Genomic DNA, 57,671 nt, shown 5'->3' with positions numbered 1-57,671 from the left:
TAGCTTCTTTGTCAATGGCTTATAGCTGGAACAACTCATAAAACACGCAATTCCGATAAGCAAAAAGTGTATCTTCTTCATAAGGTTTTAAACTAATGCAGTTCACTAAAATACTAAAACCATTAACTACAAAAGTAAATTTAATGGGAAAATTAAAAGTAAACGAGAAACTTTTAGATAAGATGTTAAAAAATATTATATATTTACAATTGCCTAAATCTTATAATTATGTTTAAAAATCCCTTTTCCTTCACTGGAAGGATACGCAGAACCGAGTTCGGTTTAAGCCTATTGTTATGTGTCCTAGGTTATTTCCTATGTTACTTAATTTCGAGTATATTGGCAGCCATATTACAAATTCATCTTGGCGAATTTTCCGTGGTCTTCTGGTTCTTATTTGTGCCCATTATATACTTTATAATTGCTCAAGGTGTTAAGAGATGTCATGATTTGGGACAAAGTGGTTGGTATCAATTGATACCATTTTACTGCCTTGTTCAGTTGTTTAAAGAAGGGGAGTCAAATGTCAATAAATTTGGCTCTAATCCTAAAGAACTTGGGAATTTTGAAACCTTGACAAGACTAGAAAACACGCACTAAATGTATTTTAACATTTAAACTTTGATTTTAACGGAAAGACAACAATTTTGTATCTTGGTATTCGTTAAATTTAAGTCAACCTAATAAAATTTTAAACCAATGGCAAGAGCTATGTTTGAATACACCAAAATGGTGTTGCATAAGGTGAGCTTCGATCCTAAATTATTTTGTAAAGAATTAGAAAAGGCCGCCTCCAGATTACTACCTTACGAAATTGATGAATTAAGAATTTGGCTTAATGCCTACATCCAAGGTAGACCAGAATTATCACAATGTTTAATCTACATTAAATAAAAAACTAAGAATTCCTATTAAAAGAGAAGTTTAAACTTCTCTTTTAATAGCGGTTGAAAATGCTTTTATAGTGTATGAGTTTTATTTCGAGATGCTTCTATTAGATACCGGGCTAATAATTTTGACATCTTGAAATGCGATGGCACCTCTGATGACACCGGTAATGATATCCTTAAGTGCATGAGTGATATGCATTTTTAATTCGCTTTTGTGATAGATTAAACTAACCTCACGAGCAGGGTTTGGTTCATTAAAAAAGCGAAGATTCAATTTCTGACTCTCACTCAGATCCATAGTATGTAAAAAAGGAAGTAGTGTCATTCCCATTCCTTCATCCGCCAATTTCATCATGGTTTCAAAACTACCGCTTTCTAAATGGAAGCGATCGTTCTTGAAATTTCTATTCTTACAAAGGTTAATGACACCTTCTCTGAAGCAATGTCCATCTTCGAGTAATAGTATGTCCTCTAAATCTAAATCCTCAATAGATACCTTTTTAACAGGATTCAGTCTGTGGTTCTGTGGGACGTATGCCACAAAAGGCTCATAATATAAAACGCTCTCTTTGATATTTGGATTCTCTAAGGGAGTAGCGGCAATAGCAGCATCTAGATAGCCATCCTCTAGCTTTTGGATAAGTACATCGGTGTTTTGCTCCTCAATTTTCAAGTTGACCTTTGGGTACTTGTTCACAAAGTTTTTTAAGAACAACGGTAGTAGCGTCGGCATAATGGTAGGAATGATTCCAATTCTGTATTCACCTCCAATAAACCCCTTTTCTTGATCTACAATATCCTGAATACGATTGGATTCATTGACTATATTCTTGGCCTGTTCCACTATTTTTTCTCCGACTGCCGTTAGTTGGATGGGTTTTTTACTTCGATCAAAAATCAAGATATCTAATTCATCTTCTAGTTTCTGTATTTGCATACTCAAGGTGGGTTGCGTCACGAAACTTTTTTCAGCGGCATGCGTAAAATTTTGGTGCTCAGCGACTGCTAGCACGTATTGTAATTGGGTAATGGTCATAGTTATTTTTTGAAAAACAAAGATAAGAAACTATTGCTAAAATCTATAATTATTTTATAATTGATATATTTAAACAATGCATAGAAGGAGCTAGTTGTGGAACGTAATGTTGAGGATTATGAAAAAATCAACGAATGTTTTAAAAGGGGCTTATGGATATGTTTCGCTAAACTCAGACAATAGATTAGTCGAGGATTGAGATAGAATCAATAATAACATTTTTTAGTGGCCATTCGTCTTCACCAGTTTTAACACCATTGATTTTATCGACTACATCCATCCCGGAACTCACCATTCCAAAGGCTGTAAATTTACCGTTAAGATGAGGAGCACCAGTTTTGGTTGTGACAATAAAAAACTCAAAGGGCGATGCGAGTTTGTGGGGATTGGTAACCTCATCACTACTAGGCATGGAAACTGTACCTCTTATGTGTTTGTGTCCTTTTTCAACATCGGGAGGTAAAAGATAAAAGCCAATACTGTCCCGTTTGCTGGCGGTCACTCTCAGATCGGTATTCCCGCCTTGAATGATAAAATCTTTGACCACTCTATGGAAGTAGGTCTTGTTAAAGTAATTCTTTGAGCTTAGGTAGATGAAGTTTGCTCTATGATAGGGCGTGTTCTTAAATAAGTCAATGGTAAAGTTCCCCATAGAGGTAAAGACCTTAACCTTAGATTGTTTATGTGTTTTTTCATATTCGAAAAAAAAAGGAATGGCGTTTTCTTCGGTTAGTAAGAATGGTTTTTTTTCCTCTTCCTTTTTAGCCCTTTCTATAATTTCTTTGGTAAAGGCTACGCTGTCTTTTATATTTTTCTGCTCAAGCGTCTTTTTTTGCTTAGGTTTTTCGTTGCAAGCGGATAAAAAAATTAATACTAATATTGTAATAGCTCTTAAATAATACTGCATATGGAATTTACGAATTTTCATGAATTAGTTTCAAAAATAAAAAATATGCCATTACCTGGAGAAGAATCTCATAATAAAATGGCACCTGAGGCAAGATTAAAGGAAATTGAGAAATGGAAATTGACTAAAAAAGTACCCAGGCAAGCTGGGGTGATTAGTTTGTTCTATCCTGATCACCAGGATCAGACGCGCCTATTGCTTATTTTGAGGAAGACCTATAATGGCGTTCATTCAAATCAAGTGGGATTCCCCGGGGGGAAGGTCGAGCTTTCAGATCGAGATATTCAAGAGACCGCATTAAGAGAAACCATGGAAGAAGTAGGAGTTGCACCTCAACAAATTCAGCTCATAAAATCTGTGACAGAACTCTTTATTCCACCGAGTAATTTTCTGGTACATCCATTTATCGGTTTAAGTAACAGTACTCCAAAGTTTGTACCGCAACAAACGGAGGTAGAGCAAATTATTGAAGTGTTGTTTTCTGATTTTATGGATGATCGACTTGAAACTTCCCAAACTTTGAGTACTTCCTATGCGCATAATATTACTGTCCCATCTTTTAAATTTAATGACTTTACTGTTTGGGGTGCCACCGCAATGATACTAAGTGAAATAAAAGACCTTTTTAAAAAGTCAATTGAACTGTAAGTTTTGTATTTTTGAGATTCCTATAATGATAACGATTTAAGATGGCTTTATTCAAAAGAAATCCTTTTGGACATATATTATTTATAAAAAAATGGTTGATTCGGATTGCGGGTGTTATGACACATCGCCGCTATCGGGGATTTAATGAGCTTCAGATTGAAGGATCGGAAATCATTAAAAATCTGCCAGATTCAGGGGTGTTGTTTATTTCAAATCACCAGACCTATTTTGCTGATGTTGTTGCGATGTTTCACGTCTTCAATGCAAGCCTTAGCGGTAGAGTTGATTCCATAAAAAATGTGAGCTACCTCTGGCAACCTAAAATGAACTTGTACTATGTCGCTGCCAAAGAAACAATGAAGTCCGGGCTTTTGCCTAAGATATTGACTTATGCTGGCTCCATAAGTATTGAGCGTACTTGGAGAGCAGGTGGAAAGGATGTGAACAGACAAGTGAAGTTTAGTGACATCTCAAATATCAGCAAAGCATTAGATGATGGTTGGGTGATCACTTTTCCACAAGGAACAACCAAACCTTGGAAGCCTATTCGCAAAGGAACTGCTCATATTATCAAACATTATAAGCCCATTGTTATTCCAGTGGTCATCGATGGTTTTCGCCGTTCCTTTGATAAAAAGGGACTTCATATTAAGAAGAAAGGAATCTTACAATCCATGGTTATTAAAGAGCCGTTAGATATTGACTACGATAATGAATCTATAGAAGAAATTGTTGAAAAGATTGAGTATGCAATTGAACAACATCCTTCATTTTTAAAGGTGATTCCCGAAGAAACAATAGCGGAAATTGAAAGTTTGAACAAAAAGCGGGAGTGGTAACTCATTAATCCTGCGATGCTATACTTCCATCTTTTTAAGTTCCTTATAATTCATTTTTAGACGCCTCATTAAGAAGCCATAAAGCAATAGGTAAATACCTAATAGTACGGCCATTACAATTGTTGTTGCAATTACCGCAACAACGAAAATGATAAGATAGTCTTTTATTTGAGCCTCTTGTACAAATACGTTCCAGCCACCTTGTTGGTCTATATACACATAGATAAGTGTGAAAATGGAGGCCAGTCCACCAAGTATCATATTTAAAATGATATATAGCCTCACGGTACGACGTGCTTTCATTATGCTCTCCAATAAGCCCTTCACTGAGGAAGTCGTAGAGATGTTTTTGTAATTTTGAAAGAACCGGTATACAAAAAACAGTAGTACAGGTATGGAGAGATAAGAAAAGTAATTAATGTATTCGGGGAGCTGGATCTGCCTCCCAACACTAGGGTGATAAAACAAGATAATTAGAATCCCTAAGCCTAGTTCTATTATACTGATATAAAAGATCCATCGCACTGAAGATGATGATTTCTTGAGCATCATCTTATATATATCTTCATAGGAAAGATTTGGAAGATTCTTCTCCCTTTTCTGCCAATCCTTTTTTAATAAATCAAGCTCTTCCATCAGGGATTAAGTATATTTTTAAGTTTCTTTTTTATTCTGTTCATTTTAACTCGGGCATTAATTTCACTGATACCGATTGTTTCTGAAATTTCACGGTAATTCTTATCTTCTAGGTATAAGAATACCAATGCCTTTTCAATGTCGTTGAGCTGCTTAATTGCATCGTACATCAGGGCTAATTGCTGTTCTTCTGTGTCATCATAATCAATCGCTTTAACCTTGTACAGCAGTGGATCTAATTTATCCGTGTGTGGTTGTCGTTTGGTTTTTCTGTATAAGGTAATCGCAGTGTTTAGCGATATTCTGTACATCCAAGTGCTAAATTTAGCCTCACCACGAAATTTGGGATAAGCCTTCCATAGTTGTATGGTGATTTCCTGAAACAAATCTTTGTGCGCGTCGGTACAATCCGTATATATCTTACATATTTTATGCACGATATTTTGGTTTGCTTCCAATTCACTTACAAACTTATGTTCTAGGTCTTGTGTCAATGTTGAGATAGATGTTTTAATATTAGTAGCCAACTTGTGTGTAATGTTACAAAAATATTCAACTGATTTGTAGGTGGTAACAGAAAATAAATTGTAGCATATACAGTAACCTAATTAGTGAATCTCGGTGTTTTGCCAATATATTGGAAGTAATGACAGCGGCTTGGAGGCTCTTTTATACGGTTTTATACTATATGTTGTGACAGTTTGTCATTTTTAAATCCATGGCACAAAGATTGAATTTTGTATTGCGAATTAAAAGAATTTTCAAACACTATAAAAATATAAACATGAGTAAAATTATTGGTATAGATTTAGGTACAACCAACTCTTGCGTTTCTGTGATGGAAGGAAACGAACCAGTGGTAATACCTAATGCTGAAGGAAAGCGAACTACCCCTTCTGTAATCGCTTTTGTTGATGGTGGAGAAATAAAGGTTGGAGATCCAGCTAAACGTCAGGCGGTAACCAACCCTAATAAGACCATATATTCCATCAAACGTTTTATGGGAAATAGGTATTCAGAATCTGAAAAAGAAGCCTCCAGAGTTCCTTATAAAGTAGTAAAAGGTGATAATGATACCCCGAGAGTAGATATTGATGGACGTTTATACACGCCACAAGAGTTGTCTGCCATGATTCTTCAGAAAATGAAAAAAACAGCTGAGGATTATCTTGGACAGGATGTTTCTCGTGCTGTGATCACGGTTCCTGCATATTTCAATGACTCTCAGCGTCAAGCAACTAAAGAGGCTGGAGAGATTGCTGGATTGATAGTAGAGCGCATTATTAATGAGCCTACTGCAGCTGCACTAGCTTATGGTCTTGACAAAAAAGGTCAAGATCAAAAAGTTGTTGTCTTTGACTTTGGTGGAGGTACTCACGATGTATCTATCTTGGAGTTAGGAGATGGAGTATTTGAAGTATTGTCTACTGACGGTGATACTCACCTTGGTGGTGATGATGTCGATGAAAAAATCATCGACTGGTTGGCTGACGATTTTAAGGCTGAAGAGGATGTAGATTTAAGAAAAGATTCTATCGCTTTACAACGTCTAAAAGAAGCGGCTGAAAAAGCGAAAATAGAACTTTCTTCTGCAAGCCAAACAGAAATTAACTTGCCATATATTACTGCAACTGCAAGCGGACCTAAGCACTTAGTAAAAAGTCTTACACGTGCTAAGTTCGAGCAATTGATCAGTGATTTGGTAGCTAGAACAATTAAGCCTTGTGAGTCAGCTATTAAAAATGCTGGTATTTCAAAAAGTGAAATCGATGAAATTATACTTGTAGGGGGATCCACTAGAATTCCAGCAGTAGTAGAAGCTGTTGAGAAGTTCTTTGGTAAGAAGCCTTCTAAAGGAGTGAATCCTGATGAAGTTGTAGCTGTAGGTGCTGCAATTCAAGGGGGAGTATTGACTGGAGATGTTAAGGATGTATTGTTGTTGGATGTAACACCATTATCATTAGGTATTGAAACCATGGGTGGTGTAATGACTAAACTTATTGAGGCCAATACAACTATTCCTTCTAAAAAATCTCAGGTGTTCTCAACTGCTGCTGATAATCAACCTTCTGTTGAAATCCATGTGATTCAAGGAGAGCGTTCTATGGCATCGGACAACAAAACTATCGGACGTTTCCATTTAGACGGTATTCCACCGGCACAAAGAGGGGTTCCACAGATTGAAGTAACCTTTGACATCGATGCCAACGGTATTATCAATGTATCGGCAAAAGATAAAGGAACAAACAAAGAGCAAAACATCAGAATTGAGGCTTCTTCAGGATTGACAGACGAAGAAATCGAAAAAATGAAAAGAGAAGCGGAAGCTAATGCTGAAGCGGATCAAAAAGCTAAAGAGAAAGTTGATAAACTCAACGAAGCAGATAGCATGGTTTTCCAAACTGAGAAGCAGCTTAAAGAATTTGGTGATAAATTATCAGCTGATAAGAAAAAACCAATTGAAGACGCTTTAGAGGAATTGAAAAAAGCTCATGCATCTCAAGATGTAGAGCAAGTTCAACCTGCTTTAGATAAGATCAATGAAGCTTGGAAAGTAGCTTCTGAAGAAATGTATAAAGCTACAGCAGACGCGCAACAAAATGGTGCTGCAGCTGGTGCTGAAAATACAGAGGCTTCTAAAGAAGGAGATAACGTACAAGACGTTGACTTCGAAGAAGTGAAATAATAGCTGATGGGCATAGCCTAATTAGGTTATAAACAATCATAGATAAAAAAGAATCTCGGGGCATTGCTTCGAGATTTTTTTTTGAATACGGGTCGTTAGTAAAATCTTCTGATGATTATCCTAAGGATGGTTAGTTTAGTGTTCGACCTCAAAAGAGTAGTCTATGTGGTTTACCTACAAAAACGATATACTAACATCCGAAGGAACAGTAAAATATTTTGTGTTTTTTGGGGAACATAGCTAGAAAAATAATTTTCAAATTCATGGGTGTAAAAATCGTTATTACAATCTACCCGAGAATATATATTCTAATAAAAAACAAGTTTATATGCCACTTTTTTTCAGAGTTGATTGGGGATAGATGCCTCCCTTTTTTTATAATTTTAGTAATGAAGATGTCTTTAGGATCAGTTGCTCAGCGGTATTGTAAACATAAACTTGAAATATGTACAAAGGTTATTCCTTCTTTTCAATTTATGTAATAGACCTAGGGTTCAATTGTCGAAAGTCCGGAATGAATTTTCTAATACGGGTCTTATTCTCTTCAATGAACCCTGGCTTGACGGTGTAGGATACGAGTGCTGTAATTATTGATTTTGGTTGAATCAATACTTTGGAAAATAAAAATAAGTGCTGTGAAAAAAAGCTACAAATGAAGTTGCGTATTGAACTAGCGCTTCTTTTTGTTGAGCATACGGACTCCTATTTCCTTTATTATCCAAATCACAATTCCGAAAATTGCTAGAATTTTAGCGATTTCTAATATCCATAAGTTCGAGGTCATAATCGTATCTTTTTTTAATATTAATTTACCAATCCAGGTATCCGGATGGTTATTGTATGTATACGATGATATAAACGGGAAAGGTTGCTTATAAGTTGTGGTTTATGATGATATTTAACACATTTTAATATATATTTAACGATACTGGAGAAGAGTCCTACCTGATATTCGTTGTTTAATTAATCCGTGTTAAAATGGAAGTATTAGGAAAAAGATACTAACTACCATTCACCTTTTAAAATGCCGTAACAGCATGTGTTTCTTTTATACCCATCATTTAGGTAAACGTTTTGTCTCAGTACGCCTTCAAGCTGAGCACCTAACTTTTCTACCGCTTTTCGGGAGCGAATATTTCGTTGATCTATTCGGAATTCGACCTTTTCAAATTCCATTTTCTGAAATGCATAATTGATCATCAACTTTTTCATTGATGTGTTTAGGCCGGTACCTTGAAATTCTTTACCTATCCAGGTAGCCCCGATGTGTAAAACCTTGTTGTGCCAATCGATATTCATAAAGCGTGTGCTACCTGCATACCGCTGGGTTGTTTTATCGTATATTATAAAAGGAACAGCCAAATCCTTTTCACATTGTTCCAGTGCGAACTCCACATAAGTTGTCAACGCCTGAAAAGTAGAAATATCAGAGGGTGAATATTTAAGCAAATCTCTATCCGAGGAAATGGCATATAGATTTTTGAAATTATCCAGACTTAAGGGTTCCAGTTTTACAATTTCGTTTTGTAAGGTCGGTATATTCATCAACGTTTGTTGTATTTTTGTGTGTCCAAAAATAGTAATATGCAAATTGATAAGGAAAAGATTTTAGCAACGATTAACCAAAGGTGTAAAAATACACTAATGGAAACCCTTGAAATTGAATACATCGAAATTGGTGAAGATTACCTGGTTGCCAAGATGCCTGTTACTCCCAAGGTACATCAGCCTGACGGTGTTTTACATGGTGGAGCCTCCGTAGCGCTGGCTGAAAGCGTTGGTAGTGCTGCTTCATTTTTGTTCTTAAACACAAAAGACTTTATGATTCGCGGTATTGAAATCAGCGCCAATCACCTTAAAAGTATTAAAGAAGGTGATGTATACGCCACGGCCAGATACATACATAAGGGTCGAACCACCCAGTTGTGGGAGATTAAAATCACTGACCAACAGGACAATATTGTTTCGATTTGTAAATTAACGACTATCCGATTGCCAAAATCTAACTAGTGCCATGACTCTTTCTGGTAATGTTTTTTTTCAAGAAGCCTCTGATCATTACGATAGGGAGCTACCTTTTGTAGTATACAAATACCCTAATCAGTCGCATATCCATGGACTGTTACAATCCAGTGATCAACTTCATAAATTGGATCATATGGAACAAGAAGGCTTTGTAATGGTTCCATTTATAGGGAAAGCAGAAGCTGTTATTATTCCTAAAGCTACCTCTAAGGAACTATTATGTGAATTGTCTAGTGTGCAAAATGGACCTACAACAGCTGCTCTACAGCTTGAGTATTTGGATAAACAGGAACATATGGCCCTTGTAAATAAGGGGATCAAGGCGATCAAAAATGGAAGCTTTCAAAAAGTAGTACTGTCAAGAGAACAACATATTGCTCTTCCTGATTTGGATTGTATCGGGCTTTATAAAAATTTAGTTTTACGCTACCCCCATGCTTTTTGTTATCTCTGGTATCATCCTAAAGTAGGGCTTTGGATGGGCGCTAGCCCAGAAACGCTAATCGAAGTAGATAATCAAAATGTGAATACTATGGCCCTAGCCGCCACGGTAGGTGATATAGGGCAAACTGAGATACACTGGGGGGTGAAAGAAGAGCAGGAGCAAGCACTGGTTACTGTAGCTATTTTGGATGCTTTAAAAGACTACTGTAGCGATATTAAGGTGTCAGAGGTGCAAACCGTTAAGGCTGCTAACCTCTACCACTTACAGACCAAATTAACAGCGAGATTGAGTGGTGATTTAGGCGGACTAGTAGATAAGCTTCACCCTACACCAGCGGTATGTGGTCTGCCGAAATTAGCCGCTTCAGATTTTATTCTAGAAAACGAGTATTATAACCGCAGTTATTATACAGGTTATTTGGGAACCTTAAACATGGAACAACAAGCCAAGCTATACGTGAATTTGCGATGTATGCAATATCTTAAGCAGCAATTAGTACTTTATGTTGGCGGAGGAATTACCATAGATTCTGTGCCTGAATTAGAGTGGGAGGAGACCGTGAACAAAGGGAAGACTATTTTGAATGTGGTCACCGGCACCCTATAATTTACCGCCTTATTTATCGATAAACGCGCTAATTTTGAGTATTTTTGTTACCTCAATTAGGCAATCATAAATGAAGAGATCCAGCATAGCTTTAGCACAAACGGTTACGCAATTGTGCAAATTAAAAAAGATTCAACATATAATTATTTCCCCTGGTAGTCGTAATGCACCTTTGACTATAAGTTTCACTGAGGATCCTTATTTTAAGACTTACAGTGTAGTAGATGAGCGTTCTGCCGGCTTTTTTGGCTTGGGAATTGCCCAACAAATCAAGCAACCGGTGGCCTTGGTTTGTACTTCAGGTTCAGCTCTTTTAAACTATTATCCAGCGATTTCTGAGGCTTTTTATAGTGATATCCCTCTAATTGTACTCTCAGCTGATCGACCTACCTCAAAGATCGATATAGGAGATGGTCAAACCATTCGTCAGGATCGTGTGTATGACCGACATATTATATACTCGGCCAACTTAAAGGAAGACAACGCAGTTTACGATGGTAAAACAACTGCTCCTGAAAGGAAGTACAATGCTTTTCAAAGTGAAAATGAGCAGCAGATAAACCTTGCTATAAATACTGCCATTTTAGAAAATGGTCCAGTACATATCAATATACCATTTGAAGAACCCTTATACCATAGTGTGGATCAGCAATTGGTTTTTCCTGAAGTTATCCCTGCAGTGGTTACGGACAGTCAAATCACTTCTGATGAAGTCGCGCCTTATGCTAAAATTTGGAATTCGGCGAAAAAGAAAATGATTTTAGTTGGGGTGAATTCACCTGATGAAATTGATGTGGAACTATTAGAAAAACTAGGTGATGATGCCAGTGTGATTGTCTTTACAGAAACCACTTCTAATTTACACCATTTCAACTTTTTTCCAAACATCGATAAGATTATAGCGCCTTTGGAATACAGCCAAGAAGTTGAAACTTATTTTAAGGAATTGCAGCCGGAGGTATTACTAACTTTTGGAGGACTAGTCGTTTCCAAAAAGATAAAAGCATTTTTACGCAACTATTCACCGAAGTATCATTGGCATATTGACCCTAAGAAGGCCTACAATACTTTTTTTTGCTTGGAACGACATTTTAAAATGAAACCAACGACATTTTTAAAAATTTTTCTACCGCAAGTAAAAGCGAGTGCTACTGGCCAACGGCAGAAATGGTTAAAGGTCAAAGCGCAGCGTAGTGTTGCTCACAAACACTATGTGGCCCAATTACCTTTTTCAGACTTTAGTGTGTACGAACGTGTGTTAAAGACCATACCGGATCAGTATCAATTGCAATTGAGTAATAGCTCTACCATTCGTTACGCACAATTATTTCAGTTAAATGACAAGCTACAGGTGTTCTGTAACAGGGGTACCAGTGGGATTGACGGAAGTATTAGCACCGCAGTGGGCGCTGCTGTAGCAAGTGATCGTCCTGTGCTCATGATCACTGGTGATCTGAGTTTCTTTTATGATTCTAATGCCTTGTGGAATAATTACATTCCATCCAACTTTAGGGTGATTGTAATCAATAACCAAGGTGGAGGTATTTTTAGGATACTACCAGGGGATAAAAACACGGATGCTTTTACGACTTATTTTGAAACTAAACATTCCTTGAACGCTAAAGGTATTTGTGAAACATTTGGGGTAGGTTATCAAAGTGCCTCTAAGCTAGAAGAACTGGAAGAGCAATTGGTAGAATTCTACAGTCCTTCGCAGAATCCGAAATTATTAGAAATTCATACGCCAAGATTGCTCAATGACGAGATATTACTCGGATATTTCAAATTTCTGGCTGAAAATTAATTTATTTCGTAGTCCACAGGGGTAGAATAGTGGAATGATCGAGTTAAGTAGAATTTAAATTTATACCTTTAATGTACCATAAAATTTAAATTATGAATATACCACAGATAACTTCACCCCGCGTTGTAATAATAGGTGGAGGCTTTGGCGGAATTGCCTTAGCTAAGAAACTGGCAAAACGGGAAGTTCAGGTGGTGATGTTGGACAAGCATAACTACCATACCTTTCAACCTTTATTATATCAAGTGTCTACAGGTGGACTCGAGCCTGATTCTATAGCATATCCGATTCGTAAAATCGTAAGCAGGTACCCTAACTTTTATTTTAGATTGGCCAATGTAACTAATATTGATCCTGATGCTAAAAAGATAGAGACTGATATAGGGCCTTTGAAGTATGATTATTTAGTTTTAGCTACAGGTTCTAAGACTAATTTCTTTGGAAATAAAGAGATTGAGATTAACAGTATGATCATGAAGACTGTGCCTGATGCACTTAATCTTCGCAGCTTAATCCTACAGAATTTTGAAAAAGCTTTACTCACTGATAGTCTTGATGAACAGGATTCTTTAATGAATTTTGTAATCGTTGGTGGCGGCCCTACAGGGGTTGAGCTGGCGGGAGCCTTGGCTGAAATAAAAAAAGGAATACTTCCAAAAGACTATCCTGATTTGGATACCAGAAGGGCTCAAATCAATATTGTACAATCTTCAGAACGGGTACTAGATGGCATGAGTGAAATCGCATCTCAAAAGGCTGAAGAGTTTTTAGAAAAAATGGGCGTGAACATCTGGAAAGATACTCTAGTTACTGGCTACGATGGTGATATTGTATCTACCAATACTGATTTAACCTTTAGGACAGCTACTCTGATATGGGCAGCAGGAGTAGAGGGAGATTTGATCGATGGTCTGAAAACCTCTGAGTGTTTAATGCCGGGAAATCGTCTTAAAGTCAATGCGTATAATCAAGTAACTCATTATAAAAGCATTTATGCCATTGGTGATATTGCATGCATGGCAAGTAAAGAAAACCCTAGAGGGCATCCTATGGTGGCCCAAGTGGCTATTCAACAGGGAACACATCTAGGAGAAAACTTGTTGAAAATTTTAGCTAAAAAAAATGACCTTAAGCCTTTTGTTTACAAAGATAAAGGAACCATGGCTACCATTGGCAGAAATAAGGCGGTAGTGGATCTTAAGCATTGGAAGTTCCAAGGGTTCTTTGCTTGGTTTGTATGGATGTTTGTGCATTTATTGTCTTTGATTGGATTTAGAAATCGTGCGATTGTCTTCGTAAATTGGGTATATAATTATATTAGGTTTGATAGGGCAGCACGACTTATTATCAGACCTTATAAAAAAGAACTTCAAATTAAAAACATAAAAGTAAAGACAAAAGAGCCGGCAAAAGTAACCACTACATAGAAGTCGGACGTTTTTCAAGGGTAGATAAATTGTAATAGATTTAGTATTGCTTGTAATTATCAATGATTTGAATATATTGACATTGTTAAAAATTGTTTAGATTGTGAGTTATGGCAGATTTGATACGTATATATGAAGAGAACCCAAATCCTAGGGAAATTGAGAAGGTGGTTAATGTGCTTCGAAGTGGAGGTCTAGTGATCTATCCTACAGATACAGTTTACGGCCTTGGGTGTGATATCACCAACACAAAGGCTTTAGAAAAAATTGCGCGTATAAAAGGGGTCAAGCTTGAAAAGGCTAACTTCTCTTTTATTTGCGCAGATTTGAGTAATCTGTCAGATTATGTGAAACAGATTGATACAGCTACTTTTAAAATTTTAAAAAGAGCTTTACCCGGACCCTATACTTTTATTCTTCCAGGTAGCAATAAACTTCCAAAAGTATTTAAAAAGAAAAGAACAGTGGGGATTAGAGTTCCAGATAATGCAATCGCACTGAGCCTGGTTCAAAAACTTGGGAATCCTATTGTTTCTACTTCCATCTATGATGAGGATGAATTGATCGAGTATACTACCGACCCTGAACTTATTCATGAAAAATGGGATAATTTGGTGTCTATTGTTATCGATGGGGGATATGGTGACAACGTTGCCTCTACGGTAATTGATCTTTCAGAGTCAACGCCGACCGTTGTTCGTCAAGGTAAGGGATCTCTTGATGTAATCAATTAATTATTTTGGAATTAAAAAGCATACTCTTTATTGGATTTGTGTGGCCAGAGGCTAGTTCGTCGGCTGCGGGTAGTCGAATGATGCAACTCATAGGATACTTTCAAGCCTTAGGGGCTAAAGTAACCTTTGCAAGTGCTGCAAATCCAGGGGAACACCCCAGCGATCTAGAGGCTATTGGAGTGACAACTGTACCCATAGCATTAAATCATAGTAGTTTTGATAACTTTATTATTGCCTTAAACCCAACCGTGGTTGTCTTCGATCGTTATATGACCGAGGAGCAATTTGGATGGAGAGTTGCAGCTCATTGCCCAGACTGTGTTCGTATTTTAGACACCGAAGATCTACATTCCTTAAGAGCGGTCAGACAACAATGTGTCAAGGATGATCTGCAGCTTACTAATGACTTGCTCTTAGGAAATGAATTGTCTAAAAGAGAGCTTGCCAGTATATTTCGTTCGGATCTCAGTTTAATTATTTCTGAGTTTGAGATGGAACTTCTAAAAGAGCTATATGGCGTATCAACCGATTTGCTTTGTTACCTTCCCTTGGTTGTAGAGGCCAAGGCTAGTGAGAATGTGGAATGGGAGTCGAAAAAGGACTTTGTGTTTATTGGCAATTTTATTCATGCACCCAATTGGGATGCTGTATTGAATTTAAAAAATAATATTTGGCCACTGATCCATCAAAAGCTCCCTGGGGTAAAACTTCACATCTACGGCGCATATGCTTCGGCAAGGGTCAATCAACTTCACAATGAGCAGAGTGGATTCCTCGTGCATGGTTGGGCAGAGAGAGCTTCCACAGTTTTTGAATCCGCTAGGATATGCCTAGCGCCATTGCGTTTTGGTGCCGGAATCAAAGGGAAGCTTCTTGAGACTATGTATTATGGAACGCCTAATGTGACAACCTCAATTGGCGCTGAAGGGATACAAGGAGAAATGCCATGGGGTGGGGCGGTAGAAGATAGCTGGGAGTTGTTCTCAATGGCTGCTGTGCAATTGTATAATGATAAGGCCTTTTGGGAGCAATCACAGAAAAATGGATATGCCATACTTAGAGAACGATTCGATAAGAAGGTTCATTTTAATGCATTCATAAGTAGACTTCAACATGTTTTGTCACATCTAAAGAATAACCGAAATAAGAACTTTATAGGAGGTATGTTGATGCAACAAACCACTGCAGCCAGTAAGTATATGGCAAAATGGATAGAGGCTAAAAACAAAAGCAATCCAAAGCCTTAAGTAAACAAGTTTGTCAATTCTTTGGTGAGTCTTATCACTCGTTTGGAGGTTCTATCAATTAGGCACCAGTCGGCAGTAGACCTGAGAATAAGTTTATTTTCTTGATTATGTATTTCCACAACACGAACAGAGATCGGTCCATGTGCGTCTTTGATAAAGGTTTTGAGATATAGTGTTTCCCCTAGAAATGCCTGACCTTTGTATTCAATATAATTACTGCGGACCATCCAGATGTATTTATCCAGCATTTCAGTTGTGGCTTCCGTTTGCCAGTGCTCTTTAGCAATGTCTTGTACCCACTCGAGATAGCGCACGTTATTCACGTGATCCAGGTCATCTAGATCTTCCTTCTTTACGACAATGGTCTTGGTATAATGTTTCAATATATTATATTGTAATTAGATATTCTTTCAAGTGCTATTTTTCTTTGATGGTAACTTCAAATAACTTGTCCCAATTCTTACCCGTTACGAAGAAAGTTTTGGTTTTTGGATTATAGGCGATTCCGTTGAGTACATCTAAATCAGGATGTTGTTTTACCTTGCTTTTTAATCCTCGAAAATCAATTACACCAATAATAGCGCCCGTTTGAGCATCGATTATCATAGCGCTGTCCCTAAGGTATACATTTGCATAAATCTTACCATCTACATACTCTAATTCATTCGCTCTGTTGAAAACTGAGGTGTTGGTGACTGTTTCAATAAAACCTACTTCTTGAAGCGTCTTTGGATCCAATAACCATATTTTATCACTGCCGTCACTTTTGTAGATGTGTTTTTGTTCCGGATCATGGGTTAGTCCCCAGCCTTCTTTACTTTTATCGTATTGAAAAGTATCTAATTGCTTAAAGGTGTTTAAATCAAACACAAAGCCTTTTTTGCCCAGCCAAGTTAACATATATACTTTTTGGTCCATAATGGTAATTCCTTCACCAAAATACATGGCATCCAGATCGATCTTCTTTAGAACCTTTCCAGTTTTGTAGTCTACCTTTCTAAGTGAAGACTCTCCTTTTCTTCCTGTACTCTCATACAAGGTGTCATTGTGAAACTCAAGTCCTTGGGTATAGGCCTCCATATCATGGGGATAAGTATTAATAATCTCAAAAGTATAAACCTTTGGTGGAGTGTTGGAAAGCACTGTGAGTTTTTCTGAAACTGAAACTGTATCACCTTCAAATTCGATGTGAGCCACAAGATTTTGAATTCCGAGCTTTTCAGTATTTAAAGTTAGTTTGTTGTTGGAAACTTCTACTTTTTTACCGTTTAAAGTATACTGTACTTGGTCAATAGTCTTGTTCTCTTTATTGACGAGCTCAATTTCAATAACCTTTCCTTGCTGAATTTCCTTGTTTGGACTAACAATCGACATGGAAAACAGCTTGTCTTTTTGTGACTTGTTGGAATTACAACTTCCTGCTGTTAGGATTAAAAAACTGACGATGAATAACTTGGATAAATACATGGGCCATACAAAATTTAAAGCAAGATATTTAATAAAATTAAGATAGTAAAATAATTGCTTAAAGATAAAAAGTTTGTATTTTTGCACCGGCAAGTCCTACACGACCAGCTCCTGTAGAACCCCCCAGGGCGGGAACGCAGCAAGGGTATATGGTCGTAGCGGTGCGATGTAGGTAGCTTGCCATTTTTTGTACCCATAAGTGAACGATTTCTCAGCCACTTAATTCCTCCGTATTAACCCTTTCGATAATGATTTGTAAAGAATGGCAAAAAACTTCTGTAATAAGGGTATTAAATTATAACTTTGTAGTAACAATTTGTTTTTTATAGGAGTAGTAGAAAACTCTATATTATATTTACAGGATATTAATTTTAACAACAATAGAAGCTATGAAATTTTTTATAGACACAGCAAATCTCGATCAAATAGCCGAAGCGCAAGCATTAGGAGTTTTGGACGGTGTAACTACTAATCCATCTCTTATGGCTAAGGAAGGTATTGTCGGACGTGACAACATCTTAAAACATTATGTTGATATATGTAACATCGTTGAAGGAGATGTATCAGCAGAGGTTATTGCTACCGATTTCGATGCCATGATTAAAGAAGGGGAGGAGTTAGCAGAACTACACGAGCAAATCATTGTGAAAATTCCTATGATTAAAGATGGTGTTAAAGCCATGAAATATTTTTCAGATAAGGGTATTAAAACTAACTGTACTCTAGTATTCTCTCCAGGACAAGCACTCTTGGCTGCAAAAGCCGGAGCGGCTTATGTATCTCCGTTCATCGGAAGATTGGATGATATTTCAACAGACGGGTTAAACCTTATTGCTGAAATTCGTCAAATTTATGATAATTATGGATTCGAAACTGAAATTTTAGCAGCTTCGATTCGTCACACTATGCATGTAATTGATTGTGCTAAATTAGGAGCGGATGTTATGACCGGGCCATTGTCAGCCATTACAGGATTGTTAAATCACCCATTGACTGATATCGGTTTAGCGAAATTCCTTGCTGATTACCAAAAAGGTAATTAATAACATAAAAACGAAAACGGATTCTTGACACTTATAGTTCAAGATTGAAGATTAATACAAGGCTTGCAGATAATGCAGGCCTTAGTTTTTTATGGACTCTAGAATGTTTTCAAGTTGTCTCGTATAGTATATGTTTGCGAAGCCCTCTTCGATTTTACCATCCTTATCTACCACAATTACTTTGTTGAGGTTTTTTATAACTAGAGTCGATAATAGCTCGTCTACATTGTCAGTTCTATATTGGTTCTCGACATCCTTAGGATCTTTAATAGAGGCGATGTTTTGTAACCAGTGAGCTTGGTCATTGTTAACATTGATGCCAATATAATCAAATTCAGGATATTTCGCTTTGAGGTTGTGAATACGCGTTAAAACGTTAGATAGGTGATTTCGTTGGTGATAGTTCCAAAAATAAAACACAGTGTTCTTTTTATAGTGATCTGTTGAGAGTGTGAGCTTTTCTCCATTTATTGTAACTAAATGAAGGGGAGGAATTTCTAATCCCTTCTGCATCTGTTGAACATTGTGATAAAACGCATCAATTTCTTCATGATGCTGGTTATGGACAGCATACTTTTTGAAAGCGGTCATGAACTCAGAATTTTCCTCCGCGTTATGTCTGGCTAACAAATATGAGAAGGCCGCGTTTCGTGTCAAATTATCGCGTACGGTCTTATTCTTGGTAACTAAACTATCGATTAATTTAAGCTTATGAATGCTGTAGTGAGTTGATCTGCTGTAATTTTGATTATGTTTTTTACAGTCATTTTTACAAGCCCCCAGAGCCATATTGTTGAAATGTGTAATCAGGTAATTGAAATATGGACTGTAATAGGTTAGTAGGCTATCGTTGTATGATATGTTTTCCCTAAAGGTGTAAAATTGGGCAGGGAGTTTTTCGATATAATCTTTACCCGTACGACGTCTGTGAATAAATGGATATTCTTCCATGTCAGTAAAATACCGATAATTGATTGCACTTTGAGCAATGTGTAAAGATAGGGGAGAAAGTGTCTGCTCTTCGTTTAAGTCTTTTAACAACTCTTGCTTCATGGCTCTTAAGGAGTCGATTTTAGCCATAAAATCTCCTGCATCTAACTCACTATATTTATTCACTGCTTTTTCTTCATCCTCGTAGATGAGAAACATATCCATCAAGAAATTATTCTTTATCGCTCCTTTTCCTGTGAAGACAAGGGATTCATCAAAATCTAGAGTGTTTAAACGAACCATTAAACTATCGCCTTTCTCAAGTACAATATATTGATACTCGTTATGATCAAAGTGATATAAGCCTTCTTTGATGTTATCAATTTGGAAGGAAAACCTATTGTCCTGATTCAGTAATGCGGAGTCTATCACGGTATTATTCCAATACAAATAGACGTGATCAGTAGTTGGGTTGACAATCTCTCCTCCGAAATAAGCGGAGGTAGGGGAGTGTGAACAACTGCAGGTCAGGGTAATAAATATCGTTAAGTAAAAGTACTTCATATAACAGCTTGATGTGTTTTCCGCACCATTTGTAACAAATCTATAAAAGCCCCCAATAGATAAATGTTAATGCAACGTTAAATAAGACTTTTTAACGTTTGACACAGGCGAGGATATGTGTACTAAATTTGTTACTTTTGCGCTTTTAATAGTAAAAGCAAAGGTGAATGTTATCAGTGTCTAATTTATCGGTACAATTTGGAAAACGCATTTTATTTGATGAAGTAAATGTGTCGTTTGTCCAAGGGAATTGTTATGGAATTATTGGCGCCAATGGTGCCGGGAAATCCACATTGTTAAAAATAATATCTGGTAAACAAGATGCGACTAGTGGTCATGTGCATTTAGAGCCTGGTAAACGTATGTCCATTTTAGAACAGGATCACTACGCTTACGATACGCATACCGTGTTAGAGACCGTTTTAATGGGGAATAAGCCTTTATTTGCCATTAAGAAAGAAATGGATGAATTGTATGCTGATTATACGGATGCGAATGCTGATAGAATCGGGGAATTACAAGTGGATTTCGAAGAAATGAATGGATGGAATGCAGATAGCGATGCTGCTGCTTTGTTGTCTAACCTGGGTATTTCTGAATCCTTGCATTATTCATTGATGGGGGATTTAGATGGTAAACAAAAGGTTCGTGTGCTTCTTGCACAGGCTTTATTTGGAAATCCTGATGTGTTGATTATGGATGAGCCTACCAACGACTTGGATTTCGAAACTATTTCTTGGTTGGAAAATTTCTTGGCCAATTATGAGAACACTGTAATTGTCGTTTCTCACGACCGTCACTTTTTAGATGCGGTTTGTACCCATATAGCAGATATAGATTTTGGAAAAATTAACCTCTACAGCGGGAATTACTCCTTCTGGTACGAAAGTAGCCAATTAGCTGCTCGTCAGCGTTCTCAACAAAATAAGAAAGCTGAAGAAAAAGCCAAGGAGTTACAAGAGTTTATCATGCGTTTTAGTGCCAACGTTGCTAAAAGTAAGCAGGCTACATCGCGTAAAAAGATGCTTGAGAAATTAAAGATTGATGATATTAAGCCATCTAGTAGGCGTTACCCGGCGATCATTTTTGAAAGAGAGCGTGAGGCAGGAGATCAAATATTGAATATTGAAGGCCTTCAAGCGAGTATAGACGGTGAATTGCTTTTTGATAAGATAAGTATTAACCTTGCCAAAGGGGATAAGGTAGCTGTAATCTCAAAGGATTCTAGAGCAACTACGGTGTTCTATGAAATTCTAAACGGGAAGCAAAAAGCAGATGCTGGAGATTATCAATGGGGGATTACCACAACACAGGCCTACTTGCCTGTAGATAATGCTTCTTATTTTGATAATGACCTTACGTTGGTAGATTGGTTGAGACAATGGGCTAAAACTGATCAGGAGCGCGAAGAAGTATATGTAAGAGGGTTTTTAGGCAAGATGCTCTTTAGTGGAGAAGAAGCCTTGAAAACAGGTCGTGTACTCTCTGGAGGTGAAAAGGTAAGATGTATGTTGAGTAGAATGATGATGCTTAGAGCTAATGTATTGATGTTAGATGAGCCGACGAACCATTTGGATTTGGAAAGTATTACGGCATTTAACAACTCTCTTAAAAAGTTCCCTGGAACTGTAATGTTGACTACTCATGACCACGAGTTTTCTCAAACCGTGGCAAATCGAATTATAGAAATCACTCCAAAGGGTGTTATTGATAGGTATTTAAGCTTTGATGACTATATGAGTGATCCTAGCATTAAGGAGCAAAGAGATCAAATGTACGCAAAGTAGAGCAGTACATTAAACAGAATTGCATATTCATATGTAAGCGGGGGCATTTTCGGATACCTCCGCTTTTTTATATTATTATATCGTCTTATCGATTTCTTCGCTCCAGTTTCGAGCTCTCTAAATACTCTCCTATTTAATTGATTATTGCCTTTATATTTCGTAAATTAACTACTTAGTTTGAATTCGCAATCGTTTACTACACGATTTCAGAATTTTCGGTATGGATAATCGGTGGATTTATAAAAGGAATAGGCCTAACCATGTGTGTTGTTGGGGTAATAAAATCATATTATAATAGTTTAATTTAATCAGATGGAACTCAAAAATTTAAAAAGGAAACTTACCGTAAAAGGAAAGTCGTATGATTATTATGCGCTAACTGATCCCGCTCTGGGTGAGGTTAAAAAGCTACCTTTCAGTATTCGGATTCTGTTGGAGAATGCCATCCGTAATTATGATGGATTTGGTGTCACGGATCAGCATGTTAAAACATTAGCCAATTGGAAACCAGCTCCTGAAGACAAGGATATTCCTTTTAAACCAGCACGTATTCTAATGCAAGATTTTACAGGTGTACCTGCGGTGGTTGATATTGCATCCCTGAGATCAGAATTTGTTCGACATGGCAAAGATGGACAAAAGATAAATCCTTCCATCCCTGTGGATTTGATTATTGATCACTCTGTTCAGGTCGATTACTATGGAACCAATTATGCATACAACAAAAATGTTGAAAAGGAGTACCAGCGAAACGCTGAACGGTATGAACTTTTAAAATGGGCACAACAAGGATTGAATAATTTCACTGTGGTACCTCCCGGAATGGGGATTTGTCATCAGGTTAACTTAGAGTATTTGGCTAAGGGAATTACAAGCAGAGATGGTTGGCTTTTTCCCGACACTCTTGTCGGAACGGATTCACATACCCCTATGGTAAACGGAATTGGAGTATTGGGCTGGGGAGTAGGTGGTATTGAGGCAGAAGCTGCAATGCTTGACCAACCCATTTATTTTGGTTGTCCTGAAGTTGTAGGCTTGAAGTTAACCGGGAAAATTCCTGATCAATGTACAGCCACCGACATGGTGCTCTCCATTACAAAGGTATTAAGAGATACAGGTGTGGTGGGTAAATTTGTTGAGGTCTTTGGTGATGGCTTGGATCACCTAACTGTAACAGACCGGGCGACAATCTCTAATATGTCACCTGAATTTGGATGCACAGTAACGTATTTCCCAATTGATGTGCAGACCTTACAGTATATGCGCCAAACCAACCGTACTGAAGAAGAAATTGAAATCGTTGAGACCTATTGTAAAGAAAATCTTTTGTGGAGAACCGGAAAAGAGGATGTCGAATATTCGTCGATTGTTGAATTCGATTTGTCTTCCTTGGAGCCGACAGTTTCAGGCCCTAAGCGTCCACAGGATAAGATCTTGGTAAAAGAGCTTGATAAGCAATTCAAAGTGTTGTTAGAAAATGAATTTGATCGAACCTATAGTCCCTTGAAGGAAAGACAAGAGTCTGCATGGCTTGAAGAAGGTGGTTCACGTACGGAATTTACCTTTGGTAAAGTACCGGTAAGTGCTCCAACAAAACTTGAAGTAAAAACAGAAGCCCTACAATCGGTTCGAATCAAACATAATGATAAAGAGTTTGTTCTAAGTGATGGAAGTATAGTTATCGCAGCCATTACGAGCTGTACGAACACCTCAAATCCTACTGTAATGGTAGGAGCCGGGCTATTGGCTAGAAATGCAGTCCAACGAGGTCTGCGTACTAAATCATGGGTAAAAACCTCTATGGCTCCCGGATCTAAGGTGGTAACACAATATCTTGAGCGCGCAGGCTTAAATGTCGACCTAGAAGCGTTACGTTTCCATACGGTAGGTTATGGTTGTACATCTTGTATTGGGAATTCAGGGCCACTTCCTCCTCATATTGCTGAAGCAGTGGATAAAGGATCTCTGGTGGTAGCTTCTGCCTTGTCCGGGAACAGGAATTTTGAAGCGAGAGTTCATCCGCAAGTGAAAATGAATTTCTTGATGTCGCCTATGCTCGTTGTGGCTTATGCTCTTATTGGTAGAATCGATGTCAATCTTATTGATGATCCTATTGACTTAGATCCAAATGGCAATCCGGTCTATTTAAAAGACATTTGGCCAAGTAGAGAAGAGATCATTAAAACCATTAATGATTGTATGAAGGTAAAGGATTTCCAAGATGTATATGATGTGATTTTTGACGGCTCTACTGATTGGCAGAATCTTGAGGTGAATATGGACAAGAATTACCAATGGAATGAAAATTCAACATATATCAAAGAATCACCCTTCTTTGAAAATCTAGAAGTGGATTCAAAGCCGTTACAAGATTTAACTAATGCTAGAGTGTTGTTGTATTTGGGAGATTCGGTAACCACGGATCACATTTCGCCTGCAGGATCGTTCAGTGAAGATTCGGCTGCCGGAGCGTATTTGAAACAGAAAGGCATAGAACAAGCGGACTTTAACTCTTACGGTTCAAGAAGAGGAAATCACGAGGTCATGATGAGGGGTACCTTTGGGAATGTGAGAATTAAAAATAAAATAGTAGACAAGGAAGGTGGGTTTAGTACCTATTTCCCTACCAATGAAGTAAAGACCGTTTATGATACTGCAATGGCTTATAAGGAAGATAATACCCCGTTAATAGTTATTGCAGGTAAAGAGTATGGTTCAGGTTCATCAAGGGATTGGGCAGCGAAAGGAACTTTCTTACTAGGTGTTAAAGCAGTAATTGCAGATAGTTATGAACGTATACATCGTAGTAACCTTATTGGAATGGGGGTTGCACCTTTAGTGTTTTTAGAAGGTGAAAATGCTGCTACTTATGATCTTGACGGTACTGAAACCTTTTCGATCACCGGTTTAGCTGATAATCTAATACCGCATAAAAAACTTGACGTAAAAGCAATTCACACTTCTGGAAAAGTTACAGAATTTCAGGTAGAGGCAAAATTTGATTCTGAGATTGAAATTGCCTACTACAAAAATGATGGAATATTGCAGTATGTTTTAAGACAATATCTAAAATCGGAAGCTTAATAATTTCAGTTTAATTAAAGAGAAATGCGGGATTTCATTATACTTAGATCCCGCATTTAGTATTATAGACAAGCCTTAAGACTTAGTATTAATTGGCTTAATTTACTTTAATCCACCAACCATTTCCTCTGGTTTCACCCATTGGTCAAATTCTTCATCAGTCAAATGGTTTAAGGCTACTGCGGCTTCTTTAAGGGTTGTTCCTTCTTGATGTGCTTTGTTGGCAATCTCTGCAGCTTTGTAATACCCTATTTTGGTATTAAGTGCGGTAACTAACATTAAAGAGTTGTTTACGAGCTCTTCTATTCGTTGATTGTTTGGTTCAATACCTTGAGCGCAATGCTCGTCAAAACTAGCACAAGCGTCTCCTAATAAACGAGCTGATTCTAATAGATTAGCAGCCATTAAAGGTTTAAATACATTGAGTTCGTAATGCCCTTGTGTGCCTCCCACAGTAATTGCTACATCATTACCGATGACCTGTGCACAAACCATAGTTAGTGCCTCGCATTGAGTTGGGTTTACCTTTCCTGGCATAATTGAACTTCCTGGTTCATTTGCTGGGATGATAAGTTCGCCAATACCACTCCTAGGCCCTGAAGCCATTAGGCGAATATCGTTAGCTATTTTATTAAGAGAAACAGCTAATTGTTTTAGGGCTCCATGAGTTTCAACAAAAGCATCGTGTGCGGCTAATGCTTCAAACTTGTTATCCGCCGTTTTAAACGGATGCTCGGTAAACTTAGCAATAAATTCCGAAACGCGTTTAGCGTAACCCTTAGGGGTGTTTAAACCAGTCCCTACGGCCGTTCCTCCAAGTGCCAACTCTGAAAGATGGTCTAATGTATTGTTAAGTGCATTCAACCCGTGATCGAGCTGGGATACATAGCCTGAAAATTCTTGTCCTAGTGTTAAAGGTGTAGCATCCATTAAGTGAGTACGTCCAATTTTAACAACATTTTTATAGGCTTCTGATTTCTTTTTTAGGGTATCTCTTAATTTAGTGACCCCAGGGATGGTAACTTCCACAACCATTTTATAGGCTGCGATATGCATCCCAGTAGGGAAGGTGTCATTGGAAGACTGAGACTTGTTGACATCGTCATTAGGCTGTATTGTCTTTTCACCTTCTCCAATAACTTTACCGGCAATCTGATGTGCCCGATTGGCAATAACCTCATTAACATTCATGTTACTTTGAGTCCCAGAGCCTGTTTGCCAGATAACTAATGGAAATTGTTGATCGTGTTTTCCTTCTAATATCTCATCACAAACTTGAGCGATCAAGTCTCTCTTTTCGATGGGTAACGCACCCAATTCACAATTGGTATATGCTGCTGCCTTTTTTAGGTATGCAAAACCATATACAATTTCTAAAGGCATAGAAGCCGATGGGCCAATTTTGAAGTTGTTTCTAGAACGTTCTGTTTGCGCTCCCCATAGCTTATCTGAAGGCACCTGAACTTCTCCCATGGTGTCTTTCTCAATTCTGTATTCCATAATAAATATCGAAGTTTTATTGATAACACAAATGTACAGTTTTTATTTTTTTCAACACCCAAATTAAGTATTTACATTTATCGCTAGATGCTACTATAACAAGGGATGCAAAAGTGATCCTTCAATTGAAACTGAACATCTCGGGAATTGAATAAATTTCCAGAGATTATTTAAATTATTTGATTTATTGATATGAAAATTAAGAAATGTACTTATCTTTGGAACGAATTCAGAAAATTTCCGGAATTATGTTCGAATTTGATCAGTATCTGGGCTTTTTAGCGATTATGGCTGTTTTAGTTATAGGGTTTTGGTTAATGATATTTTTGTTAACCTTCGTAGTACCTTATTGGTTAGGTGGTTCAATTATTGAACTCATCAAGGAGAAAAAAGCTGCTAAAAAGGCACAGGAAAATTAAAGAAACAAAAAAAGAAGCTCAAAAGGCTTCTTTTTTTTATTTCTGGCTGTTGGTTTTCTGATTGACTCACCTATATGAACTACACTTGGATGGTTACATTTCTATTTTATTTTTAAACTAGATAATTGCTCTTCATCAAAGCGATGCATTTACTTGTAACAATAAGGTGATGGTCGTTAATTTTGGCTACTTTCATAGGATGTGTGCGACTTTCAAGGTCTAGTGTAGCGAAATGAATGGGAAGTGTTTAGAAACAAATAAGGAAGCCTTTTGAACTTCCTTATTTACTTCTAACTATCTATATTCAATTGGCTAAATTACCGCATTAGCCTTGGAATCCTCCACCATCTTGTTCCATGTCATTGTTGTTATTTTGACGGTTTCTCATTCTATCGTTTTTAGATTGATTGAATCTATAGACAAATGATACCGTGAACTGGCGTTCTCTCCACTGAAATTCGCTATCTGAGGTAAAGGATAAATCTCCGAATTCATTATAAGATTGTGTAAATGAATTTCTTTTACGAGTGTTTAACAAGTCGCTCACATTCATTGAAATCGTTGCATTGTCTCCCATGATATCTTTACTAACAGCCATGTTCAAGGACAACATACCATCAGATTTGGTTTGTGAGTTCTCACGTGGTCCCATATAGAAAGCATTGGTTTGCCAATCAACTCGTGCCGGTAGTTTTACCTTAGCACTAAGTCTAGAGAACCAGCTTGTGTTTTCTGCACCATAATCTACACCTTCATATTCACCATCTGTTTTAGATTTGAACAGGTTGAAACTTCCGTTAAGTTGTAACCAGTCAATTCCACCATACATAAGACCTATTTCACCACCGTAACGCTGGTTTGTAGAAAGGTTAATCGGAATAGTACTAATGATGTCAATACCGTCAGAGGTCTGTTGACCAGTTTGTCTTTGAACTCTGTCAAAAGATTCTGTTTCTCTTTGGTAATATATAGAAGAGGTCAATGTTAGATCTTCCCATCTTTTTAGATATCCTAAATCAAAGGCATCAGCAAAGGCAGGATTTAAATCTGGGTTCCCTTGAAAGATATTCGTTCTACTTGAACGAGATGGGAATGGGTTAATAAACCAACCTCTAGGTCTGTTGATTCTTCTGTTATACCCTAATGAAATATTTTCATTTTCACCCAACTCATAAGTAAGGTTAACAGTAGGGAATAGATCTAAATAATTCTTGTCGAAATCTGGATCGAAATTAAACCCTAAGGTATCCATGAGCTGTTCGTTAGTCAAGTCAGAAGTTACTTTACCTTTTAATTGAGTGTTTTCTAATCGCAATCCAAGTAAGAATGAAAATTTGCCAAATTTGTTACCGTATTGTGTATAAACGGCATTTACATTCTCTTCGTAATCAAATATATTGGTAAGTCCGTAATCAACTGAATATTCATCAGTTTCCGGATTGTATCGAGAGAGTTGATAATCATTTTTCGAATGTTCGAAATCACCACGGTATCCTGCTTCAAATTGAGCATCTCCCATAGGTAGTACATAATCCGCTTGTATTAAATATTCATCCTCTACATCAGTTTCGAATACTCTTTCTCTATCTACATACGCTTGATTTGGGAAAGTCTGATTTTCAAAAACGTTGGTGTTGTTAGTTTCATCATCGTTGGAGTATTGAAAATCTGCTGTTAATTTATGTCCTTCATCATTGAAGTGATTGGTGTAGTTTAAAGAAATCTGGTATGATTTATCATCCTGTTTTTCTTGCTCTTCACGAAGTGTTTTACTATCAATACTAGTATCGATGTAACGTGTTGTGAAGTTTTTTGTATTGTCTTCCTCATCTGAAAGACGGGTGAACACACTAGCAGTAATCGAAGATCTATCTGTTAGAAAGTACTCCATGCCTAGGTTGATGTTGAACCCAGTATTTTTTCTGTTCATTTCTCTGTCTTCCAAAACTCTGCTGAATTTTGATTCTCCAAAGTAATGGTTGTCAAAATGAGCTTGTCCCGGAGGCTCACGATAGAAGTGACCTAAGGTAGTAAAGACATTAAATTTATCGGTTCTTAGATTTAAATTAGCGCTAATGCTGCTAGTAGACGGATAACCCGCATTTAAACTAACAGAACCATTTAATCCGAGTGTTTTTTCCTTTTTTAAAACAATGTTTAAAATACCTGCAGTACCTTCAGCATCGTACCTTGCAGAAGGACTTGTGATCACCTCTACTTTTTCAATGGCATCTGCCGGAAGTTGTTTTAGGGCATCAGTAGAACCGAAGCCAGCCATTGCAGAAGGCTTTCCGTTGATAAGAATACGTACATTCTCATTTCCTCTCAAGCTAATAGCACCTTCAACGTCTACTGTAACAGAAGGAACATTGTTTAAAGCATCAGTTACAGTTGCACCACTAGTGGTGAGGTCCTTTCCTAGATTGTAAACCTTTTTGTCCAATCTAACTTCAACAGTTGTTTTTTCTCCAACAACCTCCACAGCATCTAGCTGAGCAACATCAATAGCTAATTCAATAGTTCCAAAATCTTTATCTGATGTTAAACTTTGATTGTTAACAGAGAAGGGGCGGTAGGATATAAATTCTACCTTTACATTGTATTTTCCGGCTGGAGCATCGACCTTAAACACACCGTGTTGATCTGTGATTCCCCCTGTTACTAGATTTGGGTCATCTATACTTTGTAATACTAGAGTAGCAAACTCAAGCGGTTCAGAAGTATCGGAATCAATGACCTTCCCGGTAACGGTGATTTGCTTTCCCACTCTTGACCCTTGTGCATAGCCGAAAGCAGTAATAAAAATTGCTGCGAGTACACAGCATAAACTTTTAAATTTCATAGTAAGCGTCTAAATAATTAGTTCGAATAAATTACGTTTGATAGTCAGACGCCAAAAATCTATGAAGGTTTAAGCAGGAATGGTTAAACTTTTCATAAAATTGCCTTAATGTTCTCCAAGGGTCTACCAATAACTGCCTTATTGTCCTTTATCACTATGGGACGCTCGATGAGTCTAGGATTGTCTACCATCGCTCTAATAATTTCAGGATCACTTAACTTCTTATTTTTATAGTGCTCTTTCCAGATTTCCTCTTTTGTGCGAACCAGTTCAATAGGCGCTATTCCTAGGGTTTTAATGATTTTTGTAAGTTCAGATACCGTGGGTACCTCTTCAAGGTATTTTATCACCTGTATTTCTTCACCAGTGCTTTCAAGAAGTTGAAGACCTTCTCGGGATTTTTGACATCTTGGGTTGTGGTATATCGTAATCATAATGACTTAATTATAAATATTTTTGATTCGTCGTTAAACCATTGCTTTTTGCAATGTGATCAATCCTCTTGACTTTGTCCCATCATCATTAAATAGGCCTTTAAAAACTCATCAAGCCCTCCATCCATAACATGGTCAACATTTCCGGTTTCATGACCTGAGCGTACATCTTTTATAAGTTTATAGGGATGTAATACATAATTTCTAATCTGTGATCCCCATTCAATTTTCATTTTTCCTGCCTCGATCTCATCCTTGGCTGCTTGTCTTTTCTTAAGCTCAATTTCGTACAATTGAGATTTAAGCATCTGCATGGCCTTCTCTCTGTTTTCGAGCTGTGAACGCGTCTCTGAGTTATGAATGATAATTCCGGTAGGGTGGTGGGTAAGTATGGCTTTGGTCTCTACCTTGTTGACATTTTGCCCACCTGCACCACTAGAGCGCGCAAAGTCCCAGGAGATATCCGCTGGATTAATATCAATTTCAATAGAGTCGTCTGCTAGCGGATACACATAAACAGAAGCAAAAGAAGTGTGTCGTTTGGCGTTACTATCAAAAGGTGAGATTCTCACCAAACGGTGAACGCCATTTTCTCCCTTTAACCAACCGAAGGCAAAATCTCCTTCGAATTCTAAGGTCACTGTCTTTATTCCGGCAACATCGCCTTCTTGGTGATTGAGTTCCTTAATTTTATAACCGTGCTTTTCTCCCCACATAAGATACATTCTCATAAGCATGGATGCCCAATCACAGCTCTCGGTACCACCGGCACCGGATGTGATCTGTAGTACAGCACTCATATTATCACCTTCTTCCGAAAGCATATTTTTGAATTCTAGGCTTTCTATATGTTCCTTAACGTTGTGGTATTGATTTAACACATCCTCTTCAGTGGCATCCCCTTCTTTATAAAATTCTAATAAAACCTCTAAATCGCTAACCATGGTTTTAGAGCGTTGAAAATCATTAACCCATTTTTTTTGGGTTCGGAGGACTTTCATGATGTTTTCTGCCTCCTTGGGTTTATCCCAAAAATCTGGAGCAAATGTCTTTTCTTCTTCATTCTGAATTTCAATTAACTTCTGCTCTATATTGAGATATTTCCTAAGATCTTCCGTTCTATCCGCAAGATTTTTCACCTGTTCATGGCTAATCATAACATTATTTTTTTCAAAAGTATAACAACTTTTTTTAATCTTAATAAGTTTTTAGCCGCGGTTGTTTAACTTTAGCGATAGTTAAAACTATTCAGATGGAAGTAAATTTAATCAGTGATACCGTCACCAGACCGACAGCTGAGATGCTGGATTATATGATGAAAGCTCAAGTCGGTGACGATGTGTTCAAAGAAGACCCCACAGTTATAGCACTGGAAACCAGAGTGGCAAAAATGTTTAGCAAGCAAGCTGCCTTGTTTTTCCCTAGTGGGACAATGGCGAATCAAACTGCGATAAAGGTGCATACACAGCCCGGAGAGCAATTGATTGCGGATAAAGATGCTCATGTGTTTAACTTTGAAGGAGGTGGAGTGAGTTTTAATAGTGGTGTCAGCTGTAGGCTGATCGATGGTGAAAATGGGACCTTTACAGCACCACAGGTAAGCAATGTGATCAATTCCCCCGAATTCTACCATACACCACTTACTTCATTAGTCTGTATAGAGAACACTGCAAACAGTGCTGGAGGTAGTTGTTGGGATTTAAATGAAATAAAAAAAATCCGTAAAGTCTGTGATCAAAATGATTTAGGCATGCACTTGGATGGTGCTCGGATCTGGAATGCTATGGTAGCCAGAAATGAAAGCCCAAACCAATATGGGGAACTATTTGATTCCATTTCGGTGTGTTTGAGTAAAGGTTTAGGATGTCCAGTGGGTTCATTATTGATAGGCGATGAAGCATTTATTTCAAAAGCCCTACGTGTACGTAAAGTTTTAGGTGGAGGGATGCGTCAAATCGGATATTTAGCTGCAGCCGGGCTGTATGCTTTGGATCATCATATAGATCGTCTAGCAGAGGATCACCAAAGGGCTAAAGAATTAGCAGAAGTACTTCATGCCAAGACTTTTGTAAGAGCCATTGAACCTGTAGAAACCAATATTGTAATCTTTTACTTAGATGAAAGGGTAGTGGTGCCTGAGTTTTTAGATGTTTTAGGGCGGCACAACATTCGTATTATACACTTGGGGCAAGGGAAGCTTAGAATGGTAACCCACTTAGATTATACAGCTAGGATGCATTCAGAAACATTAGAGATATTAAAAAATTTGGAACTTTAATACAGCCTTAAGAGGGTAGCTGAATTTGTAGAGTATGTGCATTGCTTTTAACGGCAAGAATACCGTTTTCCATACCAGCTTCAGAGGAGTAGGTTTGGCTTCTTCCTAATACAGCACCGCTAGCGTTTGTTAGATTGAAATAGAATTTGCCGTCAGAAGTAGTTTTGCGCTCATAACGACTCATGTTCAAGGCGTTTGTCTTGACACTTTCAATTTGTTTTTTTACGTCTTCAACACTATCAAAAAAATTACTTTTAAGAATGGTGTGCCCGTGTTCTGCCAGCAATACAAAATTAAAATCGTTACCAGGACTTGTTCTCTCAATCTTATACATAGTGCTATTCAACTTAAGTGTTCATTTAAAAAAATGAACGATGTTCTACATTCCTTGTGAATTTAAAAAATATATTGATAACAATATCAATACTTTCCATTTTTTACATTCTCACAAGTTGCCTTTAAGATGATTTTGCATATACAGATTTCAATATAGAGCCACGTACTACTGTAGCTTGTGACGAAAACGATGACATTGAGTACGGGTTAAAAAATTAGGACCACTATTATTTAAACATATCCATACCAGGAATGTTTGGCATTCCTTCTTTAGCTACTGCTGCCAATTCCGCTTCATTAATTTTAGTGGCTTGCGCAATAGCTTTGTTGATATACAGTACTAGGTAATCTTCTAGTTGCTCCTTGTCTTCTAGTAAACTAGGATCAAGTTCGATCCCTTTTAACGCTCTATTTGCTGTAATTGTAACTTGAATGAGGTTGTCGGGGCTTTTTTCACTCAAGGTAACTGTATCGAGTCTTTTTTTGGTTTCTTCTACTTTTTGCTGGGTTTCTTTTAATTTTCCCATCATACCCATGAGATCTCCAAACATAATATTAAGTTTTTGCGACAAATTTACTAAATTACTTCAAAATTTAACCAATAAAAATTTATATGCGGTACTTTACTTCTATTCTTATACTATGCCTTATTTTTGTGAGTTCCTGTAAAAAGAAACAACAAGAGGCTATGGAAAATATTACCCCGCCAGTTGCGGATATAAAAGAAAAGATATTAGAGAAACATGGTGATATCAGAGTTGATCAATACTTTTGGCTAAATGAGAGGGAAAACCCTGAGGTGGTGGACTATTTAGAACGTGAGAACGACTATTACAATAAAATGACCGCTCATACAGATGATTTCAAAGATTCTCTTTTTAAAGAAATGAAATCAAGAATTAAGGAAGATGATTCATCTGTCCCCTATAAGTACAATGGATACTGGTACTATACTAAATATGAAACAGGTAAGGATTATCCGATTTACCTTCGAAAAAAGGATGAGCCGGGTGCACAACAGCAGGTGATCTTCGATTGTAATGCAATGGCTGAAGGACATGCTTATTTTAATTTAAACGGCATCAATATAAGCCCTGACAATAAATTGGCAGTCTTTGGGGTGGACACCGTAAGTAGAAGAGAGTATGTGTTGCAGGTGAAGAATCTGGAGACCAACGAGATATATCCTTTGCGTATTGAAAATACCACAGGAACGAGCACTTGGGCTAATGATAATAAAACATTTTTTTATATCAGAAAGGACAAGCAAACCCTTCGTTCTGACAAGGTGTTTAAGCACAAGTTTGATGGAAAGGGTATAGCTACCCAAGACGAGCTTGTCTATCATGAAAAGGACGAAACTTTTAGAGCCTTTGTTTATAAAACCAAATCCCAAAAGTATATTGTTTTCGGTTCAGGCAGCACCTTAACTACTGAATTTAGTTTTATAGATGCTGAACATCCTGAACAAGAGCCTCGAATATTTCAGCCCAGAATTCGGGGGCTAGAATACAGTATTTCACATTATGAGGATACCTTTTATATATTGACCAATGCGGATGGAGCTACCAATTTTAAGCTCATGAAAACCCCAGTGGATAACACCTCAAAAGAACATTGGGGGGAAGTAATTGCACACCGACCTGAGGTGTTGTTGGAAGATATAGATATTTTTAAAAATTATTTGGTAGTGAGTGAACGATCAAATGGTTTAAATGAAATCATGATACGCAGGTGGGATAACACCGATTCCTATTATATTCCTTTTGATAATGAAACCTATACCGTATTTACCTCTACAAATTTGGAGTTTGATACAGATACACTTCGTTTTGTCTACAATTCACTGACAACGCCAGCGAGTACCATTGACTTTAATATGAATACTAAAGAAAGAGAAGTCAAAAAGGAACAAGAAGTATTAGGAGGTAGCTTTGATAAAGATAATTATGCCTCTGAAAGGGTATGGGCTCAGGCCAACGATGGTACCAAGATTCCAATTTCCCTTATCTATAGGAAGGATATGAAAAAAGATGGACAGAATCCGCTACTATTGTATGGGTACGGTTCTTATGGAGCGACTATAGATCCTTATTTTTCAACGGTACGAATTTCTTTACTCGACAGAGGGTTTATCTATGCCATTGCGCATATCAGAGGCGGAGAATATTTAGGACGGCAGTGGTATGAAGACGGAAAGCTCTTGAAAAAGAAAAACACCTTTACTGATTTTATTAATTGTACCGAATTCTTAATAAAAAAAGGTTATACCACCAGAGAACATATGTATGCGATGGGGGGCTCTGCAGGAGGATTGTTGATGGGAGCTGTAGTAAATATGGCACCTGAACTTTATAACGGTGTCATTGCCGCTGTTCCATTTGTAGATGTATTAACTACCATGCTTGATGAATCCATACCACTGACCACAGGTGAATACGATGAATGGGGAAATCCAAATAAAAAAGAGTATTACAACTATATGAAGTCTTATTCTCCCTATGATAACGTTCAGGCACAAGAGTATCCGAATTTACTTGTCACTACCGGGTTTCATGATTCTCAGGTACAGTATTGGGAACCTGCCAAATGGGTTGCAAAGTTAAGAAATGTTAAAAAAGGCAAACAAATATTGCTTTTTCAAACCAATATGGAAACAGGCCATGGCGGTGCTTCGGGACGTTTTGAAGCTTTGAAAGAGGTGGCCCAAGAATATGCCTTTATTTTAGATTTAGAAGGAATTAATCAATAGTTTTAAAAAAAGTATTTAAATTTGCAGGGTTTGGAGGAATTCAAATCTATTTTGTATCTAACCAAATTTCTATGAAACAAAAGATAAATGCTTACGATAATGTTTTAGATTTAATAGGTAATACACCCTTACTAAAACTAAGTACAATAACCCAAAATCTTATAGGAAACTTTTACGCTAAAGTTGAGGCTTTTAATCCCGGGCATTCTAGCAAAGATAGAATAGCACTGCATATTATTGAAGAAGCTGAACGTAAAGGAATTTTAAAACCAGGAGATACCATTATTGAAACCACCTCAGGGAATACTGGTTTTAGCATTGCCATGGTGAGTGTGATAAAGGGGTATGAATGCATTCTAGCTGTGAGTTCAAAGTCATCGCCGGATAAGATTGATATGCTACGCGCAATGGGAGCGAAGGTGTATGTGTGTCCTGCACATGTTAGTGCGGATGATCCTAGGTCATACTATCAAGTCGCTAGAAGAATCCATGAAGAAATGCAGGGTTCTGTCTACATCAATCAATATTTTAATCAACTCAATATGGAGGCTCATTACAGGACTACCGGTCCGGAAATATGGGAGCAAACCAATGGACAGATTACACACCTTATTGCTTGCAGTGGAACTGGGGGTACTATATCGGGGACAGGTCGTTTCCTAAAAGAGATGAATCCTAATATTAAGGTAATAGGAGTAGATGCTTACGGATCTGTTTTGAAAAAATATCACGAAACTCGGGAATTTGATTCCAATGAAATTTACCCCTATAGAATCGAAGGTTTAGGGAAAAATCTAATACCTGGTGCAACGGATTTTGATGTCATCGATAAATTTATCAAAGTTACTGACGAAGAAAGCGCTCATACAGCTCGGATGATTTCAAAAACGGAAGGATGCTTTGTAGGTTATACCAGCGGCGCTTCATTTCAAGCAGCTAAACAATTAGCTGAACAGGGTGAATTTGACAAGGATAGTAATGTTATACTGATATTCCCAGATCATGGATCACGCTATATGAGTAAGATCTATAGTGATGAATGGATGAGGGATCAAGGTTTCTTTGATTCTGTTAATACTGAAACAACTCAGAAAATAGAATATATCAAATAAATTAGTTTTTAGACATGTCGGATTTCAATTTGGTTGATAAAGTTGACGGAATCACCAAAGAGGAATTTAAAGAACAGTATCTTTCTACCTAGAGACCTGTAATTTTTAAAGATTTGACAAAATAATGGCTCGCCAGGGAAAAGTGGACTTTCGACTTTTTCCGGCAGCGATATGGCGATTAGGAAATTCCGATGTATGATGATTCCTATCACAATTCAGGTAATGACTATATGAGGCCCACTACTTATAATGGTTTGAAGAGTGTCTGAATATTATAGAGAGCAAACCAACGAATTTAAGATTCCATAATTTTCAAATTATGAAGCGTTCTCCTGAGCTAGCAAATAATTATACTCTACCCACAATAATGGATGGTTTTTTAAAATTTGCACTGATGTTTCTTGGAAGGGAAGGCTCGGCACTAAATCTTCATTACAATAATGGTTGTTCACATTTGTTTTTAACGCATTTTCAAATGCAAAAGGTTGTATTTCTATACCCTTGGAATCAGTCTGAGCTTTTATATAAACTACCATACACGAAGCATTCCCGCGTGAATGTTCTTAAATCAGATTTAAAAGATATCCTGTTTTTAAACCAGCCAAAGGTCTTAAAGTGGTTATCCAGTACGGTAAAATCCTGTTTATTCCATAACTTTGGTGGCATTTTGTATATTTTTCGAAAGAAGGATTCTCGCTATCCTTGAGAGCTAATGACTCTATAAAATCAAAAGTACAAGGTATATCGAAATTAGTGCGGCACTTTAATTTAGATACTAGCATGAATTATTTGACAGGACAAAAATGGAAACAATACAAAGAGAATAAAGCAATACTAAATGCCGAAGGGCTATGGAAAATTTGGGTCATGGATAATTAACCCGTTTCTAAATTTAAAAATATCTATGAAAAGTATATTGATCACTGGAGTATCCTCTGGAATTGGATGGAGTACTGCAAAATTATTTTTATCCAGAGGTTACCTTGTTTTTGGTAGCGTCAGAAAACGAGCTGATGCTGAGCGTCTTGCAGGGGAATTGGGAGAAAACTTTCATCCGTTGATTTTCGATGTTCAGGATTTAAAAGCCATACAAGATGCTTTTTTGAAAGTTAAAGAGGTCTTGGGGGACAAGCCCCTAAATTGCCTTGTAAACAATGCTGGGGTATCCGTTAATGGCCCAATGGCCTATATTGCACTAGAGGAGTTTTCAGAGCAACTGGATATAAATGTATTGGGCATGGTAAGAGTGACCCAAACCTTTTTACCATTGTTAGGTTTTGACAATAACCTTCCAAAGGGAAGGATAATAAATATCAGTAGTGGAGCTGGCCGTGTTACACGTCCCTTTATGGCGCCATATGCAGCCTCCAAACATGCTGTTGAAGCCGTTTCTGATGGCTTAAGAAGAGAATTATTAGATTTTGGAATTGGTGTAACTATTATTGAACCGGGGCCTATACAATCTGAAATATGGAATAAGGCCAAAGCTGAATCAGCTGAGCAGATTAATAAGTACAAAGGCACGCCATATGAACGGATTTATGCAAAGATGGATAAGGCGGTTCAAGGAATGGAAGGGGCTGCTTTAGATGCCGGTATTGTCGCAAATTTAATTTATGGCATTGCCGAGGGTAATAAAGCAAAAACTAGATATTTGGTAGCGCCTAAAAAGTGGTTGTTCTGGCTGGCGATACATGTCTTGCCGGATAAATTCTTAGATAAGATGTTCCAAAAGCAATTTCGTCATCTTTTACAAGATTCGTAAATATGTTATGAAAAGACCTTAATTTTAGTTACTTTTGCCCACTGTTGAGTAAACATATAATACAATTAAAAGAATAGAAAACCTCCATTTACATGAGAGACTTATTTGAAAGAATAATTGAGAATAAAGGTCCATTAGGAAAATGGGCTTCTCAGGCTGAGGGATATTTCGTATTTCCAAAATTGGAAGGACATATCTCGAATAGAATGAAGTTTAATGGAAAAGATGTTATCACCTGGAGTATTAATGATTACCTCGGGTTGGCAAATCATCCGGAGGTACTAAAGGTGGATGCAGAGGCTGCTGCTGAGCATGGCGCTGCTTACCCGATGGGAGCGCGAATGATGAGTGGTCACACTGACCTACACGAACAACTACAGAACGAGCTCGCAGAATTTGTGGACAAACAGGCTGCGTATTTATTGAATTTCGGATACCAAGGAATGGTATCTGCTATTGATGCATTAGTTACCAAGGATGATATCATCGTTTATGATGTTGATGCGCACGCTTGTATTATTGATGGTGTTCGACTTCACATGGGTAAACGCTTTACATATCAACATAATGATATGGAGAGCCTTGAGAAAAACTTAGAGCGTGCTACTAAAATGGCAGAACAAACCGGAGGCGGAATTTTAGTGATCTCTGAAGGTGTATTTGGAATGCGTGGAGAGCAAGGACGTTTAAAAGAAATCGTTGCCCTTAAAGGTAAATTCAACTTTAGACTTTTAGTAGATGATGCTCACGGTTTTGGAACTTTGGGTAAAACTGGAGCCGGAACTGGAGAAGAGCAAGGTGTTCAAGATCAAATAGATGTCTATTTCGCAACCTTTGCGAAGTCTATGGCTGGAATTGGAGCATTTTTGGCTGGGGATAAAGAAGTAATAGATTATCTTAAATATAACCTGCGTTCTCAGATGTTTGCTAAGTCATTACCAATGATATATGTAAAAGGTGGTTTGAAGCGTTTAGATATGTTAAGAACAATGCCTGAGCTTAAAGAAAAACTATGGGAGAATGTTAATGCCCTTCAAAATGGTTTGAAAGAACGTGGCTTTAACATTGGAACTACTCAAAGTTGTGTTACTCCAGTATATTTAAACGGAAGTATTCCTGAGGCTATGGCTTTGGTCAAAGATTTACGTGAGAATTATGGGATTTTCTGCTCGATAGTGGTATATCCTGTAATACCTAAAGGATTGATTCTTTTGCGCATGATTCCTACCGCTACACATGATTTAGAAGATATTCGACTTACATTAGATGCGTTCTCTGCAATTAGAGATCGCTTGGAAAATGGAACGTACAAACGCCTTTCAGCTGCTGTTGAAGCCGCTATGGGTGATAAATAATAGTGGTATCCAGTTGTTGGATTTAACACTCATTAAAATTAAAGAAGCTCAGAAATACCTTAAAGTATATTCTGAGCTTCTTTAATTTTATGCCTAAGCGGAGTCCTAATTAGGATAGGTGTTTACGATAGGTACGCCATTTCTTAATCAGCTGTGGGTTGTAGTCCTTCCACAAGGCATGTATTTGATTGTTGGTTTCCAACTCTGGATTGGTCTCCATAACTTTAGTTCCTCTTTTTAGAAAGGTCTTATAGGTCTCATGAAATATAATTGCGGTCAGTCCTTTACGCATATATTCGGGTGCAATACCAATGAGTAGAAGTGTAACTTTCTCCCCTGATTTTTGGGCCTTTAACAGATGGTAAAATCCGAATGGAAATAGTTTCCCTTTGGCCTTTTGTAAAGCTTTAGAAAACGAAGGCATAATAACCGAAAAACCGACAAGCTTGTCATCTTCATCCGCGATAAGGATAACAAAATCTGGATCTAGAAACTTTAAATACTTGTTTTTGTAATGCTCAACTTGATAGGGTTTGATCGGCGTGAAAGATTCCAAATTTTGGTAGGACCTATTCATGAGATCAAATATCTTCTCGGCATAAGGGAGTAAGGATTTTGTATTTGGAATGTCTAAGACTCTTAAATTGTACTTTTTTTGAAGTAAGATTGAAAATTTTGCAAGTTTATCAGGAATCTGTTCTGGCATTTTAATTTCATATTCCTTCCAATCGACCTCTTTTTTGAATCCGTAATTTTCAAGGAGCTCTGGGTAATAGGAATAATTGTAGTTGGTAGGCATACTTCCGATGCGATCAAAGCCCTCGATTAGCATACCTGCTTTGTCCATATTTGAAAAGCCTGCAGGTCCCTCTATGTACTCCAATTGATGTTCTTTTCCAATGGCTACGACCTGATCTAAAAGGGCATTGCAAACTTCCTGATCATTAATGAGGTCAAACCATCCGAATCTGAGCTTGCGATTGCCTTGTTGTTTTACTTCATTCCAGTTCACAATAGCGCAGACCCTGCCAACGATTTGGTCGTCTTTATGAGCCAGAAAAAACCATGCATCAGCATCTTTGAAAGCTGGATTTTTTGTTTTGTCAAAATTATTGAGCTCCTCACTTATTATGGGGGGTACCCAATTATCTGATGTCTTGTATAAATTAAATTGAAATTGTATAAATTCCTTTAATTGTTTTTTAGTACTTGCTTGTGTAATTTCTATCATATAACTATCAATCTTCTAATTCTTCAAATGGATTGGTATTCTTTCTTTTTTTCTTGGCATCCTTAATGAATTCTCTGTCTTGGTCGGTGAAGTTATCTTTGTTCTTTTGCGAATCCTTATGAAAATCTAAACGATAAGAAGCTCCGATTGCACCAAAGAATCGGGCAGGGGTATCCTTTATATTAATCCCAAACGAGGCATCTAATTGAAAATCCTTATTAAATAATCGAGCGGCTCCCATTCTAAAGATTCCATCGGAATAGTAATCGCTTTGAAATCCTTGATGTTCTACAAAGATAGTATATCTTGGGTCACGAAGCGCATGGGTGAGTGTCATTACATAGCTAAACATAGGGGTGTCGGAGGTGAACTTATCGTAAGCAAAATTCATAACAAACACCCAATTTGGAGTGAGATGGTGTTGTGTGGCTACCATTACCTTTGGACTGAAGTTAGGATCCTCTGGATAGAAAGGATTGTCTCCGAAATTTAAATTGATTCCTGCGTAAACAGCTATTGCTGGAATGAGGTTTTTCCACTGTAGGTGATTGTTGGCCTTCCAGCTATAGAGGTCAGGCTTATTTTTATCAGGATTTTTAAACGGATCATAAATTAAGTATTTAATACCTATGGTATTTTTTGTGAAGTTATTTAGATTGTAGTATTCTGCGTTATAACCCGTGTTATCAGTGACCTTGGCGTGAGTAAACTGCCCATCATATATCAGCTCGAGTTGCTCGAATAAAAGGCCGTAGCGCAATACAACATCCATAGCATAGCGGTTGGATTTTGTTCTTAACCAAGAGTGGTCCCATCGTTCGTAATACAAACCTCCTTCTATTTGGAATACATTTTTTCCAACTGCAAATGCACTGTAAGAGGCTCCAGGTCGATTGGAATTAATGACCTCTGTATATTGTGCATTCATCTCATAAGTGATAGCGATCAGGGCGATAGCAAATAAGTAGATTGACTTCTTCATTTCAAAAAAATATTAGAATAACGAATTTATGGATTTAGCGGCAATTTATCATGATTTTTTAAATTTCCACCATTGATCTTCTTATCAAACGGTAGTTTGTTAACTTTGGTCTTATAAATTAAGCAGATTTTATAATTATTTTAGTAGTTATAACCTTTAAATACGCTTAATCTGTTGTATTTTTGAATTTATTTTGAAAGCGAATTGTTATGCAGTTAATAAGAACAATATTAATTATTATTCTGGTTTATTACGGATTTAAGATTTTGTCACGTTTGTTTGCACCTTATTTGATGAAGTATGCTTCAAAAAAAATGGGGGAGAAGTTTGAACAACAATACAAAGCCCAACAGCAACAAAATCAAAGAAATACCTCGAAATATAAAGAAGGTGAAACTGTTATCGATAAAAAACCCCAATCTTCAAACTCAAATTCTTCAAATAAAGTTGGAGAATACATAGAATTTGAGGAAATTGAATAACTAAATCAATTTGTTATATGACTGACCAATTAAAGAAAATACTACCTCATAGTGTAGTATTTTTAATTTTTATATTGATTTCACTTATTTATTTTTCCCCAGTTCTTCAAGGGAAAAAAATATTCCAAAGCGATATTGTGCAATATATTGGAATGTCAAAAGAACGCAATGATTTTAAAGAAAATTCAGGAGAGGAATCCTATTGGACCAATTCTGCCTTTGGTGGAATGCCTACCTACCAATTAGGCGCTAACTATCCTCATAATTATATAAAGCATCTCGATAAGGTTATTCGGTTTCTGCCTAGACCTGCTGATTATTTGTTTTTGTATTTTATCGGTTTCTATGTGTTACTATTGGTACTCAGAGTCGATTGGAAATTAGCCTTATTAGGGGCTCTGGCCTTCGGTTTTTCAACATATCTCATTATCATACTCGGCGTTGGACATAACGCCAAGGCACATGCAGTAGGTTATTTTGCCTTTGTACTAGCAGGAATTTTACTTGTATTCCAGCGAAGGTATATCTCAGGGTTCTTGCTTACTACCTTTGCTATGGCACTTGAGATCAATGCAAATCACTTTCAGATGACGTATTATTTGATGTTTTTGGTGTTGATTTTAGGATTTACATATTTGATATTGGCTTATAAAGAGAAGTGGTTGCCGAGGTTTTTTAAATCTTTAGGTATACTATTTATAGCTGTGGTGTTGGCTGTTGCAACCAATGCAACAAACTTACTGGCAACGCAACAATATGCAAAGTGGAGTACAAGAGGGGCAAGTGAACTTACTTTAAATCCTGACGGTAGTCCTAAGGATGCAACATCTGGTTTGGATAAGGATTACATCACCCAATATAGCTATGGACTTTTCGAATCATTTAACTTACTCATTCCGCGCCTTGTTGGCGGTGGAAACGACGAGGCGCTTGGTACGGATTCCAAGACTTATGAATTTTTAGTATCACAGGGTGTTCCAGCGGTTCAAGCTAAGGATTTTGTAGAAAATCAAGCAGCGCATATGATGTATTGGGGAGATCAACCAGGGGTAGCGGCACCAGCCTACGTTGGTGCTATTATACTACTGCTGTTCGTCTTAGGGTTATACCTTGTCAAAGGACCTTTAAAATGGTGGCTGGTTGCTGGCTGTATTGTTTCATTGGTATTGTCATGGGGGCATAATTTTAATGCGCTGACCAATTTTATGATTGATTATTTTCCGCTCTATGATAAATTCCGTGCTATAACGTCTATTCAAGTGATCATTGAGCTATGTGTTCCTATATTAGCAATATTGGGCTTGAAAGAGTTTTTGAATAAAGACATCGATCAGAGGCAGAAGTTTAGGGCTTTGAAATGGTCTGCTTTAGTTTGTGTAGGAATAATTGCAGCTGTATTCCTCCTTAAAGGCACCTTTGATTACGCTCATGTCAACGACACCTATTATCGTCAGCAATTTGACCAAATGGGACTGTCTCAACTTATGGGGAAAATAAAAGAAGACCGTATGGGCTTGCTGACATCTGATTTAATTCGAAATTTCATACTAATCACTATTGCTAGTGCAGCACTGTGGTACTTTGCCAAAGAGAAGCTTAAATCCAACTTGTTGCTGATAGGAATAGGAGCATTGATCCTCATTGATTTAGTTGGTGTTGACCATCAATATGTGAATCAAAAAGACTTTGTCTCCGCACGTTATTTAAACAAACCTTTTCAAGAAACAGAGGTTGATAAGCAAATACTACAAGACAACGGATATTACAGGGTATATAACAGCCAGGAAGGACTCAATGGTGCATCCACATCATACTATCATAAATCATTAGGTGGATATCATGCTGCAAAACCAAAACGACTCGCTGATTTGTTTGATTATCAACTAGCAAAAAACAATGTTGGGATTCTCAATATGCTCAATGTAAAGTATATCATCAGACCTGATGATAAAGGACAATTGTACGCAGCGACAAATCCATACGCCAATGGACCGGTTTGGTTTGTCCAAGAACTTAAAGCTGTTGAAAATGCAGACCAAGAGATTGCTGCCCTAGATAGCATAGACACTAAAACTACAGCAGTATATGACTACAGTGTTTTTGGGGATGTATTACCTGGTCGATTTAATGTAGATTCCTCTGCGCAAATAAAGCTAAAGTATTATACCCCAAATGTATTGCTCTATGAATCTTCAAATACCGAAAATGGTTTGGCTGTATTTTCGGAGATGCATTACCCTGATGGATGGAAGGTGACCATAGATGGTCAACAAGCAGATCATTTTAGAGTAGATTACGCTCTAAGAGCTCTTAGAGTTCCGGCTGGAGACCACGAAATTAAATTTGAGTTTGATCCTCAGGTAGTTAAAACAGGTGGGATGATTAGTCTATCGAGCAACATTATTTTGTTGCTGTTACTTTTAAGTGGGGTATATTATATGACCAAGAAGAAGGCATCATGAGCTAACTAAGGTCTTTTGCCTTACAACCTTATATTATATTTCTGCTATGGATAAAGTTTTAATCATAACTTATTATTGGCCACCCGCCGGGGGACCAGGAGTGCAGCGATGGTTGAGCTTTGTGAAGTTCTTGGGAGAATTTGGAAAACAGGCGGTGGTCTATATCCCGGAAAACCCGGATTATCCTATGACAGACGATTCGTTTGTTTGTGAAATTCCTCAGGAGATTACGGTCATTAAAAAGTCAATCATCGAACCCTACAAATGGGCCTCATTTTTTTCGAGATCGAAAACACAACAAATCAGTAAAGGGATCATTTCTACCAAAAAGCAATCATGGATTGAAGGAGCGATGCTTTGGGTTAGAGGTAATTTTTTTATACCTGATGCTCGTGTTCTTTGGGTTAAGCCTTCGGTAAATTTCTTGAAGAGCTACATAGATCAGCACGGGATAAAAACCGTTATTACCACAGGCCCTCCACACAGTCTTCATTTGATTGGTTTAAACCTAAAACAATGGAACACCCAATTGAATTGGGTTGCTGATTTTAGAGACCCATGGACTACTATTGGCTATCATGAGGAATTAAAACTTAGTAAGGCTTCAAAAAAAAAGCACGAAGATCTTGAAACTTCGGTTTTACAAAAGGCTGATAAAATAATTACTACAAGTTTTACTACCAAAAAGGAGTTTGAACGAAAGACCTCAAAGCCCATTAAGGTGATCACTAATGGGTATCTTAATTACACTTCACAGGCAAAAGCCTTAAGTCCAAAATTTAGTTTGGCACATATTGGATCTCTACTTAGTGGAAGAAACCCAGAGGTGTTGTGGGAAACACTTTCTCAACTATGCGGTGAAAATTCTGAATTTTCAAAGGACTTGGAACTGATACTTGCTGGTGCTGTTAGTGAGGAAGTCATTCATAGCATTCATCGCGCAGGCCTAAAGGATGTATTGCAATTAAGAGGCTATATTGGCCACCAGCAGGCTATTGCTTTACAGCAAAGCTCCCAAGTGCTTTTACTTTTAGAAATAGATTCCGATAAGACTAGAGGGATCATTCCGGGAAAATTCTTTGAATACATGGCAGCTCAACGACCTATATTAGCAATGGGTCCTAAGGATTGGGACGTTGCGCGATTGATCGATCAAACCCAGACGGGGCGTTTTTTTGATTACAGTAACCGTGAACAATTAAAATTGTATATTTTAGAGTGTTACCAGAGTTACAAAACAAACGACTTAGTTGTACACTCAAAGGGAGTAGAGGCTTATCATAGAAAAGAATTGACTAGAACTCTAGTAGAATTTATAGACTGATGGGAATTGTAGTAAATCAAACCATAAAAAATACGATAATAACTTATGTTGGTTTTGCTATAGGAGCCATAAACACTCTATTTCTATATACTAATTTTTTAAGCCCTATCCATTATGGAATTGTTGGGTATTTACTTTCGGCCAGTACCATACTTATGCCGATATTGGCCTTTGGCACCCAAAATACTTTAATCAAATTTTTTAGTTCCTATACCGATAAGGAACAACAGAATGCCTTTACGGGATTTGTTTTATTATTACCACTGCTAATATGTATTCCAGCCGCTATAATTGGAATTATAAGCTATCGATGGATTGTAGATTTAATGACCTCAAAGAATGAAGTCTTGGAGCCCTATGTATGGACCATCTTTGTGCTGGCCTTCTTTATGGCCTATTTCGAGCTGTTATATGCCTGGGCGAAGGTACATCTGAAATCCGTTTATGGGAATCTCCTCAAGGAGGTCTATCACCGTGTAATGGTAATGGCTTTACTTGGAGGTGTTAGTTTGGATTGGATTGCGGTAGATACCTTTATTTATTTATTAATGGCGGTTTATGGTTCGCGATTGTTTCTTATGGGTATGGCCGCGGTATGGATTAAGAAACCAAGGATTAAATGGCGTTTTCCTGATAATTATGTACAAGTCTTAAAATATTCATTTCTCATTATACTTACAGGTTCTGTGGCCGCTGTGCTACTTGATGTCGATAAAGTGATGTTAGGCCAATTCAAGAGCATTGATAATATAGCCTATTACAATGTCGCAGTATTTATGGCTATGGTGATTGCAGTTCCTGCAAGAGCGATGCATCAAATTACCTATCCGATCACCAGTAAACTCCTCAACACAAAAAATATGACTGAATTAGGAGTATTGTATAAAAAAAGCTCGATAAATTTATTTTTAGTGGGTGGCGTGATTTTCCTGTTAATTACCTTAAATGTGAACGCGATGTATACGTTGCTTCCAAAGAACTATGAAGGAGGAGTGCTGGTGGTTTTCTTGATTGGTCTAGCCAAGGTATTTGATAACCTTATGGGAAACAATAATGCGATTATATTTAATTCAGATTACTACCGAATGGTGCTTTTCTTTGGAGTATTTTTAGCATGTTTAACTGTGGGTTTAAATATTGTATTTATACCCAAGTGGGGATTAAACGGAGCTGCTTTTGCAACCTTACTAGCTTTTGTAATTTACAATACTACAAAGCTGATTTTTGTATATCGCAAGTTAGGTTTACACCCCTTTACCAATTCCACACTAAGATCCGCAGTGGCTATGACAGCCATATTTTTAATGTTCTGTTGGTGGGATTTTGATTTTCATCCCATCGTTAATATCCTTCTAAAATCTACGATGATAAGTATGCTCTTTGCGTTGTCAGTTTATTTTTTAAAACTATCCGAGGATATCACTTCTTTATTTAATGGGTTATTAAAAAGCTTTCTTAAAAAATAAAAATCCGCAGGTATTACTACCCACGGACTTTTCCCATTTAACGAACGATTTAATTTAAGTTTTTTATCTTCTTCCTCTAGAGCTACTACTAGTGCTGGCAGCGTGTGTAGGTCTATTTGAAGTGGAGCTTCTTGCACTTCTATATGTTTTATTAGAACTAGCCCTACTGCTTGTACTATAATTCTTAGGACGCGCACTTCTTGAGCTAGGACTTGCGTTTACTTTTCTAGGAGCGCTAGTGGCTCTAGCTTTTGTATTCGTTCTATGTACCGGAGTGCTTTTAGTTTGTACCGCAGCTCTATTCGGTGTATTCGATCTACGTGCAGAGCTATTTACTGCCTTTGATGGCTGTGAACTTGAGTTTCGTACACTTCTTACCGCAGTGTTATTTCTTGTTGCGCTAGTATTAGGCTGTCTCACAGAACGTTGATTTGAACTTCTAACTGAAGTATTATTTCTTGTAGCACTAGTATTAGGCTGACTTACAGAACGTTGGTTTGAACTTCTAACTGAAGTATTATTTCTGGTAGCACTAGTATTAGGCTGCCTTACAGTACGTTGATTTGAACTTCTAACTACGCGACTGTTGTTCCTGCTTGCTACACTATTTTGACTTCTGGATCTAATTGATTTGGTAACAGCCACATCATTTCTTCTACTTACCCTTCTATCATTTTGATAGACACTTCTTCTAGGGTTGTTAGATTTATGATGATAGTTGTGTCCTACGCTAGCATAAGTTCTTCTACTGTTGTTTCTATATGGTCTATAGTATGTATATCGTTCTGGAATGTAATACTGTCTATAAGGTCTATAATTTACCATACAAAATGATGGGCCGGGTCTTCTAAAATATCTATGAAACGGTCTGTATACATATACCCTGTTGTAAGGGTTGATGAATCCAGTATAATGACTAAAAATACCATGTGTGTTGAAATAGATATGCATTCCACCTATACTACGAATGTAATTACCATTGTAAAGAATATCGATGTTTCCAATACGCGATACACGTCCATAATAATCGTAATAGATAGGTGTGTTTTCAATCTGAATTACCGCCCCATATGCATCATATTGTACATAAGGATCATAAGCATACCCTGAGTTAAAGGTAATACTCATGTTACCACTATGGATACCGGCTGCAATTCTTGGGTTGTCGATATAAAAATCGAACTCACCATCAGGATATACTGAAAAGTTAATCCCGTTTTCCATAAAAATAAAAGAATTTCCGTATCCTCTTATATTGCTTTCTGTGGAGGCAAAACTGTTTTGACCACCAAATACAAAAGCTATCAGTAAAATAAATAAGTTTTTCATGACTATAGGTTTTGATTCAACATTACTTTGGTTCTCAATTTTTTGATTGGTCACGATAGGTAAAAATCAAACTGCGTGCCACAAATTTATTTAATATCGCCAATTTATAATAATATGCTGTAATGCAGTAGTTTATATGTTTGAAAAAATATAAAAATTTTATATATAGTGATTTGTAAACGGAGAAAAGCATTAAAAAACCCCGAGAAGCAAAATGCAATCTCAGGGTTTTCTTAACTAACCAACCAAAAAAAATCAACTATGTAATTTTATCATAATAAAACAAAGAGCATGCCAAAGTAAATCTTCGTTAAGGCTGGGATCTCTTAAAATAAGTTAAAGTATAGATGACCCAGGGCTTTGAAGCCAAGGGCTTTGTAAGTGGTTTAATTTATTGGTAGAAAAGATTCCTACTGAGGAATTTCAAGTTGAATTTATCTCACAAAGAAAGTAACAACTGTAAGTACTTTAAAGTAGAGGAATTCTCATGAGAAACAATTAGATATGTTTATTTCAATGTTTTAAATAATAGGGTTTACAATTTGTCCTTTAAATACTGCCCAGTATAACTTTTTGCTACATGTGCGAGTTGTTCTGGAGTACCACTTCCCATAAGACTGCCTCCATTTTCGCCACCTTCAGGTCCCAAATCAATGATGTAATCAGCGCATTTTATCAGATCTAAATTATGTTCGATTACTATAATTGAATGCCCATTGTCCAATAACGCATCAAATGATTTGAGTAATTTTTTAATATCGTGAAAATGTAGTCCTGTTGTAGGCTCATCAAATATAAACAGTGTTTTGGTGGAGGTATTTCCTTTTATTAAGAAGGAAGCAAGTTTGATTCGCTGTGCTTCACCACCAGAAAGAGTAGAGGATGACTGTCCCAATGCCACATAACCCAGTCCAACATCCTGAAGCGATTGTAATTTTGCGGTTATCTTATTCTGTTTGTATTGGGCGAAGAACTCAATTGCTTGATCGATGGTCATGTTGAGTACATCATCAATATTCTTATCCTCGTATTTGACCTCTAAAACCTCTTTTTTAAATCGCTTTCCGCCACAGGTTTCGCATTCCAAATGGACATCAGCCATAAATTGCATTTCTATAGTAACCTCTCCTTCACCTTTACAAGTTTCGCATCTACCTGCATCCACATTAAAGGAGAAGTGTTTGGGCTGATAACCTCTTATCTTAGAAAGTTTTTGTTTTGCAAATAAGTTTCTGATGTCGTCATAGGCTTTAATGTAGGTGACCGGGTTTGAGCGGGAGGAACGTCCTATTGGATTTTGATCTACAAAATCAACAGCTCCAAGATTTCCAAAGTCACCGCTAATACTTGTAAACTGACCTGATTTTTCACCATAACCCCCTGTGGCTTTTAAAATGGCAGGATAAACGATCTTTTTCACCAAGGTAGTTTTACCACTCCCAGAGAGTCCTGTTACTACTGTAAGAGAATTGAGTGGAAATTCCACATCAATATTTTTTAAATTGTGCTCACGTGCTCCTTTAATTATAATGGAGTGTTTATGTTTTCTTCGCTTTTTAGGAATTTCTATCTGGATCTTACCACTCAGGTAGTTTGCTGTCAAGGTATTTAAATTCAAGATCTCTTCATAGGAACCGCTACCTACAACTTCCCCTCCATGAGTGCCGGCTTCAGGACCTATGTCTATAATCTGGTCTGCGGCTTTCATAATATCCTCATCATGTTCCACTACAATAACTGTATTGCCCAGATCCCTTAAGGATTTTAAAACACCAATTAGGTTTTCGGTATCCTTGGGGTGTAAACCAATACTAGGTTCATCTAGAATGTACATCGATCCCACCAAACTACTACCCAGGGAAGTAGCTAGGTTAATTCGTTGGGATTCTCCACCTGATAAACTGTTGGATTTACGATTTAGGCTCAAATAGTTTAAGCCTACACTTTGTAGGAATTGCAATCTGGTATGAATCTCTTTGAGTAATCGACTGGCAATTTTCTCCTGATGCGTATCCAGCTTAAGGTTGTCAAAATGTTCCTGAAGTCTGGTGATTGGAATCCCAACTAGGTCTGAAATCGTTTTGTCGCCGACTCGTACATAATTAGATTCCTTCCTAAGTCTAAGGCCTTTACATTGTGTACATCTAGTCTTTCCTCTGTACCTGGATAACATGACGCGGTTTTGAATCTTATAACTTTTATCTTCTAATTCTTTGAAAAATTCGGTTAGTCCGGTGAAATATTTATTTCCTTCCCAAACAAGTGATTTTTGTTCTTCACTAAGTTCAAACCATGGCTTGTGAATCGGGAAATCAAATTTATATGCATTGTTGACTAATTGGTCCCTAAACCAACTCATGCTATCACCCCTCCAGGGAAAAATGGCGTTTTCGAAAACTGATAGTGTGGTGTTGGGTACGATCAATTCTTCATCCAAACCTATCATATCACCGTAGCCTTCACAACTGGGACAAGCTCCGTATGGATTATTGAAACTAAATAGATGGGTGTTGGGCTCTAAAAACTGCATCCCATCCATTTCAAATTTGGTATTGAATTCCATTTGCGTATCAGTACTGAGATCTTCTATAGCACAAACACCTTTGCCTTCAAAAAAAGCAGTATCCACCGCGTCCGCTAGTCGGTTGTAGAAATCTTCATCGTCTTTGACGACGATACGATCCACAACTAGTGAAATATTGTGATCAATTTCTTTATCGATATCGCTAATGCGATGTACTTTGCCCTGATATTTTATACGTGCATAACCTTGTAAGGATAATATTTCTAAAGTTTTTAATACGCTTCTTTCTTTTGGTATGTGAACAGGGGCGAGCAGTAGTAGTTTTCTGCCTTGTTCAAAGGTTTTTACATGATCTAGTACATCAGATACTTGATGCTTTTTAACTTCTTTACCAGAGATAGGAGAGTAAGTTTTCCCAATTCGAGCATATAACAACTTCAAGTAATCATAGATCTCGGTACTTGTTCCTACTGTGGATCTTGGGTTGGTAGAATTTACCTTTTGTTCAATGGCAATAGCTGGGGCTATTCCTTTGATATAATCCACCTTTGGTTTATCAAGTCTTCCTAAGAATTGTCGCGCATAAGAAGAAAGACTTTCTACATAACGTCTTTGACCTTCTGCATACAGAGTGTCAAAGGCCAGAGAGGACTTTCCGCTTCCAGATAAACCAGTAATTACAACTAACTTATTTCTGGGAATTACGACATTAATATCTTTTAAATTGTGGAGTTTTGCTCCTTTTATAATGATGTTATCCTTAGGATTAACATTTGAAATATCTATCATGACAAAACATAAATGACAAAGATAACAATCTAATTCGAGCTGGGATGCGTGGGTTAATTATTAAATATAAGTTAATTTTTAAATTCAAACCTTGTATATTCTTCAAGAATTATAGTATATTTGACAAGAATAATTAAACAGAAAAGCGTATAGCATACAATTACTTTAATATTTAATCTAATTAACCAACAGTCGTTTCTCAATAAAGGAATGACAGTTATTTGATTGTAAAAGTAATTGTATGGAACAGACTCTTCAAGATTCGGTACTAGTAGCCGATTATATAAATGGTGATGAAAAATCATTAGAAATACTAATCAACAAACATTCACATCGTATTTACAGTTTTATCTTTTCAAAGGTATATGATAAAGATATCACCGAAGACATTTTTCAGGATACATTTATCAAAGTGATAAATACTTTAAAAAGAGGAAATTACAATGAGGAAGGAAAGTTCTTGCCATGGGTGATGCGTATTGCACACAACCTTGTTATCGATCACTTCCGCAAAAATTCTAGAATGCCTAAGTTCGAAGGTAGCGATGATTTCAATATATTTTCTGTCCTAGGAGATCAATCCTTAAATATCGAAAAACAAATCATCAAAGATCAGGTCGAAACTGATGTAAAGAACCTCATCGACGAGCTTCCGGATGATCAGAGAGAGGTGTTAATCATGAGAATGTACAAAGACATGAGTTTCAAAGAAATCGCGCAGCAAACCGATGTAAGTATCAATACGGCACTTGGTAGAATGCGTTATGCTATCATTAACTTGAGGAAGATGGTGGAGAAGAATCAGATCGTTTTAACGAATTAATACAATATTCCTCGATTGTTTGCGTTATTTATTTAAATCAAGCAAACAATTATGATATGGAAAAAATTTACACTGATGAAAAATTACGTACAGAATCGTTAAAACCCAAGAAATCTACAATTGAATTCTTACTTAGTTATTCTAAGGCTTTAAGTGTTATTAAATACAAAAAGTTGGAGTTTGAGACGCTTCTAAACTAAACTTTTCTAAAAAGACTCGCAAGACCTAGATTTTGCGGGTTTTTTTTGATAAATACTCTCTGATTACCGTTTTTCTACCAACCGTTTTGGTGATGATATCCTTCTCAAGATCCCATCCTCTAGCTGGGGAATATTCTCGAGCATAGTAGATAATTTGCAAATGGAGTTTATTCCATAATTCTTCTGGGAAAAGTCGTTTTGCGTCCTTCTCGGTTTGTGTTACGCTTTTGCCATTGGATAGTCCCCATCGGTACATCAATCTGTGGATGTGGGTGTCTACCGGAAATGCTGGAATACCAAAGGCCTGTGACATTACAACACTTGCTGTTTTATGACCTACCGCTGGTAAGGATTCCAAGGCTGCAAAGTCTGCAGGTACCTCTCCATTATAGTTGTCAATTAAAATATGAGAAAGTTCATAAATCCCTTTGGATTTCATGGGCGAAAGTCCAACTGGTCTTATAATATCTCGTATCTCTTCAACAGATAGTTTGATCATTTGATAGGGATTCATAGCTCTATCAAAAAGTAAAGGCGTAATTTGATTGACACGTTTGTCGGTGCTTTGTGCAGAAAGCAAGACGGCAATCAGTAAGGTGTATGGGTCAGTATGATCGAGTGGTATTGGGACCGTAGGGTAATACTCCTCAAGAGTATTAATGATATAGTTAATCTTTTCTTTCTTGGTCATTATTTAGTAATTTTGAACAAAAGTAATACAACTTAATTTAACAAAAATACGCATAAATGCAAACATTGGAAGTAGGTAGTATGGTACCGGAATTTAAGGTGTTAGATCAGGAGGGAAATACTGTTTCAAAAGCTGATTTTAAAGGTAAAAAACTCATTGTTTTTTTCTACCCTAAAGCGAGTACTCCAGGATGTACAGCAGAAGCATGTAATCTGAGGGATAATTATAATGAACTTCAGCAAAAGGGCTTTAGTTTGATAGGAGTGAGTGCGGATTCACAAAAGAGACAAACGAATTTCAGAAATAAATATGAATTTCCGTTTCCACTGATTGCTGATGAGGATAAAACCTTGATCAATGCTTTCGGAGTATGGGGGCCTAAGAAGTTTATGGGTAGATCTTATGAGGGTATTCATAGAATGACCTTTCTAGTCGATGAAAGTGGTGTTGTTACTCATGTTATCCAAAAGGTTAAAACCAAGGATCATGCGGAACAAATACTAGAGCTACTGGATTAGGTGTGCAATAGAATAATATACTTCTAGAACTATTAGTATTCCATTTCCATTCAAACAACTAGGATGGAAATGGAAAAGTTCCTTTAAAGGTTTACTGTTTTTTGGAATCTAAAGCTTTCTGAGGGACATAATCGAATAAGCCCTGTTCTTTTATATGCGCTGCAACCCCCTCTGGCAAGAGTTCCTCCCAGCCTGGCTCTCCGCTGGCGATTTTCTGTAGTACATCTCGAGAAAAGATTTGAAGTACATCTTCATCATAATCGAATATGTCAACCACTTTTCCGTTGTATTTGAAAAACTTGTACAATCCCTTCATTCTTGGATGAACTTTAAGGGTGTTACTAGTGTTGGTAAGCCCTGTGTCAGGGTCTATCATTGGGTAACAATATACCTTAAGGTCTTTATAGAAAAGTTTTCCAAAAGCCTCTAGGATACCACCACTGAGGTGACGATAGTATTTTTCGTCAAATATATCAACCAAGTTATTGACTCCCATGGTGAGTGCCATACGTTCTTTGGTGTATTCGGAGAAGTATTCTACAAGTTTATAGTATTCTTGGAAATTGGAGATCATCACCGTCTGCCCTAAGGAACATAACAGTCGCGCTCTGTCCATAAAATCTTCCTCGTCGATTTCTCCTTCAGCTCGTAGATTGGATAATGTAATTTCAAAAACAACGACGGTTCTATCTTCTTCTACTTTTGGTTCGCGTATAAAGATCTCGTAAGACTTCTTATACATGTCCATATTGACTAGGGTAACGGGTCTAAAACTACCTCTTAATGCAAGGATGTTCTTCTTGTAGAGCATGGAAGCTGGCAGTATGTTATTTCCATCTGGTCCGAACATTACGGCATCAGTCATCCCATTTTTAACCAATTGCAAACTCATCAGTCGGTTGTCTACGTCTTTGAATCTAGGCCCAGAAAAGTTGATTGTATCAATTTCGATAGTATCTCGGTCAATGTGATCGTAGAGATATCTCAATAAATTTTTAGGCTTATTGTGCTTGTAAAAGGCTCCATAGATAAGATTGACACCAACGATCCCTAGGGTTTCTTGTTGTAATCGGGTTTCGTTTTGCTTAAAACGAATATGAAGTTGAATTTCGTTATATTCTTCGTTAGGGTCAATCTGAAAACGGATTCCAAGCCAACCGTGTCCTTTGAACTTCTTTGCAAAATCAATAGTTGCCACCGTATTGGCATAAGCAAAGAAAATTTTGTTAGGGTTGTCATCTTTTAGAATGCGTTCTTCCATTAGATTCATTTCATGAGAAAGCATTTTTTTTAGTCGGTGCTCCGTTACATATCGTCCATCTTCCTCCGTCCCGTATATGGCGTCGCTAAAATTCTTATCATAAGCACTCATTGCCTTGGCAATAGTCCCTGAGGCTCCTCCGGCACGGAAGAAATGTCTTACGGTTTCTTGTCCAGCTCCTATTTCGGCAAAAGTGCCGTAAATATCCTTATTCAGATTAATCCGTAAAGCTTTGGCTTTAAGTGAAGGAATGTTTTCAAATTCCTTGTCGCCTTTTAAAACTACTGTCATTTAAGCAAAAAAATTTGTTACAAAGTTAAAAAGATTCAAGGAGCAATTAGAATTTAAATGATAAATTTGACAAATATTTTTGATAGTTTACACTAATTTTAAGACTTGAAAAAACTAAGCAGCCCTATTGGACATAAGAAAGCTTTAAGAACGATTTAAAACGCTACAAATGAAGGTCACATTTTTAGGTACAGGTACTTCTCAAGGCATCCCGATCATCGGAAGTGATGATCCTGTATCCAAAAGTACTGATGAGAAGGATAAACGCCTTAGAGTGTCCGTGATGGTACAATGGGAAGAGTTCTGCTACATTGTAGATTGTGGCCCAGATTTTAGGCAACAAATGTTGACTAATGATGTCAAGCATATAGATGGTATACTTTTTACACATGAACACGCAGATCACATCATGGGAATGGATGATATTAGGCCGTTCTTTTTCAGACAGGGTGATATCCCAATTTATGCACATAAACGCGTAATAAAGTCTTTAATAACCAAATTTGATTATATCTTTGCAACGAAAGAACGATACCCTGGAGCGCCAGCGGTTCGCGTCAACAAGGTGAAGAACGATGTTCCCATCACCTTGGGGGGGATAACGGTTATTCCAATCAATGCACATCACAATCGTTTGCAAGTGTTTGGATATAGATTCGATAAGTTTGCCTACCTGACCGACGTTAAGACCATTGAAGATGAAGAGGTCGAAAAATTGATCGGGGTTGATGTTTTGGTTGTCAATGCGCTTCGAAAGCAAAAGCATCATTCTCATTTTAATATCGCAGAAGCACTAGAGTTTATAGATAAGGTGAAGCCAAAACAAGCCTATTTAACACATATAAGTCCTATGTTAGGCTTTCATGCAGCTGTTCAGGCAGAATTGCCGGAGAACGTTTATCTAGCATATGACAATTTAGAAATTAAGTTATAAATGGAAATGCCATTTTTCCATAGCACATCGAAAATGATGTATTAATAAAGTTAAATTTTACCCTATGAGAAGAAGTATTTTTTTGTATTTGTTTATGTTTGCACTGCTATTTATTTTATACCAGTATGTAAGCGCAAAGCAATATTTCGAAAATCAATCTTCAAAAATGGAACATCTTGAATCAGAAGTAACACAATTAGAGGATTCTATTGAAACGATTACCTTGGAAAAGTTAAACCTTCAGTACTTTTCCCTTGAAAATAACGACGATGCACTTGCATATTACGATCACCTAGGACTTGAAAACCTTTCCAGGTATATAGCAGATAAATTATTGGAGACCAACGAGCACAAAGGAAATAATCCTTTGGTTCCTTATGACGGGATGTCTGGCGCTCCTATGAAACTTAATAAAATTAAAGTTTTAAACCACAAATGGATTGTGGTTGACTTTTCCGATGGGAAACATTGGGGAGAATTATTAATTGAATATAAATTGAAGGATGATTTAGGTATTGATTTTACCGTACTTGATCATCTGTTATACAGTAGAAATTAAGTATTATGATTGTTTGGGGATTATTTATCACGTTGATTATTATTTTTCTAGCTTTAGATCTAGGAGTATTTAATAAAAACCCACATGAGATATCCAATAAGGAAGCCTCTGTGTGGACCGCTATATGGGTCAGTGTAGCTATACTGTTTTCGGTTGCAGTGTATTTCATATTTAAAAATGGATGGGTGGAAAATGTGGATGGATTGT

General features: G+C 37.2%; 50 protein-coding genes and 1 other RNA gene (2 of these 51 running past the window's edge). 30 read left to right on the top strand and 21 right to left on the bottom strand.

Features of this window, described 5'->3' with window-relative positions; all coding sequences use genetic code 11:
* Positions 1 to 81, bottom strand: partial view of a D-alanyl-D-alanine carboxypeptidase/D-alanyl-D-alanine-endopeptidase gene (locus tag ACN0TV_RS03965; protein WP_417360345.1) — the start only. It extends 1,185 nt beyond the left edge of the window; the window shows 81 of its 1,266 coding nt (coding positions 1-81); it begins with the start codon at positions 79 to 81; its stop codon lies beyond the left edge, outside the window.
* A gap of 147 nt (positions 82 to 228) precedes the next feature.
* On the opposite strand from ACN0TV_RS03965, the gene ACN0TV_RS03960 reads away from it, so the two are divergent.
* On the top strand, positions 229 to 600 hold the full coding sequence (locus ACN0TV_RS03960) for a DUF805 domain-containing protein (protein WP_417360343.1): 372 nt from the start codon (positions 229 to 231) through the stop codon (positions 598 to 600).
* Positions 601 to 699: 99 nt separating this feature from the next.
* Positions 700 to 894: a hypothetical protein gene (locus tag ACN0TV_RS03955; protein ID WP_417360341.1), complete on the top strand. Its 195-nt coding sequence runs from the start codon at positions 700 to 702 to the stop codon at positions 892 to 894.
* 81 nt (positions 895 to 975) lie between these two features.
* On the opposite strand, the gene ACN0TV_RS03950 is transcribed toward ACN0TV_RS03955, so the two are convergent.
* Together ACN0TV_RS03950 and ACN0TV_RS03945 are read right to left on the bottom strand one after the other, a co-directional pair.
* Positions 976 to 1,926, bottom strand: a complete 951-nt coding sequence (locus ACN0TV_RS03950) for a LysR family transcriptional regulator (RefSeq protein ID WP_417360339.1) — start codon at positions 1,924 to 1,926, stop codon at positions 976 to 978.
* Between the two features lie 184 nt (positions 1,927 to 2,110).
* Positions 2,111 to 2,854: a peptidylprolyl isomerase gene (locus tag ACN0TV_RS03945; RefSeq protein ID WP_417360337.1), complete on the bottom strand. Its 744-nt coding sequence runs from the start codon at positions 2,852 to 2,854 to the stop codon at positions 2,111 to 2,113.
* Here ACN0TV_RS03945 and ACN0TV_RS03940 point away from each other — a divergent pair.
* Both ACN0TV_RS03940 and ACN0TV_RS03935 read left to right on the top strand, forming a co-directional pair.
* Positions 2,834 to 3,481, top strand: coding sequence for an NUDIX hydrolase (locus tag ACN0TV_RS03940; RefSeq protein ID WP_417360335.1), 648 nt, complete (start codon positions 2,834 to 2,836; stop codon positions 3,479 to 3,481). The two genes, ACN0TV_RS03945 and ACN0TV_RS03940, sit on opposite strands and share 21 nt — an antisense overlap.
* 41 nt (positions 3,482 to 3,522) lie before the next feature.
* Positions 3,523 to 4,320, top strand: coding sequence for a lysophospholipid acyltransferase family protein (locus tag ACN0TV_RS03935; protein ID WP_417360334.1), 798 nt, complete (start codon positions 3,523 to 3,525; stop codon positions 4,318 to 4,320).
* Positions 4,321 to 4,338: 18 nt separating this feature from the next.
* Here ACN0TV_RS03935 and ACN0TV_RS03930 read toward each other — a convergent pair whose 3' ends face one another.
* The gene (locus ACN0TV_RS03930; RefSeq protein ID WP_417360332.1) at positions 4,339 to 4,956 is read right to left on the bottom strand and encodes a hypothetical protein; all 618 of its coding nucleotides are present in this window, start codon (positions 4,954 to 4,956) and stop codon (positions 4,339 to 4,341) included.
* Positions 4,956 to 5,450, bottom strand: a complete 495-nt coding sequence (locus ACN0TV_RS03925; RefSeq protein WP_417360330.1) for an RNA polymerase sigma factor — start codon at positions 5,448 to 5,450, stop codon at positions 4,956 to 4,958. The genes ACN0TV_RS03930 and ACN0TV_RS03925 overlap by 1 nt, the downstream gene beginning before the upstream one ends.
* Positions 5,451 to 5,740: 290 nt before the next feature.
* On the opposite strand from ACN0TV_RS03925, the gene dnaK reads away from it, so the two are divergent.
* Complete coding sequence (gene dnaK / locus ACN0TV_RS03920) at positions 5,741 to 7,642, top strand: molecular chaperone DnaK (protein ID WP_417360328.1); 1,902 nt, start codon at positions 5,741 to 5,743, stop codon at positions 7,640 to 7,642.
* A gap of 1,005 nt (positions 7,643 to 8,647) precedes the next feature.
* Here the strand turns inward: dnaK and ACN0TV_RS03915 are convergent.
* On the bottom strand, positions 8,648 to 9,187 hold the full coding sequence (locus tag ACN0TV_RS03915; protein ID WP_417360326.1) for a GNAT family N-acetyltransferase: 540 nt from the start codon (positions 9,185 to 9,187) through the stop codon (positions 8,648 to 8,650).
* Positions 9,188 to 9,226: 39 nt separating this feature from the next.
* Here ACN0TV_RS03915 and ACN0TV_RS03910 point away from each other — a divergent pair, with 39 nt between their 5' ends.
* The 6 genes from ACN0TV_RS03910 to ACN0TV_RS03885 all read left to right on the top strand — a co-directional run bounded on the left by ACN0TV_RS03910 (position 9,227) and on the right by ACN0TV_RS03885 (position 15,930).
* The gene (locus tag ACN0TV_RS03910) at positions 9,227 to 9,652 is read left to right on the top strand and encodes a PaaI family thioesterase (protein ID WP_417360324.1); all 426 of its coding nucleotides are present in this window, start codon (positions 9,227 to 9,229) and stop codon (positions 9,650 to 9,652) included.
* Between the two features lie 4 nt (positions 9,653 to 9,656).
* Entirely contained in the window at positions 9,657 to 10,718 is a 1,062-nt protein-coding gene (locus tag ACN0TV_RS03905) for an isochorismate synthase (RefSeq protein ID WP_417360322.1), read from the top strand.
* Between the two features lie 70 nt (positions 10,719 to 10,788).
* Positions 10,789 to 12,522, top strand: coding sequence for a 2-succinyl-5-enolpyruvyl-6-hydroxy-3-cyclohexene-1-carboxylic-acid synthase (gene menD / locus ACN0TV_RS03900; protein ID WP_417360320.1), 1,734 nt, complete (start codon positions 10,789 to 10,791; stop codon positions 12,520 to 12,522).
* A 92-nt stretch (positions 12,523 to 12,614) separates the two neighbouring features.
* Positions 12,615 to 13,949, top strand: coding sequence for an NAD(P)/FAD-dependent oxidoreductase (locus ACN0TV_RS03895; RefSeq protein ID WP_417360318.1), 1,335 nt, complete (start codon positions 12,615 to 12,617; stop codon positions 13,947 to 13,949).
* Positions 13,950 to 14,059: 110 nt separating this feature from the next.
* Positions 14,060 to 14,683: an L-threonylcarbamoyladenylate synthase gene (locus ACN0TV_RS03890; RefSeq protein ID WP_417360316.1), complete on the top strand. Its 624-nt coding sequence runs from the start codon at positions 14,060 to 14,062 to the stop codon at positions 14,681 to 14,683.
* 5 nt (positions 14,684 to 14,688) lie between these two features.
* The gene (locus ACN0TV_RS03885) at positions 14,689 to 15,930 is read left to right on the top strand and encodes a glycosyltransferase family 4 protein (RefSeq protein ID WP_417360315.1); all 1,242 of its coding nucleotides are present in this window, start codon (positions 14,689 to 14,691) and stop codon (positions 15,928 to 15,930) included.
* On the opposite strand, the gene ACN0TV_RS03880 is transcribed toward ACN0TV_RS03885, so the two are convergent.
* Both ACN0TV_RS03880 and ACN0TV_RS03875 read right to left on the bottom strand, forming a co-directional pair.
* Positions 15,927 to 16,313, bottom strand: a complete 387-nt coding sequence (locus ACN0TV_RS03880; protein WP_417360313.1) for an acyl-CoA thioesterase — start codon at positions 16,311 to 16,313, stop codon at positions 15,927 to 15,929. The two genes, ACN0TV_RS03885 and ACN0TV_RS03880, sit on opposite strands and share 4 nt — an antisense overlap.
* Positions 16,314 to 16,347: 34 nt before the next feature.
* Positions 16,348 to 17,397, bottom strand: a complete 1,050-nt coding sequence (locus tag ACN0TV_RS03875; protein WP_417360311.1) for a glutaminyl-peptide cyclotransferase — start codon at positions 17,395 to 17,397, stop codon at positions 16,348 to 16,350.
* 87 nt (positions 17,398 to 17,484) lie between these two features.
* Between ACN0TV_RS03875 and ffs the strand changes: the two genes are divergently transcribed.
* Positions 17,485 to 17,583: signal recognition particle sRNA small type (ffs, locus tag ACN0TV_RS03870), an RNA gene on the top strand.
* Positions 17,584 to 17,786: 203 nt separating this feature from the next.
* Positions 17,787 to 18,440, top strand: coding sequence for a fructose-6-phosphate aldolase (gene fsa, locus ACN0TV_RS03865; protein WP_417360309.1), 654 nt, complete (start codon positions 17,787 to 17,789; stop codon positions 18,438 to 18,440).
* Positions 18,441 to 18,521: 81 nt separating this feature from the next.
* Here the strand turns inward: fsa and ACN0TV_RS03860 are convergent, their stop codons facing one another.
* A complete protein-coding gene (locus ACN0TV_RS03860) occupies positions 18,522 to 19,934 on the bottom strand; it encodes a TlpA family protein disulfide reductase (RefSeq protein WP_417360307.1) in 1,413 nt (470 codons plus the stop codon).
* A 167-nt stretch (positions 19,935 to 20,101) separates the two neighbouring features.
* Here ACN0TV_RS03860 and ACN0TV_RS03855 point away from each other — a divergent pair, with 167 nt between their 5' ends.
* Together ACN0TV_RS03855 and acnA are read left to right on the top strand one after the other, a co-directional pair.
* Positions 20,102 to 21,721: an ABC-F family ATP-binding cassette domain-containing protein gene (locus ACN0TV_RS03855; RefSeq protein ID WP_417360305.1), complete on the top strand. Its 1,620-nt coding sequence runs from the start codon at positions 20,102 to 20,104 to the stop codon at positions 21,719 to 21,721.
* Positions 21,722 to 22,033: 312 nt separating this feature from the next.
* A complete protein-coding gene (gene acnA / locus ACN0TV_RS03850) occupies positions 22,034 to 24,805 on the top strand; it encodes an aconitate hydratase AcnA (RefSeq protein ID WP_417360303.1) in 2,772 nt (923 codons plus the stop codon).
* A gap of 102 nt (positions 24,806 to 24,907) precedes the next feature.
* Here acnA and fumC read toward each other — a convergent pair whose 3' ends face one another.
* Entirely contained in the window at positions 24,908 to 26,305 is a 1,398-nt protein-coding gene (gene fumC, locus ACN0TV_RS03845; protein ID WP_417360301.1) for a class II fumarate hydratase, read from the bottom strand.
* Positions 26,306 to 26,511: 206 nt separating this feature from the next.
* Between fumC and ACN0TV_RS03840 the strand changes: the two genes are divergently transcribed.
* Positions 26,512 to 26,724, top strand: a complete 213-nt coding sequence (locus tag ACN0TV_RS03840; RefSeq protein WP_417360958.1) for a hypothetical protein — start codon at positions 26,512 to 26,514, stop codon at positions 26,722 to 26,724.
* A 325-nt stretch (positions 26,725 to 27,049) separates the two neighbouring features.
* On the opposite strand, the gene ACN0TV_RS03835 is transcribed toward ACN0TV_RS03840, so the two are convergent.
* From ACN0TV_RS03835 to prfB, 3 genes are all read right to left on the bottom strand, one after another.
* Positions 27,050 to 29,566, bottom strand: coding sequence for a TonB-dependent receptor domain-containing protein (locus ACN0TV_RS03835; protein ID WP_417360299.1), 2,517 nt, complete (start codon positions 29,564 to 29,566; stop codon positions 27,050 to 27,052).
* Positions 29,567 to 29,658: 92 nt separating this feature from the next.
* Complete coding sequence (gene arsC / locus ACN0TV_RS03830) at positions 29,659 to 30,000, bottom strand: arsenate reductase (glutaredoxin) (protein ID WP_417360297.1); 342 nt, start codon at positions 29,998 to 30,000, stop codon at positions 29,659 to 29,661.
* Between the two features lie 59 nt (positions 30,001 to 30,059).
* Positions 30,060 to 31,157 (bottom strand): peptide chain release factor 2, encoded by a 1,098-nt coding sequence (gene prfB / locus ACN0TV_RS03825; protein WP_417360294.1) that lies wholly within the window; start codon positions 31,155 to 31,157, stop codon positions 30,060 to 30,062.
* Between the two features lie 95 nt (positions 31,158 to 31,252).
* Here prfB and ACN0TV_RS03820 point away from each other — a divergent pair, with 95 nt between their 5' ends.
* Positions 31,253 to 32,278 carry a threonine aldolase family protein gene (locus ACN0TV_RS03820; protein WP_417360292.1) on the top strand — a complete coding sequence of 342 codons (1,026 nt, stop codon included), beginning with the start codon at positions 31,253 to 31,255 and terminating at the stop codon, positions 32,276 to 32,278.
* Positions 32,279 to 32,285: 7 nt separating this feature from the next.
* On the opposite strand, the gene ACN0TV_RS03815 is transcribed toward ACN0TV_RS03820, so the two are convergent.
* Both ACN0TV_RS03815 and ACN0TV_RS03810 read right to left on the bottom strand, forming a co-directional pair.
* Positions 32,286 to 32,612: a YegP family protein gene (locus ACN0TV_RS03815; RefSeq protein ID WP_417360290.1), complete on the bottom strand. Its 327-nt coding sequence runs from the start codon at positions 32,610 to 32,612 to the stop codon at positions 32,286 to 32,288.
* Positions 32,613 to 32,841: 229 nt separating this feature from the next.
* Complete coding sequence (locus ACN0TV_RS03810) at positions 32,842 to 33,165, bottom strand: YbaB/EbfC family nucleoid-associated protein (RefSeq protein ID WP_417360288.1); 324 nt, start codon at positions 33,163 to 33,165, stop codon at positions 32,842 to 32,844.
* Between the two features lie 62 nt (positions 33,166 to 33,227).
* Here ACN0TV_RS03810 and ACN0TV_RS03805 point away from each other — a divergent pair, with 62 nt between their 5' ends.
* The 4 genes from ACN0TV_RS03805 to ACN0TV_RS03790 all read left to right on the top strand — a co-directional run bounded on the left by ACN0TV_RS03805 (position 33,228) and on the right by ACN0TV_RS03790 (position 39,598).
* Positions 33,228 to 35,366 (top strand): S9 family peptidase, encoded by a 2,139-nt coding sequence (locus ACN0TV_RS03805; protein ID WP_417360286.1) that lies wholly within the window; start codon positions 33,228 to 33,230, stop codon positions 35,364 to 35,366.
* 71 nt (positions 35,367 to 35,437) lie between these two features.
* Positions 35,438 to 36,478, top strand: a complete 1,041-nt coding sequence (locus tag ACN0TV_RS03800) for a PLP-dependent cysteine synthase family protein (RefSeq protein WP_417360284.1) — start codon at positions 35,438 to 35,440, stop codon at positions 36,476 to 36,478.
* Positions 36,479 to 37,382: 904 nt separating this feature from the next.
* Positions 37,383 to 38,243, top strand: coding sequence for an SDR family oxidoreductase (locus tag ACN0TV_RS03795; RefSeq protein WP_417360282.1), 861 nt, complete (start codon positions 37,383 to 37,385; stop codon positions 38,241 to 38,243).
* A 92-nt stretch (positions 38,244 to 38,335) separates the two neighbouring features.
* Positions 38,336 to 39,598, top strand: coding sequence for an aminotransferase class I/II-fold pyridoxal phosphate-dependent enzyme (locus ACN0TV_RS03790; RefSeq protein WP_417360280.1), 1,263 nt, complete (start codon positions 38,336 to 38,338; stop codon positions 39,596 to 39,598).
* A 109-nt stretch (positions 39,599 to 39,707) separates the two neighbouring features.
* Here the strand turns inward: ACN0TV_RS03790 and ACN0TV_RS03785 are convergent, their stop codons facing one another.
* The gene (locus ACN0TV_RS03785; RefSeq protein WP_417360278.1) at positions 39,708 to 40,829 is read right to left on the bottom strand and encodes a GTP cyclohydrolase; all 1,122 of its coding nucleotides are present in this window, start codon (positions 40,827 to 40,829) and stop codon (positions 39,708 to 39,710) included.
* 7 nt (positions 40,830 to 40,836) lie between these two features.
* Entirely contained in the window at positions 40,837 to 41,811 is a 975-nt protein-coding gene (locus tag ACN0TV_RS03780; RefSeq protein WP_417360276.1) for a transporter, read from the bottom strand.
* Between the two features lie 209 nt (positions 41,812 to 42,020).
* On the opposite strand from ACN0TV_RS03780, the gene ACN0TV_RS03775 reads away from it, so the two are divergent.
* The 4 genes from ACN0TV_RS03775 to ACN0TV_RS03760 are packed head-to-tail and all read left to right on the top strand — an operon-like array spanning position 42,021 to position 47,545.
* A complete protein-coding gene (locus ACN0TV_RS03775; protein WP_417360274.1) occupies positions 42,021 to 42,293 on the top strand; it encodes a DUF4834 family protein in 273 nt (90 codons plus the stop codon).
* Between the two features lie 17 nt (positions 42,294 to 42,310).
* The gene (locus ACN0TV_RS03770) at positions 42,311 to 44,755 is read left to right on the top strand and encodes a YfhO family protein (RefSeq protein WP_417360272.1); all 2,445 of its coding nucleotides are present in this window, start codon (positions 42,311 to 42,313) and stop codon (positions 44,753 to 44,755) included.
* Positions 44,756 to 44,801: 46 nt separating this feature from the next.
* On the top strand, positions 44,802 to 46,079 hold the full coding sequence (locus ACN0TV_RS03765; RefSeq protein WP_417360270.1) for a glycosyl transferase family 1: 1,278 nt from the start codon (positions 44,802 to 44,804) through the stop codon (positions 46,077 to 46,079).
* Entirely contained in the window at positions 46,079 to 47,545 is a 1,467-nt protein-coding gene (locus tag ACN0TV_RS03760; protein WP_417360268.1) for a lipopolysaccharide biosynthesis protein, read from the top strand. The genes ACN0TV_RS03765 and ACN0TV_RS03760 overlap by 1 nt, the downstream gene beginning before the upstream one ends.
* A gap of 63 nt (positions 47,546 to 47,608) precedes the next feature.
* Here ACN0TV_RS03760 and ACN0TV_RS03755 read toward each other — a convergent pair whose 3' ends face one another.
* Positions 47,609 to 48,874: a hypothetical protein gene (locus ACN0TV_RS03755; RefSeq protein ID WP_417360266.1), complete on the bottom strand. Its 1,266-nt coding sequence runs from the start codon at positions 48,872 to 48,874 to the stop codon at positions 47,609 to 47,611.
* Positions 48,875 to 49,409: 535 nt separating this feature from the next.
* Positions 49,410 to 52,187: an excinuclease ABC subunit UvrA gene (gene uvrA / locus ACN0TV_RS03750; RefSeq protein ID WP_417360264.1), complete on the bottom strand. Its 2,778-nt coding sequence runs from the start codon at positions 52,185 to 52,187 to the stop codon at positions 49,410 to 49,412.
* Positions 52,188 to 52,428: 241 nt separating this feature from the next.
* On the opposite strand from uvrA, the gene ACN0TV_RS03745 reads away from it, so the two are divergent.
* Positions 52,429 to 53,010: an RNA polymerase sigma factor gene (locus tag ACN0TV_RS03745; RefSeq protein WP_417360262.1), complete on the top strand. Its 582-nt coding sequence runs from the start codon at positions 52,429 to 52,431 to the stop codon at positions 53,008 to 53,010.
* Positions 53,011 to 53,235: 225 nt separating this feature from the next.
* On the opposite strand, the gene ACN0TV_RS03740 is transcribed toward ACN0TV_RS03745, so the two are convergent.
* The gene (locus tag ACN0TV_RS03740) at positions 53,236 to 53,901 is read right to left on the bottom strand and encodes an endonuclease III domain-containing protein (protein WP_417360260.1); all 666 of its coding nucleotides are present in this window, start codon (positions 53,899 to 53,901) and stop codon (positions 53,236 to 53,238) included.
* A 56-nt stretch (positions 53,902 to 53,957) separates the two neighbouring features.
* On the opposite strand from ACN0TV_RS03740, the gene bcp reads away from it, so the two are divergent.
* On the top strand, positions 53,958 to 54,419 hold the full coding sequence (gene bcp, locus ACN0TV_RS03735) for a thioredoxin-dependent thiol peroxidase (protein ID WP_417360258.1): 462 nt from the start codon (positions 53,958 to 53,960) through the stop codon (positions 54,417 to 54,419).
* Positions 54,420 to 54,510: 91 nt separating this feature from the next.
* Here bcp and ACN0TV_RS03730 read toward each other — a convergent pair whose 3' ends face one another.
* Positions 54,511 to 55,971 (bottom strand): TonB-dependent receptor, encoded by a 1,461-nt coding sequence (locus ACN0TV_RS03730; RefSeq protein ID WP_417360257.1) that lies wholly within the window; start codon positions 55,969 to 55,971, stop codon positions 54,511 to 54,513.
* Between the two features lie 169 nt (positions 55,972 to 56,140).
* Here ACN0TV_RS03730 and ACN0TV_RS03725 point away from each other — a divergent pair, with 169 nt between their 5' ends.
* The 3 genes from ACN0TV_RS03725 to ACN0TV_RS03715 all read left to right on the top strand — a co-directional run.
* The gene (locus ACN0TV_RS03725) at positions 56,141 to 56,905 is read left to right on the top strand and encodes an MBL fold metallo-hydrolase (RefSeq protein WP_417360255.1); all 765 of its coding nucleotides are present in this window, start codon (positions 56,141 to 56,143) and stop codon (positions 56,903 to 56,905) included.
* A 64-nt stretch (positions 56,906 to 56,969) separates the two neighbouring features.
* Positions 56,970 to 57,464 carry a hydrolase gene (locus ACN0TV_RS03720; RefSeq protein ID WP_417360253.1) on the top strand — a complete coding sequence of 165 codons (495 nt, stop codon included), beginning with the start codon at positions 56,970 to 56,972 and terminating at the stop codon, positions 57,462 to 57,464.
* Between the two features lie 5 nt (positions 57,465 to 57,469).
* On the top strand, positions 57,470 to 57,671 hold the beginning of the coding sequence (locus tag ACN0TV_RS03715; protein ID WP_417360251.1) for a TerC family protein. 752 nt of this gene lie beyond the right edge of the window; the window shows 202 of its 954 coding nt (coding positions 1-202); it begins with the start codon at positions 57,470 to 57,472; its stop codon lies off the right edge, out of view.

It is taken from the genome of Galbibacter sp. (assembly GCF_048266365.1).
GTDB lineage: Bacteria > Bacteroidota > Bacteroidia > Flavobacteriales > Flavobacteriaceae > Galbibacter.
The sequence above is the reverse complement of the archived record's forward strand: the minus strand, read 5'-3'. Positions and strand labels throughout refer to the sequence as shown.

Excerpts from the sequence above, each read along its gene's own strand:
- ACN0TV_RS03960 (WP_417360343.1), top strand. The coding sequence starts at position 229 with ATGTTTAAAAATCCCTTTTCCTTCACTGGAAGGATACGCAGAACCGAG.
- ACN0TV_RS03955 (WP_417360341.1), top strand. The coding sequence starts at position 700 with ATGGCAAGAGCTATGTTTGAATACACCAAAATGGTGTTGCATAAGGTG.
- ACN0TV_RS03950 (WP_417360339.1), bottom strand. The coding sequence starts at position 1,926 with ATGACCATTACCCAATTACAATACGTGCTAGCAGTCGCTGAGCACCAA.
- ACN0TV_RS03940 (WP_417360335.1), top strand. The coding sequence starts at position 2,834 with ATGGAATTTACGAATTTTCATGAATTAGTTTCAAAAATAAAAAATATG.
- ACN0TV_RS03945 (WP_417360337.1), bottom strand. The coding sequence starts at position 2,854 with ATGAAAATTCGTAAATTCCATATGCAGTATTATTTAAGAGCTATTACA.
- ACN0TV_RS03935 (WP_417360334.1), top strand. The coding sequence starts at position 3,523 with ATGGCTTTATTCAAAAGAAATCCTTTTGGACATATATTATTTATAAAA.
- ACN0TV_RS03930 (WP_417360332.1), bottom strand. The coding sequence starts at position 4,956 with ATGGAAGAGCTTGATTTATTAAAAAAGGATTGGCAGAAAAGGGAGAAG.
- dnaK (WP_417360328.1), top strand. The coding sequence starts at position 5,741 with ATGAGTAAAATTATTGGTATAGATTTAGGTACAACCAACTCTTGCGTT.
- ACN0TV_RS03915 (WP_417360326.1), bottom strand. The coding sequence starts at position 9,187 with ATGAATATACCGACCTTACAAAACGAAATTGTAAAACTGGAACCCTTA.
- ACN0TV_RS03910 (WP_417360324.1), top strand. The coding sequence starts at position 9,227 with ATGCAAATTGATAAGGAAAAGATTTTAGCAACGATTAACCAAAGGTGT.
- ACN0TV_RS03905 (WP_417360322.1), top strand. The coding sequence starts at position 9,657 with ATGACTCTTTCTGGTAATGTTTTTTTTCAAGAAGCCTCTGATCATTAC.
- menD (WP_417360320.1), top strand. The coding sequence starts at position 10,789 with ATGAAGAGATCCAGCATAGCTTTAGCACAAACGGTTACGCAATTGTGC.
- ACN0TV_RS03895 (WP_417360318.1), top strand. The coding sequence starts at position 12,615 with ATGAATATACCACAGATAACTTCACCCCGCGTTGTAATAATAGGTGGA.
- ACN0TV_RS03890 (WP_417360316.1), top strand. The coding sequence starts at position 14,060 with ATGGCAGATTTGATACGTATATATGAAGAGAACCCAAATCCTAGGGAA.
- ACN0TV_RS03875 (WP_417360311.1), bottom strand. The coding sequence starts at position 17,397 with ATGTATTTATCCAAGTTATTCATCGTCAGTTTTTTAATCCTAACAGCA.
- fsa (WP_417360309.1), top strand. The coding sequence starts at position 17,787 with ATGAAATTTTTTATAGACACAGCAAATCTCGATCAAATAGCCGAAGCG.
- ACN0TV_RS03860 (WP_417360307.1), bottom strand. The coding sequence starts at position 19,934 with ATGAAGTACTTTTACTTAACGATATTTATTACCCTGACCTGCAGTTGT.
- ACN0TV_RS03855 (WP_417360305.1), top strand. The coding sequence starts at position 20,102 with ATGTTATCAGTGTCTAATTTATCGGTACAATTTGGAAAACGCATTTTA.
- acnA (WP_417360303.1), top strand. The coding sequence starts at position 22,034 with ATGGAACTCAAAAATTTAAAAAGGAAACTTACCGTAAAAGGAAAGTCG.
- fumC (WP_417360301.1), bottom strand. The coding sequence starts at position 26,305 with ATGGAATACAGAATTGAGAAAGACACCATGGGAGAAGTTCAGGTGCCT.
- ACN0TV_RS03840 (WP_417360958.1), top strand. The coding sequence starts at position 26,512 with ATGTACTTATCTTTGGAACGAATTCAGAAAATTTCCGGAATTATGTTC.
- ACN0TV_RS03835 (WP_417360299.1), bottom strand. The coding sequence starts at position 29,566 with ATGAAATTTAAAAGTTTATGCTGTGTACTCGCAGCAATTTTTATTACT.
- arsC (WP_417360297.1), bottom strand. The coding sequence starts at position 30,000 with ATGATTACGATATACCACAACCCAAGATGTCAAAAATCCCGAGAAGGT.
- prfB (WP_417360294.1), bottom strand. The coding sequence starts at position 31,157 with ATGATTAGCCATGAACAGGTGAAAAATCTTGCGGATAGAACGGAAGAT.
- ACN0TV_RS03820 (WP_417360292.1), top strand. The coding sequence starts at position 31,253 with ATGGAAGTAAATTTAATCAGTGATACCGTCACCAGACCGACAGCTGAG.
- ACN0TV_RS03815 (WP_417360290.1), bottom strand. The coding sequence starts at position 32,612 with ATGTATAAGATTGAGAGAACAAGTCCTGGTAACGATTTTAATTTTGTA.
- ACN0TV_RS03810 (WP_417360288.1), bottom strand. The coding sequence starts at position 33,165 with ATGTTTGGAGATCTCATGGGTATGATGGGAAAATTAAAAGAAACCCAG.
- ACN0TV_RS03805 (WP_417360286.1), top strand. The coding sequence starts at position 33,228 with ATGCGGTACTTTACTTCTATTCTTATACTATGCCTTATTTTTGTGAGT.
- ACN0TV_RS03800 (WP_417360284.1), top strand. The coding sequence starts at position 35,438 with ATGAAACAAAAGATAAATGCTTACGATAATGTTTTAGATTTAATAGGT.
- ACN0TV_RS03795 (WP_417360282.1), top strand. The coding sequence starts at position 37,383 with ATGAAAAGTATATTGATCACTGGAGTATCCTCTGGAATTGGATGGAGT.
- ACN0TV_RS03790 (WP_417360280.1), top strand. The coding sequence starts at position 38,336 with ATGAGAGACTTATTTGAAAGAATAATTGAGAATAAAGGTCCATTAGGA.
- ACN0TV_RS03785 (WP_417360278.1), bottom strand. The coding sequence starts at position 40,829 with ATGATAGAAATTACACAAGCAAGTACTAAAAAACAATTAAAGGAATTT.
- ACN0TV_RS03780 (WP_417360276.1), bottom strand. The coding sequence starts at position 41,811 with ATGAAGAAGTCAATCTACTTATTTGCTATCGCCCTGATCGCTATCACT.
- ACN0TV_RS03775 (WP_417360274.1), top strand. The coding sequence starts at position 42,021 with ATGCAGTTAATAAGAACAATATTAATTATTATTCTGGTTTATTACGGA.
- ACN0TV_RS03770 (WP_417360272.1), top strand. The coding sequence starts at position 42,311 with ATGACTGACCAATTAAAGAAAATACTACCTCATAGTGTAGTATTTTTA.
- ACN0TV_RS03765 (WP_417360270.1), top strand. The coding sequence starts at position 44,802 with ATGGATAAAGTTTTAATCATAACTTATTATTGGCCACCCGCCGGGGGA.
- ACN0TV_RS03760 (WP_417360268.1), top strand. The coding sequence starts at position 46,079 with ATGGGAATTGTAGTAAATCAAACCATAAAAAATACGATAATAACTTAT.
- ACN0TV_RS03755 (WP_417360266.1), bottom strand. The coding sequence starts at position 48,874 with ATGAAAAACTTATTTATTTTACTGATAGCTTTTGTATTTGGTGGTCAA.
- uvrA (WP_417360264.1), bottom strand. The coding sequence starts at position 52,187 with ATGATAGATATTTCAAATGTTAATCCTAAGGATAACATCATTATAAAA.
- ACN0TV_RS03745 (WP_417360262.1), top strand. The coding sequence starts at position 52,429 with ATGGAACAGACTCTTCAAGATTCGGTACTAGTAGCCGATTATATAAAT.
- ACN0TV_RS03740 (WP_417360260.1), bottom strand. The coding sequence starts at position 53,901 with ATGACCAAGAAAGAAAAGATTAACTATATCATTAATACTCTTGAGGAG.
- bcp (WP_417360258.1), top strand. The coding sequence starts at position 53,958 with ATGCAAACATTGGAAGTAGGTAGTATGGTACCGGAATTTAAGGTGTTA.
- ACN0TV_RS03730 (WP_417360257.1), bottom strand. The coding sequence starts at position 55,971 with ATGACAGTAGTTTTAAAAGGCGACAAGGAATTTGAAAACATTCCTTCA.
- ACN0TV_RS03725 (WP_417360255.1), top strand. The coding sequence starts at position 56,141 with ATGAAGGTCACATTTTTAGGTACAGGTACTTCTCAAGGCATCCCGATC.
- ACN0TV_RS03720 (WP_417360253.1), top strand. The coding sequence starts at position 56,970 with ATGAGAAGAAGTATTTTTTTGTATTTGTTTATGTTTGCACTGCTATTT.